Raw genomic sequence first — 57,671 nt, forward strand, 5'->3', positions numbered from 1 at the left:
CTGATCTTAAAATCAGCCACCCAAGGAAATGCATCTTGAAAAAAGCCTTCTTGAGCTACCCTCCAGCCTGCAGAAAAAGAAGGAAACAATCCCCATCTACTTTCCTCTGGAAATCTTGACGAACCATCATAGCGGAAATTCGCCTCCAATAAATATTTGTCTTGAAAATCATAATTTATCCTACCAAAATAGGAGGAAAGGGTATTCTTGGACGCGCCTCCATTGTTGGTTGCACGAACGGTTGCTCCCGCATCGATTTCATAAATTTCATTGTTGGGGAAATCATCTCTAAAAGCTCCCAGGTATTTTGAGCTATAAGCTTGGGCAGACCTTCCCAATAGCACTTGAAAAGAGTGGTCCTCAATGTCCTTATTGTACTCTAGAAAAGCTTGAAGGGTCAAAGCTGAATTTTGGTACCATCCTGTCCTTAAACTGTTTCTTTGAATGGCATATGTAGAAGTGATTGGATAGGTCGAAATAAAGGTTTTACTTTCAGTAAGGCCCTGGGTGTAACCTGCCTGACCTGTAATCTTCAGATCCTTTGTGATTTGGTAAATCATACTACCATTGGTATAGATATTGGATTCTTCCCCAGAAACAAAGGATTGGCTATTTAAATCTGCCTCCGGATGAGAGGTCTCATTTCGACCATACAAGCCATCAGCCGTAAAGCCTTGTATGGCATTTGAATTTCTCATGGCCCCAGCAATGATATTCCCAATGCCTCCACTACCATATGGGGCGGATGGTTCATTACTATTGGTCTTGTTTCCCGCTAATTTGACACTGATGCTTAATTTATCGCTAAGCTTACTGTCCAGGTTAAGCCGTAAATTTACCCGATCCGCATTGTTCTTTTGGATGATCCCCTGTTGGTCATAATAGCCTAAAGAGAACATGTATTGCGTTTCCGCTGTCCCTCCACTTACCGATAGGTCATGCTTGGTTTCAGTACCTTGACCTGATCCAAATAAATGTCCGATATGATCAAAATTTGGATAATCGGGATTGTTTCCAGACCTGAACAACTCAATTTCATCATCCGTATACCTTCTTTGTTGGCCTAAATTCAGGTTGTTTTCGTTGACGGCCAATCCATATTCCCATGAATTCAACATTTCAGGAATCATCGTAGGGGTTTGACTGCTTACATAGGCATTGTACCTGAATACTGGGGTCCCTGACTTTCCTTTCTTTGTTTCAATTAGAATTACCCCATTTGCTGCTTTAGAACCAAAAATAGCAGCGGAGGCAGCATCCTTTAGCACAGAAATACTTTCAATATCATTGGGATCTACATCATCCAGTGAGGACTCAATCATGTCTACAAGCACCAAAGGACTATTCCCAGCAGAACTAAAAGTACCCTGACCTCTTATTAAGAGAGAAGCACTGTTTTTCCCAGGATTACCTGAACTTTGCCGTACAGAAATCCCGCTCATCTGCCCTTGTAAGGCAAGGGAAGACTTGGGCACCGATCTTTTCTCCAATGCTTCATTGGTTACTGTAGCTACAGAACCTGTCAAATTCACTTTTTTCTTGGTACCATAGCCGACCACCACCACTTCTTCCAATCCTTTAAGATCTTCTTCCAAAGCGAGATCAATAAGGCTCCGTCCTATTATAGGGACTTCCTGGGTAATAAATCCTATCGAAGAAAAAATCAGGACTTCTGCCCCATCCGGCACGGTAAGTTTGTAATTGCCATCGACATCTGTGACAGTACCCGAAGAGGTACCTTTAACCAGGATATTTACCCCTGGTAAACCAATGCCATCCGTCTGGGAAGTTACTTTCCCTGTTATAGCAATGGCCTTTTTCGCAACATTAAGCTTCGCCTCATACCTATTTATTATGGGAGTTTCCAGCCCATAGGCAAATCCGGAACCATTGATAACCAGTGGTGCCAAAATACCCAGAAACAAGAAACTTAATAATCTGGTAAGTGGTCTGTAAATGAATTTTTTCATACTTTTGTGGTCGTAGATTAAACTTAGTTTTTCTGCATTTCCTGTTTATTTTATGATTGCAAATCGATACAAATGAACAGGATCATTAATTGGCCGAAGATCACCCCAATGATCTTCGGCTTTTGTATTTTTATTTTATTATCTGTAGCAAAGACAATAGCTATTAGCACTACGATAATCTTCTTACCAAATTTAATTATTCCATTTCCGACAATCCTATACTTTTTCCTAGATCTAAGGTACTATCTTATATAATTGTAGAATTTTAAAGGAAAAGACAATAAATACGCTATTAATCACCCTATACCTTTGTTTTGTAATTATTAAGCTATTATATATCCCTTTAAGTAGAAAAAAGAATTGGATTCAAGCATACCTTCCCCAAAGCCTTGAATAAGACTATTTAAAAAAGATGAAAATCAGAAGGTTACATAAAGACTTGCCTGATATACCAAAAATCACTTCCTGCGTACTGGCACTGGGTTTTCCATTTTACCAGGGTTTCTTTGATTGGCTCCCGGCTGACCACTATTTCCCAAATCATTTTTGGCAATGGCTGCCAATTTGGAAAGTCTCTTTACTATCTCAGGCCTTTCGGCAGCCAAATTATGAGAGGAGGAAATGTCATTGACGACATTAAACAAAAGTGGCTGATTGTCCTCTCCAGGTTTAAAATAGGGATGGACCACAAACTCTTTTAGGGGTAAAAACAATTTCCATTGCCCTGCCCTTATCGCTTGAAGTTGATCCATATAGTAATAATAAAAAACATCGTGCGGCGTTTTAGCACCTTTGTCTCCCAAAATCAAGGGGAGAATATTTTTTCCATCAATTATCCGATCCTGAGGAACTTTGGCTCCTGAAAGCAAGGCAAAGGTTGGCAGAAAATCCATAATGGTGGCCATTTCCTCAGTCACTGTCCCTGCAGGAACAGTACCTGGCCACCAAAAAATGGTAGGCACTCTAAAGGCTCCCTCAGCAGTAGTATAACCACGACCTGATAAGGGACTATTTGTCCCCCTAACTGTGCTCGTTGGATCATCAGTCATAGGTGCTCCATTGTCTGACGTAAATACCACCACCGTATTTTTTTCTATCCCCAGCTCTTCCAGCTTGTCCATTATTTGCCCTACTGACCAATCCAATTCCTCCACACTGTCTCCCCAAGGTCCTCCTTTGCTTTTTCCCTTGAAAGCTTCACTTGCAAAAGGTTTTGTAGTGCTACCCGGCATGGCGTGTGGCAGGTAAAGAAAAAAAGGTTTGCTTTGGTTTTCAGTTATGAAGTCTAAAGCCTTTTCGGTGTAATCTTTGGTCAACAAATTCCTATCCACTCCTGCCCGAACAACTTTCTCGTTTTCCATTACTGGTAAAGGCGGCCAATTCGTTCCATTAAACCTAGTCCCAATTCGTTGACCGACCTCTTGGGTCATGTCATCACTATAAGGTATGCCATAAAAATAATCAAAGCCCTGATTGTTCGGTAAAAATTCAGGCTGATCACCCAAATGCCATTTTCCAATAATCCCTGTTTTGTAACCAACCCCTTTGAGCACCTCTGCAATCGTGATTTCTTCAGGATTCAATCCATAAGGAGAAATGGGGCGCAAAACCAGTCCATCTCTGGGATTGACATGCATGCCTACTCGTTGAGAATAACTCCCAGTCATAATGGATGCCCTGGATGGTGTGCAAACCCCTGCTGTAACTAAAAAATGGGTGAATTTCCGACCTTCTTTGGCCATCCGATTTAATTCCGGAGTACGGATCACCTTAGAGCCAAATGGCTCAATGTCGCCATAACCCAGATTGTCACAGAATATTATAATAAAGTTAGGTGTCTTTTTTAAAGTATAGATTTGTTCCAAGTCTGTGAGATTGTTCCTCGACCCTGCTTTTAACACTTTAGCATTAAGCTGAGCATAGCTCATGAACAATAAGAAAAAACAAGCAAAATAAATGGTAAGGCAATGCACTTTGCTCCTTTGAGGTGAAATTGTAAAGATTTCCATGCTATGCGTTTAAACTTGTTTCGAACATTTAACTGAACGATAAAAATATGGTTTTTAAACTTAAAGCACCTATAATATATTCCATAATGCTGATATTATCTAATAATAGCACTACATAGTCAAGAGTTCACCAACTAACACAGGCTGAATAGACCTTTTCATATTCCACAGTAAAAACCCATGTCAAAATACCAATATATTGATCGGAAATTTTGATTAAATATAGGAAAGGCTTTTACGAAAAATCGCCCTGTAGCCCTCTCATTTTTTGGCTAAAGCCGGGTAAAATGCCAATGTCCTTTATAAATGGGCTGAAGCCCCTTCCTATTGTATGGTATCCGTCAAACAATGGATTCGAGTATAATTCAAAAAATGAATTAATGCACACCTCTTTTCAATAGTCCCCAGCTTCAGCTGGGGGAATGAAATAAAACATCTAGATAATGGGCTTTAGCCCAAACGAAAAAATCCAACCGTTGGCTGAGCCTGTCGAAGCCACAGGTGGCGAAGTCAGTTTGAGGAACTCCACCACTTATTTAAGTGATCTTGGCAACTTTAAGCTATTAACGCTTTGCTAAACTTCGGCCTGATCGAGTCATTTATCATAAACATTGTAACTTTTTTGCTACAGGTCAAAAAAGTAACCAAAAAACCCCGCCGCTAAGTATCTTTTTGGCTAAAATTTAAGGCTACCCACGCACAGGCAAACTCCTTTGTTTTTGGTTTTACTGTTTACCTTGCTTATTGGAGTTTACCTGAACCAAAAACTTCGTCAAACAATGCCTGTGTACTTGCCCTCCCTGCTTAAATTTTTTAACGCCGAAAAGCTACAAGGCGGAAGATGATTTATCAACTTTTTAAATGATGATTGTCAACATTTGATATTACTGAGAGTATTAATGACTTGAATTTAGATTTTATAAATTAACATTGTTGTTGGCTTCCTATTGAATCCTTAGAATTCTCTACAGATTATAGCGGTGGTAAAAAATTGGTCACTAAAAATCGAAAGTTGAAAACTTTCGGCATTATGGGTCCAAGTTACGCTTCGCTAAACTTGGACCAGGTCGAGAATAAATAGGATGTAGATTCAATGTAAGCACTAGTTTTTCATGCCTCCCGCAGTTAAATTATTGGCCTAAAAAATAAAAAACTCACTTTTTTAAAAAATATTCGGAATTGTATTACATTCGCAGAAATAGAGTATAAATAAAAATTATAAACACATACAAAAGGAAAAATGAAAAATAAAATTTTGTTTATTTGGTTATCAATATCAACAATCTGCTTTGTAGGATTTGCACAAAGTGACCAGAAACCATTGGTTGCGCATTTATTAGTAGAAGGAGGTATTGAATATGGAGGAGATGAAATCCTGGAAGTTTATTTTACCAATGGTGAAACCCAAACCATGAGATTGGGTCAAGGTGCTTACATTGGTTTAGGGGGTCAGTTTAACCCTTTCAAGACTGATAAAATATTTTTCCGTACTTTAATAGGCATTAAATATAACACTACTGCTGCTGAAAATGCAAATATAAGGTTAACAAGATTACCTCTTAACCTCATTGGATATTATAGAATCGCCAATGACTTCCGATTAGGAATTGGTGGTACCTCTCATTTTAATGTTAAATTAAAAGGAGATGGTTTTATTCCGGATGTAGCTTTTACAAGTGGTTTAGGTTCTAGATTTGAATTTGGTTATAAAGCGATAGCATTGACCTATACCAACTTGAAGTACAAAGACCTCGCAAAAGTCAATTATTCTGCCAGTTCCCTTGGATTATCCGCTTCTATAATCTTTCCTAACAAATAATAAAGGCATTAAATAGCACGCGTTTTGTTTCGGATCTAAAAGAAATGGATCATTTTAGAATGTAAACGAGCTGCCCAATAAGTCTTCATGAGTAGTTCAAAATCCATGGAATTCAAGGATTTTTTCGTATTTTGATTCTGTTTAGTTGGTCGATGACTTTTCGTTGGCACAAGGTTAGTTTAGCAATTGAAAGAGCCTGTAAAAAAGACCCTTTTAGTTGCTTTACTTATTAATCTAATAACAAACCCAAAAATGAAGCAGAATAAATCCCTAAGTACCGAATGGCCTGTTCTTGATTTTGCAGCGATGCAAGGTACCATTGAAACAATGCATCAATGGATTCAGATAATCGGAAAAATCCGTTTAAAAACCATGCCTTGGCAAAACCATTCCTGGCACTGCACCTTGTATTTATCCCCAGTGGGTTACACCACCAATGCCATTTGTTTTGGAGGGGGGATTTTTGAAATAGAGCTGGATTTTGTCCACCATCAATTGCACCTCAAATGTTCAAATGCTGAAACGCAACACCTACCTCTCCAAACTATGAGTGTAGCTGACTTTTACAATTCACTTTTTGAAAAACTAGCTGCTTCAGGAATTGATGTTGAAATTCATGGCAGTCCAAACGAAATGGAACCAGCTATTCCTTTTGCCAAAAATACTGCAAGCAGTGCTTATGCTCCTGAGGCCGCCAACCTACTATGGAAAGCCATGCTAAAATCCAATGGTGTATTCAATACATTCCGTAGTGGATTTATTGGTAAATCAAGTCCAGTACACCTTTTTTGGGGAGCCTTTGATTTGGCCGTTACCCGCTTTTCCGGAAGACCTGCGCCTCTACATCAGGGAGGAGCACCGAACATGCCACTAGACGTCATGCAGGAAGCTTATTCGCATGAGGTGAGTAGCGCGGGATTCTGGCCCGGATCCAAAGATTCGCCCATGGCCGTCTATTATGCCTATGCCTATCCCGGAAATGAAGCGTATGCAAAGCAAAAAGTTTTGCCAGAACAGGCATTTTACAGCCCTGAAATGGGAGAGTTTTTTCTCAAATATGAAGACGTCCAATCCTCCTCAGATCCGGAAAAAACACTAATAAATTTTCTACAGACCACCTACGAGGCTGCCGCCAATACTTCGGGCTGGGACCGAAAAGCATTGGAAAGGTAAAGAGCTAGATAAAACAACTTAGAAATCAACCTATAATAAGAAGCAAATCATTAATTTTGTATCTTTGAATAAACAATCATTATGTTAAATTTAATTTCAAGCAAAAAACAAGCATTAGTTTCGCTTTGTGAAAAGTATGATATTAAAACCATGCATGTTTTTGGATCAGCAACGACAGATGAATTCAATGACTTGAGCGACATTGATATATTGATTTCATTCAAAGACATTCCGTTTGCCAAATACACAGATAACTATTTTGAACTTCATGGGGAACTTGAAAAAATGTTTGGACGGAAAGTAGATTTATTAACTGAACGTTCTCTCTCAAATCCTTATTTTATTCAAAGCGTTGAAGCAACTAAGAAATTGCTATATGCTGCATAAAATTAAAATGTATTTGCTGGATATTTCTACTCCCATAGATTCAATTCATGAATATCTTGGTAATAAGCGAAATTTCAATGCATATGAATAGAATAAACTTTTGCGCAGAGCAGTAGAACGTGAATTAGAAATAGCCCTCAGCTTCAGCTGGGGAATTGAGACATTCGACACCGGTGGCTGAGCGTACCTAAGAAATCTAGACACAACCCTACAGGTAGGGTTGTGGATATTAATAATCAGAAGATATGAGTCAGAAAATTAATAAGTAGATCATATTGAACGTGTACTTTCGGATATATATTTTACATTTTATTCACAAACGAAAAGCAATTTTATTCGTATACTTGTTAAGAATAGACATCAAACCTTATGAGCAGAAAATCAAACCATGTAGTCCCTTCCAAAAGTCATGGATGGGCTGTTAAAAAAACGGGGGCATCAAGAGCTTCTAAAAGTTTTGACACAAAAAGCGAAGCAGTCCAATATGGAAGGTCAATAAGCCGTAGTGAAAAGACAGAACTGTATATTCATAAAAAGGATGGTACAATACAAAATAGAAATTCATATGGGAATGATCCGTTTCCGCCTAAAGATAAAGTAGGGTAATGGATCAACAAATGTTTTCAAAAAACGTATTTATTAATTGTCCATTTGATAAAGCATATTTTTCTCTCCTTAAACCGCTGATTTTTACTGTTTCTTATTTTGATTTTAACCCAAGAATTGCTTTAGAAAAATCTGATTCTGGCAAACCAAGACTTGAAAAAATTCTAGAGCTTATAAAGAAATCAAAATACAGTATTCATGATTTATCAAGGCTTCAATCTACGAAGTCCAATGAATTTTACAGGCTGAACATGCCATTTGAGCTTGGTTTAGATTATGGCTCCAAAACTTATAGTAAAAATCTTGCTGGTAAAGAATTTTTAATACTGGAAACCAAGCCATTTGATTATATGAAAGCAATTTCAGATATTAATGGATTAGACATTAAAAATCATAATGATGAACCTGAGGTAATAGTAGAGTGTGTGTGGGCCTGGTTTATTGAAACTGTTGGACTTAGGAAAATTGGGAGTCCTTTAAAAATCTGGTACGACTTTCTAGATTTCAACACCCAGCTCTTCGAAACTAATTATGCCAAATATTATCCTAAATATGGCGAGCATATTGCTGAAAAATTTGCTAAAGTAGAAACTGAAAAAATTCCTATTCCTGAATATATAGATGAAATTAAAGAATTCATAGCCACAGTGAAACCTAACAAATGAACAAACTCGCCTATAATTATCTATTACACATTCCTGATGTTTAACAAAATTAAGTGTCACCTTCAGAGTTGGCAAATTCATTCATCAATTTTTTAAAGGATGATTGTCCATATTAAATAGTATGGAGAATGTTGATCCGTTAAATTTAAATTTTATATATTAATATTTATTATAACTTCCTTTTCTCTGGGATTTTTTAATGTGATCGAAAAACAAAAGGTACGATGACCGGATCATAATACTTTCAGAGGGTACCTCGAACCCTACCCTTATACCTTCCTAACTCTAATTTCTGTGGGTCCAAGTTACGCTTAGCTAAACTTAAACCAGGTCGGGAAGGTTTCCAGGTTTGGTTTTTAATGACTCTTTCTCCTTCCAAATTTTGGCTAAAACCGGGTGAAATGATATTGTTCTCATTAAATGGGCTAAAGCCCATTCCTATTGAATTGTTTCTACACCAACAAAATCAAAAATATTCCTAAAAAGTTAAATTGAATCAAATATTTAATCGTTTGTTAACCATTTTTCAATAGCCTCCAGCTTTAGCTGGGGGATGTCGGTAATTTACTCGTATCTGGGGCTTTAGCCCAATCATTAACACGAGATGTTCTCCTTCAATTTAGGCGATAATAGCAGCTTGTACGCTAATAATCGAAAGTTGAAAACTTTCAGCATTATGGCTCCAAGTTACGCTTCGCTAAACTTAAACCAGGTCCGGAAGGTTTCCAGGTTTGGTTTTTAATGACTCTTTCTCCTTCCAAATTTTGGCTAAAACCGGGTGAAATGATATTGTTCTCATTAAATGGGCTAAAGCCCATTCCTATTGAATTGTTTCTACACCAACAAAATCAAAAATATTCCTAAAAAGTTAAATTGAATCAAATATTTAATCGTTTGTTAACCATTTTTCAATAGCCTCCAGCTTTAGCTGGGGGATGTCGGTAATTTACTCGTATCTGGGGCTTTAGCCCAATCATTAACACGAGATGTTCTCCTTCAATTTAGGCGATAATAGCAGCTTGTACGCTAATAATCGAAAGTTGAAAACTTTCAGCATTATGGCTCCAAGTTACGCTTCGCTAAACTTGGACCAGATCGTGGTAAGCAAACACCAATTTACAATAGCTTTTTGTTCTCATTAAAATCCCCCAACCCCCTTGACCAAGGGGGATTTGCGGCAAGGAGTATTTGACCTTGATAGGGTTGATTTATCCGGATTGAGAAATTAAAGGCTTATAAGAATCCGCAAATCTGGACGTCAGGAATTCACCCATCTGGTCTCATCCATTCCCCTAAACCTTCACATACCAGCGGTTCTTATCCATCCACCAACCTATTAGCCATATAAGCAGCATAAAGGAGATGGAGAACAACAAACTTGCCCAGCCTTCGGGGAAGACTGGTTCAAAAAGGGTTTTATAGGCCAGGTTACGGATGGATTGGCCTTCGATTTTTATCATTCCCAAGGTTCTTACCAGTACGCCGGAAAGAATGTACAAGGCCAAGGGGTTTTTGCCAAAGACTTCAAAGAAATAAGCCCAGCCTTTAATGGATCGCACTTCCAATACAAACATCAGCAGGGCTAAGGTGAGGGTGGAATAACCTACCGTCACAAGCGTAAAGGAACTGGTCCAGATTTTTTTATTGATTGGGAAACCATAATCCCATAAGTAACCGCCAACAAGTATTATTATAGAAAACATGGCCAACCAAAGTACGGTTTCGATATTCCCTCCTCTTTTTTGGATTTGAAAGCCTACCCAATAGCCTAATAATACATTGACCATGGCAGGAAAGGTGCTTAACAAGCCTTCTGGATCAAAGGCAACGCCATCCATTTTGTAAAGGTTATCAGGAGAGAACAGCCACAAATCCAGTCTGCCACTCGCATTGCCTTCTAGTGAAAAAGGATCCATACCCGGGATACCGAGAAAATACATCACAAGCCAATACAGGAGCAACACTGCCCCACTTGTAATAAGAATTTTTTTCGGGCTTAGGAAATAGATCAGGGTTGCCGCAAGACCATAACACAAAGCTATTCTTTGCAATACGCCTAGGATCCTTATACTGCTGAAATCATAAAGAACAAATCCCGTATCATTAATTCTAAAATAAGGAAAGGCAGTAAGCAACAAACCTATAATAAAAATCAAGGCGGTTCTTTTAAACACTTTGCCGAAATATTCTTTAGGCTCCTTCAATTTAAATTTACCGAGACTGAAGCTCATGGCATTGCCGACTACAAATAAAAAGGAAGGAAACACCAAATCCGTAAGCGTTAAACCGTGCCAAGAGGCATGGGTTAAAGGGCCAAAACTAGTGCTGCCATCTCCGGGGGTATTTACGATCACCATCAATGCCAATGTCAAACCTCTTAGCACATCCAAAGATTGGTATCTTTTTGATTGAGTAGCGTAATCCAATGTATTCGTCATATCATTACTTTGTTGAAATCTTTTCTATTGTATCAAACATATGGACAAATGTCACCCAGGGTTGGGATTGTTCTTCCTTAGCCTTGTCTTCAGCAGCCAGGTAATTTTCCAGTCCATCGATAAATCCATCTGCACCTGACCATACTGTTAATATCACGCCCTGAAATCGATCTTTCATGGCTTCAGTTTGGGTTGCCCTCCACTTATACATGTCCTTGACTTGCTGAACCCCCACCTCAGGAGTCCTCCAGGCACAACTCATCACATCGAAGCCCTTCATAGCAAACATTACCGGCGTTTGATCAGGCCTTTCATAATGCCAATCACAAATCACCACATCTTTTGGAATCATGTCAATGGCCCTGTGGGTGTTGTTCATGCTTGCTTCCCACATGCCTATGCCTGTCGTTTTACCATCGATCAACCTATCCCCCCAGATCCAAAGCCTTTTCCCTTGTGCATAGAGGTGGTTTCTTATTTTACTCACCTCACCAGCAAATAGCGCTGCGGCATCCCTACCACTGCATCTGGGGCATTTATCATCCGCAATATAAAACACCTCATCCATGCCAGCATGAAAAGCATCCGTCTCGAATACCTCCACAATCTCATCCACTAAGTCAAAAACAACGGCATGCACATCAGGATGTAAGGGACAATAGCTTTTACAATACAAGCCATCCTCATTTGGCCATTTGTAGTCTGTGGGTATTTCTACGTGCGGTGTCTCATCAAATTCAGGATAAACCTTTAGTAAATTCTCAAGAGACCCAGCCCAGGATTGGTGTCCTAGAAGATTGATCTGTGGCACCAATTGAATCCCATGCTTCCTTGCAACAGCCACCATTTTCTTTACATCTGCTTCAGACAAAGTCACTTCATTTCTCAGTTCTGGATGACTTTTAAATGCATAATTATAATCCACTCTTAGGATCAACACATTCACACCTCTTGGAACCAATACCTCCTCCATAAAAGCAACAAAGCGATTGACATCAGCCGATTGAGGAGCCGCTATGGCAAAACCTCTTACCGGTAAATCACCCTTCTCAATTTCCTGTGGATATGCGGATTGAAACAAAAATAACATGTCCAATAGCAATGCCGTTCTCTTGAAATTTCTCATGTTTTTGCCAATTAGTAAGGGTCAAATTTTTAGGCGAAGGCCCTCTTTGTTCCAGCCAGCCAGTAATTTGAACAATAATTATAAGATAAATTAATGACTTAACAATTCCTATCCAGGCAAATCTCAAAAAACCAGACAATATTGTTTCCTTAAGCTTTAAGATTGTACGACGAAATAATAGGACAAGTGCAAAATAAAAAGGCTGGGAAAATCCCATCGGATAATCCCAGCCTCCCTACATTTGTCAGCATTAAATAAAAGCCTTTGTGAAAGGGCTATCCCGTCCAAAAGTCATTGACATAAATCATGAGAAGAATGGTCTCAGCCTTCAAAATAGCTTTGCTATTGTTTCGAGGCTTGGTTTTCACTTCATTGACCAAACTATTTATTTTTATTTTCTAGAAAAGTCGTCCTGAACACGGACAATGTCCTCTTCATCTGAAGGCTTGGTGGGATCGGTGTGCATCCATATCTCCGCAACAACTCCCCAATTACCCATTCCAACCAAACGATGTCGCTCACCTTGTTTCAAACGCTGTACCTCTCCTATTTTCATCGCTTTCAATTCGCCTTCGGTATCATCCTCGCTGGTAATTAGACCACCTTCACCTGCTACCAATTTCCAGATTTCAGCTCTTCTGTGGTGGTATTGCCATGACAATCTTTTGTCTGGGCCAACCAGTAATATTTTAGGACTTAATTTATTTTTCAGCTGCTCCGGAGACAAGTCGACCTCAGGGAAAAACTTTTCCCGAAATTCACTTATTTGATTCTCATTGATAACGAAAAAACCTCCCCAAGGTCGGCTTTCATCCTTATTTACAATTTGCAATCCGCTGGCGGCCAACCATTCTTCGACCGTCTTAAAAATAGCTGCTTTGGATAAATCTTTCTCTATTTTCATTCTATTCTATAAATTAAACAAAGTATTAAAAACTCCTGCTTTTCTAAAAACGCTTATAAGATAATAAATAATTTTTCAGTTTCCTTCAAATAAACTTGCTGCCCCTATCATCGCAGCCTTTTCGCCCAACTTACTTATAAAAATCTCTGGATTTGATGAATGGTCCTGCAATACCTTTTTTACTTCGGGTAAAAACAAATCAGCCGCTTTCACCATATTGCCACCTATCACGACTTTACCAATGGCTTTTCCTTCCATCTGCATTAGCATTAACGCTGCCAGGTTTTGGCCAAACTCCTTCAATACATTCAAAGTTGCTGGTCTCAATTCGGAATAGGAAAGTAGTGTTTTCAAACCATCTACATCAAGGCCATGTGTGGCTTTGGCCCATTTTACAAAAAAAGAGGTGCTAATCAAGTCTTCCGCAATGCCGCCTTTAAAAGGAACTGACCAAAAGGCACCATCTTCTGCCATTTCTCCAAACTTATAAGAGCCTCCCAAGCCAGTGCCTAAAGTTACGCCCATTAACCTTTCGGACTTTGACCAGCCTGCTACAAAGGCTTCTCCTTGTAAAAAAGCGGCAGCATCATTGATAAATTTAATATTACCGACGGGTATAGCTAAAAGGGGGGAAAGTTCTTCCTTGAGGTTAAGTTCATAAAGAGAACGGTATTTGCCTTGGTCAAGAATCAAGGAAATGCCTTCCTCATAGTTAAACGGAGCGGGCATGGCGATCCCCAAGCAGGTATCTTCAGTTAGTCCCAAAGATTTAATACATTCTGTCCAGGCATTCAGAATCTCCTCCTTGGAACCATGAGAATCTACAGGAAACCTTGATACCTTTTCATCCAGAATATTTAGGCTTTGGTTGTCCAGAAGCCCAGCACTAATATGGGATCCTCCGATGTCTACACCTATTATTTGTTTCATTTTATACTAATTTCTTTTATCTAATGACCTCTTTGAAGCCTTCTTTTTTATGAAATGCTGCAAATTCAAAATCATTGACAGCTCTCTCTCTCAAAAAGTCGTTTCGTGTAATTGCCTTTTTGAGGTTTTCATAAAGTTTGCCCTCTTCTCCATTTCTTGCCGCTATAAGTGCCAATCCATAAAAAGGAAAGCCATTCCCCATGTTTTGTATGGCACTTTTTTCGAATTGAATCGTTGCATTATAATGATCACCTGATAAAACATTAGCTAGCCCCTGATTAAAAAGGTTGGTTGGGTTTGGCTCAGCTTTATTTAGATGGATTACTGCCAATCTATAATCCCCATTGAAAATGGACACAGCACCAAGAGCTGCTTGGTGGATCTTGGTAAGCTTATCTGAATTGGTAAGGGAATTGGCTCTATAGAAGCTGGTATAGGCACTGAATTTATCCTCCCACAACCAAAAGACAATTCCTAGATTATAAGTCGCATACGGATTTTCAAAAACCCCATTAGACCTATTAAAAGCAAAGAGGGCATTTTCCAGCAAATGATTTCTATCTTTGGTGTTCTGAGTCCTATTGGCTCTATTGGTAAAAACAACCCCGAGGTTATTATAGGCATAAGCACTAGGATAGACTTCCACCATTGCCCTCAAAAGCGCTTCTTTTTCGGTCCAGCCAGGCTCCCTATTTAATGCCCGTATATAATCTTTCTCCGATAATGTATCTGCGGGAACTGTACCAGCGCGAACACTTCTCGCCAATATGGAAAGTTGGAGATTAGAGACCTCATCAAAGCCCTCCATGGATTGGGCATTTAAGCGTTCGAAACGTTTAAAGACATCTCGATCCACCTGAGCAAAATGCGCAAGTGTTTTCATCTTATTCATTTTATAGGTCCCGTCACCAGGCCCTTCAATGGTTTCTAGAAATGGTGCTTTTGCAGTAAAGGGAATACCGCTGTAGGTGGTGAATATTTTCGCCAAATCCTCCCAATCATTTTCATAAAGCATACCCATGGTTTCTGGCTCGCTTGGTTCTGCCCACAAGCCTAATACAGGGTATTGCTCCTGCCCCCGGTACTGCCCGATTTGAGAAAGGGAAGCAGTGGTAATGATACCTTGGGAAATTAGCACTTCATCCGTTTCCTGCTGAGAAACAGATTGATTGTTTAAGATCTCTCCTCGAGCAAACAAGGCTCCTTTTTCCATGCCGGCTACAAATGGCATAGTGAAACTTTTTTTCAGTTTTACTCCCGAATAAACATCCAGTGTATCTCCTTTAACCTGCATCTTTTTCTCAAAGGTATACGTCTCATTGCCATATTTGAAATAGGGAGACAAAACGTATGTCTCATTCTTTAAAAGCATTGCATTTGGTAAAGCTACAATCAAATTAAATCTCACTGAATCGCCAAGGCGTTCTAGTGCATTTGGTTCCAAATAAATTTTTTGGTTATCTGCTTTTTTTTTAACTTGTACAACGTTGCATGAATAGCTTGCTAGTGTAGTACTTAAAACAAAAAAAGCAATAATTTTTTTCACCACATTCATAGGTTAACCAATTTATTATCAATAAGTTGTTGTATGTTTGAATTTTAGAACATTAAAATGGTCAAAACAATGGAAAATATAAAATTATTCTTCCAAGAAAGAGCCTTCGGTGTTTGCTCAAAATTAGGGGAAAAACTTCATTTCCCTATTGACAGCATTCGATTGTTTTTTATATACAGTTCATTTATTACATTGGGGTCCCCCATTATTGTTTATGTAAGTCTTGGGATGCTAATGAAAATAAGAACTTACTTAAGAAGAATGAATAACCCAGTTTTATTCGATTAATTTAACTGCCTGTATTTTTTCTTTCCTTTCAAATAATAGGACAGTATTATGGAATAAATGGGACTCGGTTTGGCTGATTTAAAACCTTTTACTTTTTTAAACTTACGGTAGCGCAAGGCCTCTCTTTTAGAAAGAAAGTCCGAATAAGCCCTGACAACAGCCCAACTGTGCGAAAAGCCTTTTGTAAACAACAAATGCATCAAAGCGCCAAAATCCATTCCCAGCCTAATACAGAAGACTTTTATAAAACTATTAAATTCCAGATTGCTTTTTAGCATGTAAAGACTATTTCTGAAATTGAGGTAGGTTTTAAATGGGTTGACTTGATTCAATGTACCACCACCTAAATGGAAAACACTTGATTCTCCACAATATTGAATTTTGTATCCTTCGTTCCTCATTCGCCAACAAAGGTCTATTTCCTCCATGTGCGAAAAATAATAAGGGTTAAATCCACCTAACTGATGAAAAATTGATGCATTTACGCAAAAACAAGCGCCTGAAGCCCAATCCAATTCGATTGAATCATTGTATTGCCCCTGATCTTCTTCTAATACATGAAGTACTCTTCCCCTGCAATAGGGATATCCCAAATGATCCAGAAAGCCTCCCCCAGCTCCAGCGTAGTCAAAATACCCTTTTTTAACGAGAGAAAGAACCTTGGGTTGACATGCCGCCACATCGGGTTTATCAGTCAGAAAGGAGACCAAAGTCCGGTCCCAATTGGCAGTAACTTCAACATCAGAGTTTAGCAGTAAGTAATACGAATACTCCCCTATTAACGCTTCTAATCCAAGATTATACCCTTTACTATAACCATGATTTTCACTTAATAGAACCAACCTGATCTCAGGAAAATTAGTTCTAAGAAAGGACAGGGAAGCATCATTGCTCCCATTGTCCACGATTACAATATCAAATATGCTATTGTTGATCACTTGGGGCAGGTATTGCCGAAGCATGGTTTCCCCATTGTAATTTAAAATAACAATAGCAGCCTCTTTCATTAAACCATATTGCCAAAATCCATACCTGGAATATTGGGCATCATTCCGGCAGTTGCATTACCCATTTTCTCTTTGATCTTGACATCTATGTTTTCAAGGGCCTTATTTGTAGCACCCACGATTAGGTCCTTCATCATATCCTTGTCTTTCTCATTGATCAAACTAGGGTCTATCTCCATGTCCAACACCCTACGCTCTCCATTAACGACCACTTTTACCATACCGGCGCCAACTTCTCCTTCAGCACGTAGGTGCACCAGTTCAGCTTGAGTGGCTTTGATTTTGGCTTGAGCATCCTTCACCTTGTTCATTATATTCATCATGTCAAACATATCCTTCGCTATTATTTGTTTTCATTAATTTAATTTAGTCATGGAATTGAAAATCGAAGTACCATCCTTTTAAAGGCACTGGCGCAATTATCAAACCAACCTCGTTTCTTATGACTCATTTTAACGACACCTTTATCCTAACGGTTACTTTATCTTTTCAATAAGCTTTTCCAATGTCAGGCTTTCTTGTTCTCCACTTGTCATGTCTTTCAGACTAATGGTTTTGTTTTTCAATTCATCCGATCCAAGAACACCTACAAAAGGAATTCCCTTTTTGCCAGCATAGTTGAATTGTTTTTTAATTTTTACTAAATCAGGATAAATTTCAGCAGCTATCCCCTCTCTTCTTAAAGCAGCTAAAATGCCCAAACAAGCATCCTTTTCTTCAGCACCAAAATAGGCCAACATGATTTTCGTCCGCTCAACTTCATCATCAGGGAACCTATTTAACTCTTCCAAAACATCATAAAGCCTATCGACTCCGAAGGAAAAACCAACACCTGAAACGCCAGGAAGTCCAAAAACTCCTGTTAAGTCATCATACCTTCCCCCTCCACTAACAGAACCAATGCCTACACCATTTACCTTTACTTCGAATATGGCTCCTGTATAATAAGACAGGCCTCTGGCCAAAACAGGATCAAACACTACATGGTTTTGGTTTTCATCCAACTTATTCAAATTGGCAAATACCTCTTCAAGTTCAGCAATTCCTTTTAATCCTACTTCACTTTTCGCCAGGTAATTCTTTAAAAACAATAGCCAATCGGCGTTTTTGTTCTCATTTTGAGCAATAATGGGCGACAGGGTTTCAATTGCATCTTCAGAAAAACCCCTTTCTTGCAATTCAATTTTCACCTTCTCCCAACCGATCTTATCCAGTTTATCAATCGCTACACATAGATCGGACTCTTTGCCCGAAGCACCAATTACTTCAGCAATTCCTGTAAGGATTTTCCTATTGTTGATCTTAATGTCATAGTCATTAAGCTTAAAATGGGAAAAAACCCGCTTTATCATACAAAGAATTTCCGTTTCACAGATAAGACTGTCTGTACCCACAACGTCTGCATCGCATTGGTAGAACTCTCTGTACCTGCCCTTTTGGGGACGGTCAGCTCTCCAAACTGGTTGCATTTGAAAACGTTTAAAAGGATAAGTTATTTCGTTTTGGTTCATGACCACGTACCGTGCAAAGGGTACAGTTAGGTCATAACGCAATCCTTTTTCTGATATTCTGGGCAGCACCTTACTTTCACCAGCTTTAAAAGTATCGGCATCTACTTTCTTTAGAAATTCACCACTGTTAAGAACCTTAAACAAGAGTTGATCTCCCTCATCGCCGTACTTACCAGTCAAAGTACTGAGATTCTCCATGGTGGGGGTCTCTAACTGTTGGTACCCATACAACTTGAAGGTATCCTGAATGGTATTAAAAATATAATTTCTGCGCGCCATTTCTTTTGGACCGAAGTCACGCATTCCTTTAGGTATACCTGGTTTTTGTTTGCTCATTCTCTGGAATTTTGGCCAAAGTTAAAAAATTTAAAAGTATATGGAGGATATTCACAAGGCAATTTGAAAGCCAAATTTAACTTCTTTAATTATTTTATGTGATTATTTAATATTTTACTTACCTTTGCCCATCATTTCAAGCGAGAACAATAAAACAAACAATACAATGGCTGTTACTACTTTAAAAAGGAAATTAAGAAGAAAAAGACAGGCACAGAATGCCAGGGTACAAACTATCAAATTATTGAGTGCTCAGCCTGTCCTCAAAAATGTAGATGTTGAAGAAATTAAAAAAGGATTTGCTAAAAGTAAATAAATAATAAAGGAACCCGATTATAATCGGGTTTTTTTATATCCTCCCTCTTTTTCCTAGCTCTATAACTTTTAGATTTTTGATGGTTTTATCCAAATCAAAAGTCAACATGGTTTTAATTTGATGAAAGCCATGATTCCCAACAGCCCCAGGATTCATATACAAGACGTTCAACTCTTTGTCGTGCAATACCTTGCAAATATGTGAATGCCCACAAATAAATAGGTTTGGTTGATGTAATCTTAATTTAGCCTTCACACCTTTCGCATACCTTGGTGGCGTACCACCAATATGTATCATAAATACTTTCACGCCCCCACTTTCAAAGACAAGTTCTTCGGGAATTTCCCTTTGAAGCTCATGGTCATCAATATTACCATATACAACCCTGAGCAAAGGCTTCTTTGGCAACAATTCCAGAACCTCTGGATCCCCAACATCTCCCGCATGCCATATTTCATCTACCTGCTCTAAAGTATTGATTGCATTTTCGGGAAGACTACTATGTGTATCACTTATGAGGGCAACTTTCACCATAGAAATAAAAGATTGATTTGTTTCAGTACAAAACAAATCCAAATGCCCTTGAAAAACAAGAATAGCCATCTAGGGGAATGGAATAAATATAAAATTTAGCAACTATCTCAGGCGTTTACTGCCATTTTTTAAAAAACAAGAATGCTACTCACCCGGTATAGGCAAACCATGAAATAATAAACCGCTGATTTTAAATAAATTTCATCGGAAAGCGAGGTAGTTAAAAGTATTTTTCAATTTAAAACCTTTACTTTTATTAAAAAGCGCCAAAACCCTTTTCATTGCAGCCCAAGTCCTCATTTCAGCACTTAAATTTTCTGATCTAAATTTAAAATCGTAAGAAAACGACCTTAAAAAGTGGGCAAACTTGGTAATTGAAAGATTCCTTTCTATTTTTACGAGGATAGAAAATTTTGTATATAAATGAAAGAAATACAATTCAGAGATGCCATTCGGGATGCTATGACCGAAGAAATGAGACGCGATAAAAATGTGTTTCTTATGGGAGAAGAAGTTGCTGAATACAACGGTGCGTACAAAGCTAGCCAGGGAATGCTGGACGAATTTGGACCTAACCGTGTGTTTGATACTCCTATTTCGGAACTTGGATTTTCAGGTCTTGGTGTAGGTGCTGCTATGAATGGTCTGAGGCCCATAATAGAGTTTATGACATTTAACTTCTCATTGGTAGCAATGGATCAATTGGTGAATTCAGCAGCTAAAATGCTGGCCATGTCCGGAGGCCAATACAGTGTTCCCATCGTTTTTCGGGGACCAACAGGGAATGCAGGACAATTAGGAGCCACTCACTCTTCAAATTTTGAAAACTGGTTTGCCAACACTCCTGGATTAAAGGTAGTGATTCCGTCAAATCCATACGATGCCAAAGGATTACTAAAGGCTTCTATTAGAGATAACAACCCTGTTATTTTCATGGAGTCAGAGGTGATGTATAGCGATAAAGGAGAAGTGCCTGAGGGTGAATACTTACTTCCTTTAGGCATTGCAGAAATCAAAAGAAAAGGAGATGATGTAACCATAGTCTCTTTTGGAAAAATGATGAAAGTAGCTTATGAAGCTGCCGACGAATTGGCCAAAGACAATATTCATGCAGAGGTAATTGACCTTAGAACGGTAAAACCTATTGACTACCCAACCATCATCGCATCGGTAAAAAAGACCAATAGATGTGTAATCGTTGAGGAAGCTAATCCAGTAGCGGCCATATCTGCTGACATTGCTTATAACATCCAAAAACAAGCTTTTGATTACCTTGATGCGCCAGTAATAAGGGTAAATTCCATGGATATTCCATTAAGTTATTCCCCAACATACATTGAGGTTACTTTACCGAATGTAAAAAGGACAATTGATGCAGTAAAGTCAGTTACTTATAATAAGAAGTAATTACAATACTCAATCACATGATTAAATTCAAGCAGTGCCAATGGCACTGCTTTTTTTTATTATTCCATCTAATTCTTTAAATAAATAATAGTTTAAAGCACTGTAAAATCAATTCCAAAGGGATTCAACCTTTGGAATGAGGGTATTTCCAAATCAAGGCTGTAGGTAAATCTTAACGCAAAATGAATACTCACTGGCTAAACAAAAAAAAACTCGGCCGAAAAGGCGTCAAACAGTTTTTTTATTCTTTACGCCATTGAGCAATCCATTTTACTAATTTCCATAAGGCCGGAAAAGAAATTTAAGTAAATCCAAGTTATTTACCCTAAGTCACTTAACAATATCTTCCAATCCAGGCAAAAATACTTTCACCAATATTCTTCTATTTTAACGCGAAAATGGAGGTGTTCTAATAAGGGAAACACCAGTAGATTAAATGATTAAACCCAGCTCCATTTCGCTGGTTATTTATGCAACCCTATATATAAAAAAAATGGCTGCAAAATCATTTGTTTCGCAGCCATTTCTTATTCCGATTTCCGGTATTGTTTTAACCATTACCGCCTTTTCATATTTCCTCCAAGTGCACCCAAAGCTTTTTGAGCACCACCCATTTTATTCATTTGCTTCATCATTTTCCTCATATCAGAAAACTGCTTCATCAGGTTATTTACCTCTTGAATGGTTCTTCCGCTTCCATTTGCAATTCTTTTTCTTCGGCTACCGTCAATAAGGGATGGGTTTCCTCTTTCCTGGGGCGTCATACTTCTGATGATTGCTTCTATAGGAATGAAAGACTCATCATCTATATCCAGACCTTTTATAGCTTTGCCCATTCCTGGGATCATTCCCAATAGGTCCTTGATATTACCCATCTTTTTGATCTGATCCAGTTGAGAAAGGAAATCATCAAAATCAAATTGGTTTTTCCTTATTTTCGCATTCAGGCGTTTTGCCTCATCTTCATCAAATGATTGCTGTGCTTTCTCTACCAAGGAAACCACGTCCCCCATACCCAAAATCCTCTGGGCCATACGATCAGGATAAAACAGGTCAAGATTTTCCATCTTTTCACCTGTTGAAATAAACTTGATAGGTTTATTTACTACGTGACGAATTGAAATTGCCGCACCACCTCTACTGTCTCCATCTAACTTGGTAAGTACAACTCCATCAAAATCCAACCTTTCGTCAAAAGTTTTTGCGGTATTGACTGCATCTTGACCGGTCATCGAATCGACCACAAACAGGGTTTCTGAAGGTTTCAAGCTTTCTTTTAAAGCTGAAATTTCATTCATCATGACTTCATCAACAGCAAGTCGACCCGCAGTATCCACAATGACAGTCTTTTTTCCCGTCTTTTTGGCATATTCCACAGCATTGGTAGCTATCTCCAGTGCGTTTTGGTTGCCAGGTTCTGCATATACTTCAATTCCGATTTGTTCACCAAGTGTCTTAAGTTGTTCAATGGCTGCAGGGCGATAAATATCACAAGCAACAAGTAAAACCTGACGACCTTGTTTTTTCAAATAGGTCCCTAATTTTCCTGAAAAGGTAGTTTTACCAGAGCCTTGTAACCCTGAAATCAAAATAATTGAAGGATCTCCTTTTAAGCTAATTTCTTCTTTTGCGCCCCCCATTAACTGGGTCAACTCTTCCTGCGTGATTTTAACTAGCAACTGACCGGGAGAAACGGCTATCAAAACGTCCCTTCCCAAGGCTTCCTCCTTAATCTTGTCAGTAACCTCTTTGGCTACCTTATAATTCACGTCAGCGTCGATCAGAGCTCTCCTAATTTCTTTTACTGTGGTAGCTACATTTATTTCTGTAATCTTCCCCGTGCCTTTTAAGGTTTTAAAGGCTCTGTCTAATTTAAAACTGAGATTATCGAACATGTCATTTTTGTTTTGAATCAACAAAAATAGCCATTTTTTTTAAGCAAGTCGGTCTAAAACTGCAAAAGAATGCGTACATTTTATAAAATTGATTATAATGACATATGTCAACATAAATCAGTTTGGAGGTTTAATAAAAAGACGAATTGTTGCATTTAATATACAAAAATACCCTGATCAGGGTATTTTATTGATCAAAAAAATGTCGTTACTTACAAATTCAAATTAAACAGTATCAAACAATTACAATTTAAATTATCATTTGTTCATCCAAATAACTTAAATAATGATAAAAGACCAGATCCCGCTTTTTATTCCTATTGGAAATTTTTCTGACCATTGTAACAGCCTTGATGGAAGAAAATTATTGCCATTGATTCACCTTATCCAAGAAATGGAATTGAGGTTTTATAAAACAGAGAAATTTCTCGGAATCCATGATTTGAGTGGTATAACACTTAATGCAATTGGTTTAAATGGAATTCATGTTAAATTATTAGACGCCGTATTAAAATTAAGATTAGTACCTCTTTTCGATTGGCTATCTTGGAAAACTGAAGCCGAAAGGTACTATCAAGACCCTTCTTTGCTAATTGGTTCAGATACTGTTACGCTTGGAAAAGTCATGACAGTATTGCTTAGATCTCAAACTATTTATGGCCCTTCATTTCTTGAATCCAAGATTAAAGACAGATTTGTACTTACCCTACTTAAAGCCATCGTTCATTCTTTAGATCAATCTAGTATTTCAGGTTATTTAAATACTGATATAGTTGATTAATCCAGAATAACAAGTCACAGGTATTATATTACTCAATATAGCACACAATTTTTTATGCTTAACACCCTCTATTTTTTTCTTTATTTGGCCTTAAAATTGCATTAGTAATTCACACTAATGTTAAATTATTTATTACGGAATGCGAAAAGCTTTAAATTAAGATGAACTTATCACCGCCCAATCTATATGCGGGGTAATCCAAATACATTTTATTTACGTAACTTTCTGAGTTTGTAACAGAACTTGAAATCCCAAATCCTAGACCATCTTAGGATTGGTGCATTGAGATGAAAACCACGTTATTCCCCTTCTTCTACCTATCAAATTAACAAGGAGGCTAAAGGAGGAATTGAAACAACTGATTTTAAATTGGTTACATCAGAAAACGTAACAGTAATTGCAAATTTCGAGTTAAAGAGTAATTAGGAACCCAGATTGATTTTAATAATCAATCTGGGTCTATAGGTTAAACAAGTGTTAATGATAATCCAAAAATCAATCCATTCACATCAAAAGAATGTGATTACCATATTTTTGTTCCTGATAGGAATTGGTTTTCAGTTCAGCTTATCAGCACAATCAACCCCTTCAGTAAAGCTTGAAAAAGTGGATCCTTCCTGCTCTGGAAATGGTGCTATAACTGCTTTGCTCGAAAACGTAAACAATTCGGGGAATTTGTCCTACAACCTATTTTCCCTGCCTGGAGAGACCCTTATAAACACCACTCAAAACGGTGTTTTTGAAGGTTTAGAAGATGGAAAGTATAGGGTAACGGCAAATTATACCGTTGATGATGTTCCACAAGAAACTTCATCAGAAATAACACTAAATGCTGATTTTCAACCCTTGTCTTTCACTGTACTTTCAACCGGACTGTGCGAAAGTGACTTAGGAAGAATCGAAGTGGTGACTCAAACAGGTTCACCAGCCAGTTTTCAGTTACTAGGCCCCTCACAAAAGCCACCACAAGATAGCTCGGTATTCGAAGACCTTGAGGCTGGGAATTATACGATCATTGTTACTGACGACTGTGGCGACAGACTTTCTCAATCTTTTGAAATTCAGAAAGCAGAAATATTAATTGACCCGGATTATCAACAATTTGAGAATGCTTTAAACAGTTGTGACGTAATTAGTGTAGGTCATCTTGTAAAATCCATCGGAACAGCTATCGCCTACCCCCTTCAGGTTAACTATTCGGTCTATACTCCTGGGGGAGCAGTTGAAGAGGTTATCACAGAGATAGTAAGTGGTGACCCCTTAGAAAATATAATTTATGGGGACCTCCCATTTTTTTACGACCAAGCCTATACCTATGACATTACAATAACAGATAATTGCGGACAAACCTCCATCTTGGAAGGAAATGAGATAAATCGAAAATTGACCATTTCCGATGATTTGCTATGGGGTGCTGGATCGTGTGGAAAAAGGCGCCTTTCTATTAAACCTTACAATTTTACTGCTCCATTCACTATTAATTTTACTGACTTCCCAGACGGGTTCGACCCTTTAACTTTCAATTCTGGGTATCCGGGCCCATTTAATGAAGAAAATGTTTTTTTCGGTTCAACTGAAATGCCAATCCCTTCTGGGACTTATGCTTTCACCTTAATAGATGCCTGCGGTAATTCAGCAAGTGTTTCAAAAGAGTTACTAGATGTACTAAGTGGTCCAGGAGCCACGGTTTACAAAGGTTGTGGTCCAGACATGGGTTCACTCCAACTAAACAGTTTTGATTTTGAATTTACCAAAGTGGAATTGACAAAGGCACCCGCTTCCTATACCGGCACAGTGCCAGCAGATGTAAGTCAAAATATAAGTTTTAGCATCGACCCTAGGAGATTTTTCATGAATAACCTCCCTGCAGGCGAATATGAATTTACCTCTTCAACCAGTTGTAAAACGACTCATATTACCAAGGTAACCATAGAAGGGGTCAATGTGAGTGAGAATAAAATTGACATCACTAAAAACTGTGGGGCTTTTAACCTCTACCTAAAGCATGAAGACAATTTAAATAGCAATCAAACGCCTCTTTTCGGCATCCAAAAATTTGATCCTGTAACAAGTAATTGGACTCATCCGGTAACAGGACAAGTTTATACAGATTCCAACGAATTAAGTAATGAAAATGCTGTCCTGATGGTCAACGGTGCTTCTAATATCAATCAAAACTATTTTGGAAAGTTGAGATTGGTTAAATCAATGCGAATCTGGAAAAATGGAGAAGACATGGTCCTAAACAGGCCACAAACTAGCTATTGCCTTGAAACCTTAGAAACATTTGAAATAAAAGAAAAAAGTACTTTCAATAACATCAACACTTTCAAATGCAGTGGTGACAATTATGAGCTATCTGTGACCGCTGATGGGTATCTTCCTATCACCTTTAAAATTGTGGAAAAAGACGGCTTACCATTTGAGATAGACAATGGTGAAGACCCCTTATTTAAAGGTTTGGAATCTGGTAGATACAAACTACAATTAGAGGATGCTTGCGGCAACCTGACCAATACTTCTGTGCAGGTAAGGGGTGAAAATTTACCTAAAATCATCCCTGAAAACCTCTGTGAGGGAGAAGATGGTGCTTTGTTAATTAGGAACCTGGACTTCCTTCAATTTGAATGGTACAAAGGTGGGGCCCCAGATGTTATTTTAAGCACTGGTCCACGCCTTGAATTTTCACCCTTCAATTTGAATTCCCAATCGGGGACGTATTATGTAAGGATTAGTGATAATAATCCTGAATCTTGTGTCAACAAAACGCTCGAATTCAACCTCGATGCATCGAGTTTAAACCCTAAGCCCGGGGAAGGTCAGGAAGTAGCACTCTGCAAAGGAGAAATTGTTAACTTATTTGATTTTTTAGAGGGACCTTATGACAATTATGGAACATGGAGTGAAACAAGTAATAGCGGCGGGCTAATTGACAATACCTGGTCATCTTCCGATGTGGAACCTGGCACCTATACATTTAACTACTTCATTACAGGCATCTGTTCGGGAGAGAGAAGCACAACCGTAACCATTAACCTAGCTGAAGTTCCTGACGCTCCTCAAGGAAACCCTATCCAAGAGTTTTGTAACCCAGGAAGCTATACTTTGGCTGACTTGCAAGTAGAAGGGACAAATATTCAATGGCACTTGTCTCCTCTTGGAGAGGCCATACTGCCTCCCGAAACTATTCTTGCAAATGAGGTGACCTATTATGCTACCCAGTCAAATGGCACCTGTCTTTCTGATGAAAGGCTAGGCGTAAAAGTACTCATCTATTCGGAAATTGAGGACAACACCATTTCTGGGGAACAAACCTTATTTCAAATGGAAACCCCAGAAGAAATTATTGGTACTTCACCTCAGGGTGGATCCGGAAATTTCACCTATGTATGGGAGGAAAAAACAAGTACTTCCGAATGGGAGCTTATCACTGGAGCAGAAGGGCAAAATTACACCCCATCACCCTTATTAGAAACGACTAGCTATAGAAGAACGACATCTGATATGGTTTGTGGCGATTTCGTAAGTAATACAGTCACAATTACAGTCGAGGTTGCACCTATTATAGCAAATGATGATTCATATGGCCCCCTAAAAAATTACGAATCACATGATTTGCCATCGATTTTACAGAATGACTTCTTTAAAGGCGAATCAATTCTACCTGGTAGCATTGTCATTAGCATCCTGGACATTACAGATAAAGAGGGAAATGTAATCGAATTAGATTTCCAAATCGATGAAAACGGTAATATATCCCTACCTGAAGACATCTACCCTGAGAGCTATAACATTCGCTACAGTATATGTCAAAACGAAGTTCCTGAAAATTGCAGTGAAGCAAATATAACCCTTGAGGTTATAGGTATTTCAGTAGAAGCAGTGAAGAACATTGACAGAACCCAAGCCTTGCCTGGAGAAATTGTTAACTATGCGATCACCATCAAAAACACCAGCACTTTCACTTTAGAAAACATTGTCCTTACTGAGATTCTTCCTGAAGAGTTGATGGTCTTGTCATCCAGCCCTGATTTAAGTCCATCCAATACCTGGGAAATTGCTACCCTTGCTTCTGAAGAATCTATGGATTTCATTTTATCCATAATGCCAACTGAAGCCGGGAACTTCACCAATAAATTAAACATAGATGTTGAGAATTATAACCAAACGATAAGCAGTGATGAATTGCAGGTAAGGCCGAAAATGATTGACATGAGCATTCAAAAATCCTCCTCCAGCACTTCAGTAAACGATGGAGGTTCATACGACTACCAAATAATCGTAAACAACAATGGTCCAGATCAAGCTGATAATATTAAAATAATAGATTTCCTACCTCCTCAATTAAAATATGTCGATGCTTCCCTAACCTCTAACGGGCTATTTTCTGCCCCAATTTTCTCACAGGAAGGAGATTTATTGATTTGGGAAATACCGCAATTTGCAGTTGGAGCAACCTTTCAAATCACCTTAACAGTAATTGCTGTTGATGATGGGAGAATCAGTAACAGGGCTGAAGTGAGTGCTGATGGAATAGATGTAAAACCAGAAAATAATACTTCCATTGAGGTAAAAACCATCTTACCACTGTTTATTCCAAATGTCATCAAGCCAGATGGGGATGGAAAAAATGAAACCCTTGTTATCAGGGCATCGCATAGATTTGAACGCTTGGAGTTAATAATATATAATAGGTGGGGAGACATTGTGTACGCTTCCAAAGATTACGAGAACGAATGGTCTGCCGAAGGTTTATTGGCAGGTACTTATTACTATCAGGTGATTGGGGTAGATTTTAACAAAATAGAAAAAAAGTACAAAGGCTGGATCCAGGTGATTAAGTAAAATATGAAGCCAAAAAATTTAAATAGCATTCTTATTATTTTAGGTGTATTCCTCACACTGACAAACGTTCGTTCCCAACAGCTGCCACAATACAGTCAGTATGTATTTAATGGCGTGCATGTCAACCCTGCCTATGCCGGTTATAAAGTAGAGCCCTTTGTACAAGCTACGTACAGAAGTCAGTTTAGTGGTTTTGAGGGAGCTCCCCAGACATTTTCATTGGCTGCAGATATGGGAAATTTGGATGAGACTATGGGTTTTGGGATAAACATAAACGCTGACCGGTTTGGGGCCAGCGAAATTCAATCCTTCTTGCTAACCTACTCTTACAATGTCCAGATTTCATATGAAAGTTTTTTAGCATTAGGTGTCAGTTCGGGTTTCACTTCCTATGGCCTTGATGCCAGTAAATTTCAGGCAGACGACCCTACTGACCCTGGCATCCCTCAAGGAAGTATCAATGCCATAACCCCCAATTTAAATTTGGGCATCTATTTTTACACCCCAGTCTTTTTCACAGGTTTGAGCGCTTATAATTTAGTAGGACAAAACATTTTAGAGAATAAAAACCTAGCTGTAGCAACCCACAATCCCCACTTTTATTTCCAAATGGGAGCATTACTTCCTTTAACGAATGAGGTATATTTTAAACCATCCATACTAGTCCGTGAAGACCTAAATGGTCCCACGAGTTACGATATCAATGCCATGTTTTTATTGCAAGAAAACTATTGGATTGGCACTTCTTTCCGGTCGGGATTAACTAAAAACCAGACCACTATTTCCGAAATTTCGGGAAACAGGACTGCACTTGCTTTGCTTTTTGACATTTTTATTACCGAGGAACTCCGGATGGGTTATGGGTACGATTTCAATTTGAACAGTAAGAGCAATTATACCAATAACAGTCATGAAATTTCTCTTGGCTACTACCTCAACAATAAATGGCTCAAACAACGCGATCAGAGAAGATTCTAAAATAAAGGTAGGCGGTATTATGTTGTTATCTTTCAACCATTGAGATTTTTTAAATTGAATAATAAACATTGATTATTTCCATTAATAAATGGTTTAATGCTCATATTTTACTTGAAACAGCTTTATCAAGGACTTAATCATTATAATTGCATTAAATAAAAAATTGTCATGCTAAAAAGCAATTCCTAATCACGAGAGACGATGACAAAACCCAACCAACAATCGATTGTAATGCTTGGTGCCAGTGGTGCCGTTGGCACAGCCACTTTAAACACTCTTCTTTCTTGCAGAAATATTTCGAAATTAACCTTACTTGGAAGAAAAACCATTTCAGGTATTGAAGCTGATTTTGTAAATCAACATAAAATTAGCGTTAGTGACAACGGTTCTTATGAGGCATTTTTGACTGGTCACAGCAGTGCCATTTGCACTTTAGGTGTAGGTGAACCTTCAAAAATAAGCAAAGAAGAATTTATAAAAATTGATAAAATAGCGGTGTTAGATTTCGCCATAGCATGCAAAAGAGCTGGAATTAAACATTTTGAGTTATTGGCTTCAGTAGGGATACACCCAGCATCAAGGTATTTCTATTTAAGAGCAAAAGGGGAATTGGTGGAAGCTTTAAAAGACTTGAATTTTGATCGATTAAGTATATTTCAGCCCTCTATGATTTTAACTCCCTCAAACCGTTATGGGCTATCGCAAGCCATTACCTTAAAAGTTTGGCCACTTTTGAAGCCCTTTTTATTGGGAAGCCTAAGGAAATACCGAGGCATTCCAGTGGAAGTGTTAGGGCAGGCAATGGCAAAAAATATTTTTATCAAAGGTGAAGGCTACGAAATTTTACAATGGGATCAGTTTTATACGGTTTTTAAACAAAATGACTAAAACCCTACAAAGGTCCCGCCTGTAGTCAGAAAAGCAATGGGCTTAATAATTAACATAAAACCCAAAGGACTTTCTATTATAAAACTTGGTCTCGCCAACACTAACACAAAGGATGGGGCTATACTAGATTGAAGGTAGAAAAAACACTTCTTTATTTTTATTTGATTGATCAAGATTTTCTACCTTGAAATCGAAAAGAATCACCATCAGAAACATCCACGGAACATTATTGATAATAATTGCATTCAACAGACGCCCAGCGTCCAAGCCATCTGCGATAATCCGGCCTTTTTTACTAATTTGCAGATTGAATTTTAAACCTAACCTAATTCAAGACGATTAGACCATGAAGTTTGATTTGAAAGCAGATGTATTACCCCATTTCTTAGCGATTTCTTCCTTTTACCTAATCGTGGTTCTCTATTTTTCCCCAATTGTATTTGAAGGAAAAATGATGTTCCAGTCAGACATTCTCCAATGGGAAGGTTCTGCCAAAGAGCTTTTAGACCATAGAGAAAGCACAGGCGAAGAAGCCCTGTGGACCAACCGAATGTTTGGCGGAATGCCCGCCTATCTGATTCATTTGGCACCTAAAGGGGACATTACTAACACAATTATTAAAGTATTAACCCTGGGACTTCCCCACCCCATTAGTGCCCTTTTCTTTGGGATGGTCTCCATGTACCTATTACTGCTCTGTTTTAAGGTTCGTTCTGTAATTGCACTCTTAGGTGCTTGGGCATTTTCTTTTAACACCTTTAATTTTCTTAGTCTGGAAGCCGGGCACAATGCGAAAATTTGGGCGGTATGTATTGTCCCTCTACTATTGGCAGGTGTACACTTAGCTTTCACTAATAAAAAACTTCTGGGTGTAGTACTTACCGGATTAGCGGTGTTGCTTCAATTAAAATTCAATCACCTCCAAATCACCTATTACACCCTATTATTGGTTATTGTATATGGAGTAGGTCAATTGGTCCTTGCTTACAAGCAACAACAGTTGCCAGCTTTCGCCAAAGTTACCGGCATGTTGTTATTGGCAGCTTTGATAGGAGTAATGGGACATGCCGCCAGATTAAGTTCGGTATTGGAATATGGAACGTATTCTATTCGAGGGGAGCGTAATCTTCCTGCTGTCAATCAAAACGATACTGGACTTGACAAGGACTATGCTTTCAATTGGTCCAATGGAAAGCTTGAAACTTTCACTCTATTAATCCCCAATTATTTTGGCGGTGCTTCGCAGGAAGCCGTTCCCAAAAATTCAGCTTCTGAGAAAGCACTTAGAGCCAATGGAGTTGACAATCCGCAGGTCAATCAATTTATCAATGGCGCTCCCACCTATTGGGGTGACCAACCATTTACGGGTGGCCCGATATATGGTGGAGCAGTTATGATATTCTTGTTTGTTTTAGGGATTATCTTTGCTCCTCCTTTGTATAGAAATGTTTTTCTGTCCATGACTTTGTTAACGCTTATGCTTTCATGGGGGAAAAATCTAGCTTGGTTTAATTACTTGCTTTTTGATTATTTCCCTGGTTACAATAAGTTTAGGGCTGTTTCCATGGCATTGGGAATGACTCTATTTGTAATCCCATTGTTTGGTGCCATAGGACTTGAAAATGTTCTAGGCAAATCAGGTGAAAAAGAAACCAAAAAATCTTTTCTTATAGGAGTTGGGATTACCTTGGGTCTAATAGTGTTAGGAATCATATTCGCATCCTGGGCGGGTTACCAATCCTCTGCTCCTAATTCAGGATATCCTGATTGGCTGATGGCTGCACTCAAAGCCGATCGAAAAAGCATGCTTATGTCTGATGCGATGAGGTCTGGGGTCTTTATTTTGATTTCAGCAGTCCTACTAGGGTTAGTCCTTTTCAATAAATTAAAAACCAATTATGCTGCTTTGGGCATTGGTATACTATTACTGATAGACCTTTGGGGAATCAATAGCCGTTACCTGGATAAGGATAGCTTTACTGATAACCCTAGCGAACAACATTTCGCAGCTACTCCTGCTGACAATAAAATAAGTGCTGACAAAGACTATTTCCGTGTATTGAATATCCAAAACCCCTTCAATGATGCCCGAACGAGCTATCGATTCAACAGCATAGGGGGCTACCATGGAGCCAAAATGAGCAGGTACAATGACCTGATAGATAGAATCCTGGGTACCGAAATCAACAACTTCGTGAAAAAAGCTCAGGAAGGAGATTTTGATTACAAAGGCATTCAGACACTTAACATGCTGAACACCAAATACCTTATGGCAGGAAGGGCTGAAAATGCTGTTTTCCTAAACCCTGAGGCAAATGGACCCGCTTGGTTTCCAGAAAGCATAGAAGGCACAAAAACAAATGAGGAAGAGATTGAGGCCTTGACAAAAGTAAACACCAAATTGACGGCTACCTACAATGCTCCAGACAATGAAAATCAAAGCATAAGTCCTGGTAAAGGTGATATTTCTCTGAGCTCTTACTCACCTGATGTATTGACCTATAAAGCATCGGTAGAGAAATCTGGCCTGGCTGTTTTTTCCGAAATCTATTACCCTAAAGGCTGGAAAGCTTTTGTAGATGGGCAAGAGACACCTATACTACGCGTGAACTACCTATTGAGAGGGCTTGTGCTACCAGAAGGAGACCATCAGGTAGAAATGCGCTTTGAACCAACTGCTTACTATCGTTGGGAGTTACTTTCTGTAATTGTTCAATACTTAGTAGTCTTGTCCTTACTATTTGCTGTTTTCAAAAATTTAAATACTCAACAAGATCCGACTGCTTAAAAATGACAAAAGACGTTGCCCAATTTTATGACAAATTTGCCAACCAGCAAATCAAAACTGGTGTAAATTCAAGACACCTCAGCATTATTTCTAAATTAAAAAGTGCAGGTTTAAAACCACACCATAAGGTTTTAGAAGTGGGTTGCGGAATAGGTACGGTCAGTCAACTCATTGCTAAAAATACTACCAAGGGAGAAGTCTTGGCCGTGGACATAAGCCCAGAAAGTATCGCGCAAGCAAAATCAATAAGGAAAGGCTTTGATAACCTTCACTTTGAAGTATCTGACATGAAGGGTTTTCATAAAGCAGACACCTTATTTGATGCCATCGTTTTCCCCGACGTACTGGAGCATATTCCAGTGGAAGATCATTTTGCGTTATTTGAGACCATAAAAAAGCACAGTCATTCAGACACTTTTATTTTTATTCATATTCCTTCTCCTAGGTTTTTGGAATGGATGATCGCAAATGAACCAGAAAAACTTCAGGTAATTGATCAACCTCTAGATACCGGAGAACTGGTTAGTAAATTGTCGGCAAATGATTTTTACCTTGATAAAATGGACACCTACAGTCTTTTTTATAAGGAGAAAGATTACCAATATTTCGTATTTAAAGTGAAACAGTCCATACAAAGTACCAATCATAGGGACAAATGGTCTATTTTAAAGGAAAGGTTATTGATCAAATTAAAACAAAAATTACCTGCTTTTTAAACTTCAATCGACCAATAAATGATCCTCTATATCTCTCCTATTCCTACTGCTTTTATCCAAAGGGATATAGAAATGCTAAGCCCTACATTTCGCATTGTTCACCTCAATTTCACAGCGAATCCCTATTTATTGCCATTTTTTTTCGTAATTCAATTTCTTCAGCTAATGATATTGCTTCCATTCACGAAGAAATACCTTTGTTTTTTTGCTGGATACCATACCATTATTCCTGTTTTTCTAGGAAGGTTATTTAACAAAGAGGTCATTATTGAATGCGGAGGTACAGACGCCATGCACCTACCTAAAATAGATTATGGTAACTACAGAAAAGAATGGCTTAAAAAAGCCACGGTATATAGTTTTAAAAATTGCTCTCTAATCCTTCCGGTATCTCATTCATTGGTAAAATCAACTTATACCTACGATGCAGAATCCCCGAGACTACAGGGTTTGTTACATTTGATACCTGACCTAAAGACAGAAATACAAGTTGTTTACAATGGCTTTGATGACCAATTTTGGACTGATGATCAAAGGAAAAAATCACCATTTTCCTTTGTAACAGTAGCCACGGGTATTTCAAAAAAAAACCGGGCTTTGGTAAAGGGCATAGACTTGGTTCTTGAACTGGCAAAAGTTTTCCCAAGCTATTCATTTACGATAATTGGTGATGAAAATTTTCAAACCACACTTCCAAATGTCACCGTAATGCAATCACTTAGCCAAAAAAAAATTCGAGAGGTGTATAGGGTTAGCCAATTTTACTTACAGCTTTCCTATTCGGAAGGTTTTCCTAATGCCCTCGCTGAAGCTATGCTATGTGGATGTGTTCCGATAGGGAGTGATGTCGGTGAAATTGCTAAGATAATTGGTGAGACTGGCTTTATCTTGCCAAAAAAAGATTTCAGCCTTCTACATAGCTTGGTTTCGAAATTACATCAAATCGATTTGGAAATCCTCCGAATTAATGCGGTGCTAAGAGTAAAAGAAAATTTCAATTATACCTTGAGAAAAGAAAAGCTGATTGCTATTTTAAAATAATTTTGACGCTTGCATAAAAAAAATCTCCAGTTTTGAATGAAATATTCAAGGAATAAAATCGACCATTGATGGCAGGTGTTAAGCAAAGTGTACTTACGACCATTTTTTCCTACCTGGGCGTCCTGGTGGGTTATGTCAACTTGTTGTGGTTGTTTCCTTACGTACTTAGTCCATCTCAGATCGGATTATTTAAGACTGTTCAGGACATTGCTTTGCTTTTAGTTCCATTTGCTCAATTGGGTATCGGTCATGGCATAACCCGCTATTTCCCTAGATTAAGGGGCAATGAATTTGCCTTCTTTAGTTTCAGTCTGGTCATCGCTACGATTGGCTTTATTATGGTGGCCTCCATGTTTTTTGTTTTCAAAAACCCAATTATTAATGCTTTTGCGGAGAAAGCCCCAGAGGTTATCAACTACCTTGTTGTGGCCCTGCTAATTACCTTCTTCTCACTCATCAATTCACTTTTGGAAGCATTTTGCAGGTCATTTTTAAAGGTTGCCATTCCCTCTTTGATCCGGGATGTATTCCTTAGAGTCTTTATGGCAATGCTGATCATCGGGTACTCCTTGTCCATTTATTCCTTTGATAACATGATTTGGGGCCTGGGAGTGGTGTATATATTGGCCATGATTTCTATCGTGATATACATGAAAAGGGAAAGGATATTTAAATTTGACTTTAATTGGGAAGGAATTACACGGCCATTTAAGAAAGAATATTTACGATACAGTTTGATCACCCTCTTGGGCACTGCTGGAGCCCTGCTCATCATGAAAATTGACAGCATTATGGTGAGCTCCATGATAGGACTCGACGCCAATGCGATCTATACCATTGGTTTCTCCATAGCGGTAGTCATAGAAATGCCAAGAAGGGCCATATCTCAGGTAGCCATGCCTGTTATTTCCGAGAAGTTTGCGAAAAATCAACTCGCAGGGATCAATGCGCTCTACAAAAAAATTGCAATCAACCAGCTATTAATTTGCTTGCTAATCTTCTTGATGATCTGGATCAATATCGAAAACCTTTACCATTTTGTTCCCAATAGGGCCATTTATGAACAAGGAAAATGGGTGGTTTTATTGATAGGTTTGGGTAAACTAACGGACGTTATTTTTTCTGTCAACGGAGAAATAATCGTCTTTTCAAAGTTTTATACCTTTAATATCACGGCTACACTTTTAATGAGTGCTGCGGTAATCATTTTCAACCTTGCTTTGATTCCACTATACGGAATTGAAGGTGCTGCATTGGCCTCTTTGATTGCCATGTTTTTTTATAACCTGGTGAAATTTATCTACATAAAAATAAGATTGGGCTTTAATCCTTTCACACCCGGTGTGTTTTTCATACTTATTGCCGGTGGCCTTAGCTGGGCGGTTTCGTATTATTTGATACCTACTTTTGAAGCCGTCATCCCTGATATTTTAATCAGAAGTGGTATTGTTACGGCTGTTTACCTCTCGCTGGTTCATCTTTTTAAAGCAGCTACCGAAACTGAGGCTTTGGTAATTCAAAAAGTTAAGGGAGTGTTATCAATCATAGTAAACCGGTGAAGATCAACTTAAAGCAAATTATTTTATAATTGGAGTGCTCAGGAAATCTACCTACATGCCCGATAAAAATTGAAGAATTTTCACTAATTACATTTTTGAAATGCCGTCAAGTAAAATTGCCAACTGCTGAGTAATGTTTTTTCTACTGTATTTTTGAATGTTTTCCTTTGCTATACCTATTTTTTTCCCTTTGTCAAAATTACGAAGAAATTGAACCAACCCCTCTTCATCCTGGTGAGCAAAAACTTTACCTGCCCCCGACGCTTCAATAATAGAAGCTGAATCTCCCAAAGGGTCCCCTAGTGCCAATACTTCTCGGCCAGTAGCCATGTATTCAAATAATTTCCCTGGGATATTGCCTTTGGCATTTTTGGTATTGGTAAGGATCAAAAGCAATAGCTGGGCTTTTTCATAAAAAGAAAACACTTCACTGTGAGAAACATAACCTGACAATTCAATATGTGCGTTGAACCATTTATCTTGAGCTACCAAAGATTTTATATTCTCATTCACCCTTCCGACAAAAGTAAGCCTAACCTTGCCAGAGGTCTCTCCAAAAACAGTTTTTAGTGCCATTAAAAATGGAAAGGGATCTCTAATACCGTCAATCACCCCGGAATAAACAATTTCTAAAACTGACGTTTGCTGATCCGGAGGAACAAGCGAATCAGGAATATCTGCCGGATCATAACCATTTAACACTACCTGCACATTTTTGGCTCCTATCTCCTGCATCTCTTTCTTGAAAGTAGGGGAAATGGTAACCAGGCTGTCCGCTTCTTTAAATACGCTGGCTTCAAGCTTTTGGTGTTTTTTTCTGGCAAACTGGCTTAATTTAAGCGTATCCAAAAACTCCCAATTAGACCAAGGATCACGAAAATCTGCAAGCCAGGGAATACCTGTTTTTCTTTTCAGGTTTCTCCCTATCAAATGCATGCTGTGGGGAGGTCCGGTGGTGATGATGGCTTTAAAATCATTTTGTTCACAGATTTCCGACAAAAAATTAACCGCTGGTTTGATCCAAAATAGTCGTGGATCTGGAATTAATAAATTCCCTCTGAGCCACACGGCAAGTTGGTCCAGTGTCCCTGGATCCTTGTACTCAAGGATGCTGGCGGTATCCTTTGGCTGTTGCTTTTTAAGGGACCTAAATAACTGATAAGGCTCCCAGATAGGGAACTTTAAAACCTCAGTGTGCTTATCTATTTCTTTCTCAAGTGAGCTATCTAGTAAAGCAAAATCTGGGTTTTCAGGGGTGAAAATTACCGGTTGCCAGTCAAAATCAGGAAGGTACTTGGAAAACTTCAGCCAGCGTTGAACTCCGGATCCAGCACTTGGTGGCCAGTAATAGGTAATGATCAAAACCCTTTTCATACAGCAAAAAAAATCAAGCAGGAAATGACAATCCTGCTTGAATGATAAAAATTAATTATTCGCCCTGCGCCAGTGAGAAACCTCTTTCACCATCGAAGGTGTAAAGGTGCTCTGTTTTGATAAAGTCAAAACCAAGAGCTTCCACTTGTTTCAGCACTTCAATGGTTTGACCATGAGTAATGCTTTTATCATCAGCATCAAGGAACCTCACTCTCCAGTGATCAGAACAAAATGTCTCTTTCATTCCATCAGGGTACACGCGCACACCTCTATTGGTGACGAGTTGCATCTTCAATCCATCAGCATTAACTGTTCTAAGTTTATCTCCCATGACATTTGGATCTCTATTTCCTTCTTTCCAGTCAATAAATACATCCAGCCCTATCAATACTTTATCAGCAGCTTTTCTTGGTTTGATGGCCAATGCCTTCTTTATCTCGGCTTCACTTCGCTCAGCCTTAGCAAAAACCGCTTTTTTCATACTTTTAGGTTCTTTTCCCAATCTAGCGATCACTGCCTCAGCAAATTCCTGAGTACCTACTCTTTTGGTACTTATCCCGTCTTGAAAAATATCTCCAGTATGAAGGCCATCTTCTAGGGTAGCCATCCATGCATTACTGATCTTTTGAGCCACCTCTGGCTGACCGATATGCACCAGCATCATGATCGCTCCATTTAACAAACCAGAAGGGTTCGCAATGTCCATACCTGCAATATCAGGTGCAGATCCATGTATGGCTTCAAACATGGCCACGTCTTCTCCCACATTGGCTGATCCTCCAAGACCAACGGAACCTGTTACTTGTGCAGCTACGTCTGAAATTATGTCACCATAAAGGTTCAGGGTAACAATCACATCAAATATTTCAGGACTGTCAGCAATAAGTGCCGTTGCTATATCTATAATTTTATGATCTGTTTCAATGTCTGGATACTCCTTGGCCACCTCATTAAACACCTGATGAAAAATACCATCTGTCATTTTCATGATGTTGTCCTTGGTCATGCAAGTGACTTTCTTCCGCTTGTTCATGCGGGCATATTCAAAAGCATACCTGACGATCTTCTCACTACCCGGTCTCGAAATCAGTTTTAAACATTGAAAAACCTCATCCGTTTGTCTGTGTTCTATACCAGCATAAAGATCTTCTTCATTTTCCCTGATAATTACCAAATCTGTTTTAGGGAAATGCGTATGAATAAAGGGAGAGTAGGCTTTACAAGGCCTTACATTAGCGTAAAGGCCTAAAGTCTTGCGTGTGGTTACATTCAGACTCTTAAACCCTCCTCCTTGAGGAGTAGTGATAGGGGATTTTAAGAACACTTTGGTCTCTCTAAGTGAGTCCCATGCACTTGATGCTATCCCCGAACTTATCCCCTTTAAATATACCTGTTCACCTATTTCTATAATATCCGGTTCGATAGCTGCTCCTGCTGCTTCCAAAATTGACAAGGTTGCATTCATTATCTCCGGACCAATGCCGTCCCCAAATGCTACTGTAATTTTCTTTTTTTCGGTCATGTGGTAAGTGATTGAATTTTAAATATGTTTTTACCTTCAATACAAAAATAGAAAATATTGACATACAATCGATTTAACCTGAGAATTAATAGCCATTTTGAATCTAAAAAAGGGTTTATTCAGTCAATACCAATCCCTATACAAAAAAGTGCTCTCCTTGAAAGGACTTAAAACCATAAGACGGGTTCTGATATCACTTTTAGAAAAGGTCCCGAAAATCCTTTTATACAAAATATTTAAAACACCTTTTCAATTATTAAATGATTTTATAATTATTTAAAATACAATTTTATAGCTTGATTATGAAAGGTGGCTTTTTCGCGAATGTATGTTTTTTAACCGAATCTTTTGTGATTGATCAGGCACCTCGTATATTTGGGCCTTAACATTGAAGAATTGGAATGGCTGAACAAAAAAATATTCTTTCAGAGACTAAAGACGGAATACTTTATCTTACCATCAGCAGAGAGACCAAGCTCAACGCCTTAAATTTCAGCACCTTAGAAGAATTGAAAAACATTTTCAACGAGGTGAATGATAACAAATCAATAAGAGGTGTGATCATTACGGGAGCAGGAGAAAAGGCCTTTGTTGCTGGTGCTGATATCAATGAAATTTCAGAGCTCAACGAACTCAATGCAAGAAAGTTTGCTGAATTTGGTCAGGAAGTTTTTGATAATATTGAATCTTGTCATAAACCTGTAATAGCCGTAGTCAATGGTTATGCACTGGGAGGGGGATGTGAATTGGCTATTGCCTGCCACATGAGAATCGCAACGTCGAATGCCAAATTTGGGCAACCGGAGGTGAATTTAGGGATTATCCCTGGATATGGAGGCACTCAAAGACTTACCAACCTTATCGGAAGAACGAAGGCCACTGAAATCCTGATGACTGGGGACATGCTAGACGTCAATGAGGCAAAATCCTTAGGGCTACTAAACCATGTAGAAGCTTCAAAAGAAGATGCAATAGCCAAAGCTGAAGAGATTTTAAAGAAAATAATGAGCAAAGCACCATTGTCCATCGGTATGATAGTCGACTGTGTCAATGCTGTTTATGCCAGCGATGAAAACGGTTATCAAATCGAAGCCAATAGCTTCGCCAGATGCGTAAAATCCGAAGACTACAGGGAAGGAACCAATGCCTTTCTCGAAAAAAGGAAACCTAATTTTAAAGGGGAGTAAGCCCCTTTATTTATGGGCCTGTTAAAAAAATTAGCCGGGCAATCTGCCATCTACGGCATAAGTAGTATTCTCGGTAAATCGATTAATTTTTTACTTGTCCCACTGTACACGGGATATCTTCCAAAAGAAGAATTGGGTTCATTTACCATGCTTTATGCAATGATTGCATTTTTGAATGTCATCTTTACATTCGGCATGGAGACTACCTATTTTAGATTTTCTACAGGTAAGGGATTGGACCCGAAGGTTGTCTTTCAAAATGCACAATCGTTGGTTGCCGTGGTAGGTCTATCCTTAGGTGCAATTTTATTTCTTTTTGCAGAGAATCTAAGTTTACTATTTGAATATGATGGGAAGGCTCATTTGTTTCAGTGGGCAGCCATGATTTTGACAATAGATGCTTTGATGGCCCTCCCATTTGCACGTTTGCGACTGGACGGCAAGTCCTTGACTTTCGCCCTTCTTAAGTTGGTTAATATCGTTTTGAATGTAGGTTTTAACATTCTCTTTATCGTAGTGGCCTACCATATAGCTGAGGGAGAAATTTTGCAAGCGCTTCGTCCCGTGGTTTCTGAATGGTACAATCCAGATTGGGGGGTAGATTATATCTTATTGGCTAACCTACTGGCTAACTTGCTGATTTTACCAATCTTGTGGAAACTGGCAGGCCAATGGAAATTCCAATTAAAGCGCACCATCCTAAAACCGATGTGGCATTATGCACTTCCGCTGCTATTCATGGGACTGGCAGGCGTTATCAATGAAGTTTTTTCCAGAGGGCTATTTGAATATGCGCTTCCTGAAGGATTTTACCCTGAGTTAACTTCCAGAGAGGCCGGAGGAGTTTTTGGTGCCAATTTTAAGTTGGCAATTCTTATGAGTCTAATCATTCAGGCTTTCAAATATGCAGCGGAACCCATTTTTTTTCAACAATCTGAAAATAAAAACAACCCATTAATATTTGCAAGGGTAATGCACTGGTTCATTATCTTTTGCACCTTCCTGATGGTGGCAGTGGCAGTTAATTTAAAATTGATTGGCGCATTGTTTTTCCAGGATGAGGGTTATGCACCCGCGCTCCCAATGGTGCCTCTCCTACTGATGGGGTATTTACTACTGGGGATATATTATAATTTAAGTATCTGGTTTAAAATTACTGACCAAACACGTTATAGTTTTTATATCACATTGGTAGGAGCCATTGTTACCTTAGTCATCATTTTAACACTTGTACCCGTTTTGGGTTATATAGGTGGGGCATTGAGTACTTTTGGGAGTTATTTGGTCATGGTTTTGCTTTGCTATTTCATAGGACAAAAATATTACCCCATCCCCTATCAGACAAAAAAAGACATTAGCTACCTGTTGATTGCATTTGTATTAAGTTATGCAGGATTCCTTTTAGATACAGGGTCCCTGATTGTGAATTTTACTCTGCACTTCTCTATCATCCTATTGTATGGTGGATTCATTTTCCTGATGGAAAAAAAGGAACTATCTTCTTTATTAAAAACTATTTTCAAAAAGTAGCATGAAAATTAACGTCATCAATAAATCAAAGCATCCATTACCTGCCTATCAAACCAAACTATCAGCAGGATTGGACCTTACCGCAGAAATAACAGCGCCTATACAATTAAATCCTCTGGAGAGGAAACTAATTGGAACCGGCCTATATATAGAATTACCAGATGGTTTTGAGGCACAAATAAGACCTAGAAGTGGGTTGGCATACAAGCATGGCATTACAGTACTCAACAGCCCTGGCACGATAGATGCAGATTACCGAGGAGAAATAAAAGTTTTGTTGGTTAATAATTCTGACACTACCTTTACTGTTCAAGATGGTGAACGAATTGCACAGATGGTAATCGCCAGATATGAACAAATAGAATGGAATCCGCAAGAATCACTTTCTGAAACCGAAAGGGGGGCTGGTGGCTACGGAAGCACTGGTAAATAATTTAAAAAAATAAGCCCCAAACTTTTTTATTTGCGTTAGCTATCAGATGAACCAAAAGCACGGGTTAATTGTATATTTGAAAATAAGCTATAAATCATTATCCCTGACGGATGTCCGCAATCCTCTTGGGTAAGTATAGCACGTTACACGTTAGTCAAAATGAAGGTTTAGGTTATTAAATAGCTATAAACCTATAGCATGCATGAACATGAATAAATTGAATATTAATTTTTTTATCTGGTTTTTCAGTTTAATACTCCTAATGGGGATTTCCCACGAGGATGCTTTTGCTCAAAGCAAAATGAGCAGAAAAGAACGAAAAGCCAAAGAAAAGGAGCTAATGGCCAGCAGGCTATTTATTGAGGGGCAAAAAAACCTCATGCTGGAAGATTATGAAAAAGCCTATTTTTATTTTATCAAGGCTTTGGAATACGATGAAGAAGAAAGCGCTATTCATTTCAAACTCTCACAAATGATGGTTCGTGCCAAGCAATATGACAAAGCATTGAGCTACGGCCAAAGGGCTCTTGAGTTAGATGCTGACAATAAATACTACCATTTACAGATAGCTGAAATATACAATAGCCAAAATAAAACATTAGAAGCAGCAGGAGTTCTAGAAAATCTGATGGCTAAAGATGAGAATAACAGGCAATATATTTTAGACCTGGCTTCCATGTATTTAAAGCTTCAAGATTTCGATAAAGCACTGGAAGCGCTAAACAAAGCAGAGGAATATTTTGGTGTAGTAGAGCAACTTACAGCGCAAAAACAGCGGATTTACCTGAAGGAGAACAACTTGGAAATGGCCATAAAGGAAGGTGAAAAACTTATTGAAGCCCACCCTGGTAATTCAAGATTTGTACTTTCTCTGGTAGATGTACTTTTCAACAATAACAAAGCCAATCAGGCCTTGGAACTGGTACTAACCACCTTGTCTTCATACCCCAACCAGCCAGATGTAAAAATGGCGGCATATAAACTTTACAAGGAAAGAAATGAATTTGAACAAGCAAACGAATACCTAAAAGAGGCCTTTTCGAATCCTGATTTAGAAGGAGAGGTGAAGGCCGAAGCATTTTCAGCTATCTTGTCACAAATCCAAAATTCTGCAAGAGACCAATTACTAGATAGTCTTTCCAAACCAATGGAAGCTTTCCATCTTAACAATCCGAATAGCCTAATCGCTTTAGGAGACTGGAAATTACAGTTAAAAGAATTCAATGAAGCCATTGATTTTTATACAAGGGCCGCTAAAATTGCTCCTACAAACGAAAAATTATTCCAGCAATTGATACCTTTGATGTTTGAAAACCAGGTACCTTTTGATGAAATAGCTGAAATGGCGCTCATGGCAACTGAGAATTTTCAAGAAACAGCTGAGTTTTGGTTTTACCTGGGTACTGCTCAATCTGCAAACAAAGAAAATGAAGCTGCCAAAAAATCCCTTGAAGCATCTTTAAAGCTCAATAATGATGCAAATCCGCAATTGACCCTAATGGCCAATTCTCAACTAGGAGATGTGCTTTTTGGCTTGGAGGAAAAGGAAAGGGCATTTGAAATATACGACGAAGTTTTGGCTCAAAATGCCAATAATGAACATATACTGAATAATTATGCCTACTTTCTTTCTTTAGAAAAAAAAGACCTTGAAAAAGCATATAACATGTCGCTTAAATTGGTGAAAAAATTCCCCAACAATGCGACTTATCTAGACACACATGCCTGGGTTTTGTTTCAGCAGAATAAATTCGAGGAAGCTCGGCCATTTATGGAAAAAGCTTTAGAAATAGAGACAAAACCTAGCGGAGTGATGTTTGAGCATTATGGAGACATCATGTTTAAAATCGGGGAGAAAAAGGTGGCCATGGACTATTGGAAAAAGGCCATGGCTTTGGAGGATACATCAGAATTTTTGACACTTAAAATCAAAAATAAAACATACTATGAGTAAAGCTAAATTATTTACCTACCTCCTTGGAGTAGTGATGCTTTGGTCTTGTGCAAGAAAACCCATGTCTTACACTACCGATAAGGCGATGGATGAGTTTCAACCTAATTACCTCGATTTTAACTACTTGTCTGCAAAAGGTAGAATAACCTTAGAAGAACAAGATGGGAAAATCACAAAAGGGGTACTCAACTTAAGAGCAAAAAAAGACAGTGTTATATGGTTTAACATGTCTCCCGGGTTAGGAATAGAAGCGCTTAGGGGGTATATCAGTACAGATAGAATTAAGATTCGAGACCGAATAAACGGTCAAAAGATCGACATGGATTACGCTGAGTTTCAGAAAAAATATGGAGTGCCTTTGTCCTTTTCCTTATTTCAGAATTTGCTTTTCGCTAACCTCCCCCACGAATTCAGTTATAGAGACAGGTTAATTAGGGTCGGTAAAACTTTTGTATTAAAGCAGGAGCGAGAAAATATCACTTATGAAACCTCCATCGATGCGGGACATGGAAAAGTAACCCAACTGAAGAGTATCGCTTCACAAACCAGAAGTGGTAGTTTGGAAGCTTCCTATATGGACTTCAGAGATGTATCCAACCAGCCTTTCCCTTATCAAGCCATTATTAAAATGGTGCTGAGCTTGCCAGAGCGGCCAAAAAGTAATTTTTTCTTAAATGTAGAGATGATCAAAGTAGAACTGACGGATGACCCACTTAATTTCCCATACAATTTTTAATCAATTAAGCCAAGCTAGGGTTTTAGGGCTAATCCTATTTTTAACTTTAGGATTAAGCACAACTTCTTTTCTGACAGCACAAATTACGGCAGACAGAGCTAAGTTAGAGAAGGAAAAATCAGCCATTCAAAAAAGGCTTAGGGAATTCGATCTTGTTTTGAGAAAAACTACGGATGAAAAGAAAGTTTCTGTAAGTGAGTTAAGGGCAGTAAATCAAAAACTCGAGGAACGAGAAAAATTCATTGCAACCATCAACAAGGAGCTCAAACTTGTAAATAACGAGATAAAAGAAACCTCCACCCAAATAAAAAAGTTAAGGGATGAACTAGATTTACTCAAGGAGGAATATGCCCAAATGGTATACACTTCGTACAAATTAAATCAGGGTGTAAATCTAATCACTTTCATTTTTTCTTCTGCGACCTTTAAGCAGTTCTACATGCGACTAAAATACCTAAAGCAGTACAGTGATGCACGAAAAAAGCAAGTGGAACAAATGGAAAAGGTTAGCATAGAACTGGCTGGCAAACAAGAAGCGTTAGAGTTACAAAAGCAGGAGCAAATAACAGTGCTCACCCAAGAGCAAGAACAGAAAAAAGAATTGGACCAGCTCAAAACAGAGCAACAAAGAATGGTGAATACATTAAGCCAAAAGGAAGAGGAAGTTAAAAAAGAAATAGCGGCTACGAAAAAACAACAGGCAGAACTCAATAAGTTGATTAAAAATGTAATTGCTGAAGAAATCAGACTTGCTAAAGCCGCAGAAAAAACTACTGAGACACCAAGAAATGAAAGTCCAAAAACCAAAAAACTGCCAAATACGCCGCAGGTAAAAAAACTATCTGCTTCATTTGCCAGTAATAAAGGAAATATACCTTGGCCTGTTGAGAGTGGATTCATCTCAAAAAAATATGGCACCTACCCCCACCCTACCTTAAAGGGCATTTCTGAAACCAATGACGGCATAGACATTCAAACCACTAATAACGCACCAGTCAAATCTGTCTTTCCTGGCATTGTAACCAAAATCACCACTGTACCAGGAATGGGGGGCACTATTATCATTAAGCATGGTGATTTTTATACCATGTATAGCAGGCTAAAAACCATTGATGTAAAATCTGGTGAAGAGGTTCAATCCGAAACAGTCATTGGCCACGTATATTCAGATGAGGATGGATATTCTGAACTCCATTTTCAAACCTGGAAAGGCCTGGAAGTAATGAACCCAAGCATTTGGCTTTCTAGTAAATAATCACTAAATTTTAATATATTTACAAAAAATTAAATACAACATGCTTTAATTCCTTTGCGTTAATAAAGCACTATCATATATTTGTAATAATTTCAAAATCAAAATAATCGAATCATGAATACATTGGGTTTTATACAAAATATCGGAGGAGGATCATTAGTGGTCATCGTACTGGTAGTTATCCTTCTTTTTGGAGCAAAAAGAATACCTGAATTGGCAAGAGGACTGGGCAGAGGTATCAGAGAATTTAAAGACGCTACCAAAGAGATTCAGGACGATTTGGAAGAAGGGCTAAAAGACGACAACAAGAAAGCAAAAAAATAATACGTTGGAAAAATTTCGTTCATTCGATGAGATAAGAAAATCGCTGGAAAAAAAGGAAACAGATTGTAAAGCGATAGTCAAATACTACTTAAGCAACATTGAAACGAAGGCGCAATTAAACGCCTTCGTTGAAGTTTATAGCCAATCCGCTTTAGAGCAGGCAGCAGCAATAGATGAAAAAATAGCTTCTGGAAAGGCTGGAAAACTGGCAGGGATGGTAATAGGCATTAAGGATGTTTTGTGCTACAATGAGCATGAAGCAAACGCCTCCAGTAAAATTCTGGAAGGTTTTGAATCCCAATTTACCGGTACTGCTGTTCAGCGTTTAATAGATCAGGATGCCATCATTATTGGAAGGCTTAACTGCGATGAATTTGGTATGGGATCTTCCAATGAGAACTCTGTTCACGGGAAGGTGCTTAATGCCATTGACGAAAGCAGGGTGCCAGGTGGATCATCCGGTGGATCTGCCGTAGCTGTACAGGCAAATCTTTGTACTGTTTCTTTAGGAACTGACACAGGGGGATCTGTCAGGCAACCAGCAGCTTTCACTGGAGTAATCGGTCTTAAACCTACCTATTCCAGGATTTCTAGATTTGGGCTTATCGCATATGCGTCGTCATTTGACACAATAGGCGTTTTCTCAAACAATATCACAGACAATGCCTTGGTGTTAGAGACAATGGCTGGACCTGATGATTATGATAGCACTTCTTCAAGGAAGCCCGTTCCCTCTTACAGTAAACTTTTGCATTTTGACAAACCTGCAAAAATTGCTTACCTAAAGGAAACAGTCGACTCAGAAGCCTTGCAACCTGAGATTAAAGCCAATACGCTTAATGTTTTAGAGAAGTTAAAAGAAGAAGGACATGCTGTGGAAGAAGTTAACTTCCCACTGCTGGACTATGTACTTCCCACTTATTATATCCTAACTACAGCTGAAGCAAGTTCAAACCTTTCAAGATTTGACGGTGTCAAGTATGGTTATAGAACGCCAAATGCCCACAATTTAGAAAGCATGTACAAGCTGACTAGGTCAGAAGGCTTTGGAGATGAGGTGAAAAGAAGGATAATGCTTGGTACTTTCGTTTTGAGTGCAAGTTATTATGATGCTTATTTCACTAAAGCCCAAAGGGTAAGGCGGTTAATAAAGGACTTTACGGAAGACTTGTTGACCAAGTATGATTATATTGTACTTCCAACAACCCCAAGTACGGCGTTTAAATTTGGAGAACATTCCAATGATCCGGTAGCCATGTATCTTGAGGATATGTTTACGGTACAAGCATCTGTTTCCGGTGTCCCATCCATTTCAATACCCAATGGAAAGGACAATAATGGATTGCCTATAGGACTTCAAATCATGGCCAATTCTTTTAAAGAAGCTGAGTTATATGCTTTTGCCAATTATCTAACTGCAGCAGCATTTAATAAATAAATTATGAGGTTAAAATCATTCTATATTCTAGTAGTGACTTTACTATTGTACATACCGACTTGGCATGTGGCAATAGCTCAGGAAAAAGCATTGAATGTATCAGTCAACCCCATGGGGGAAGAGACAGTCATGCCTTTTTATGACTACGAGCATATACCGGATTTTACCTATGAGGAGGTAGAAAAGCGTATCGCAGAAATGGATACCGATATGCCTTTTGAATTAAATGAAACTATTTTTGCCTTCATTGATTATTTCACGGTAAGAAATAGAGATTACACCCGCATGGTGCTTGAAAGACAGGACATGTACTTCCCTATGTTTGATACCTATCTTTCGGCACACAATATGCCTGAAGACATTAAGTACCTATCCATAATTGAATCTGGTCTGAATCCTAAGGCCAAATCTCGAGTAGGAGCTATGGGACTGTGGCAATTTATGCCTGCAACAGGTAAAGAATTCAAGCTTTACTACAACAGTCATGTGGATGACAGACTTGATCCAGAACTTTCAACTGAAGCAGCCATTCGTTATCTCAAAGCCCTTAACCGAAGGTACGACAATTGGGAATTGGCATTAGCTGCTTATAATTGTGGTCCTGGAAATGTGAACAAGGCCATTCGTCGCTCCGGAGGAAAAAGAACATTTTGGGAAATTTACAGGTATTTGCCTCGCGAAACCAGAAGCTATATCCCGCAATTTCAAGCCATCATGTATGTTTTGAGGTATGCTGAAGAACATAATCTAATATTGGAAGAGCCCTCCTATCCTGTTGCCTATGAGAAAGTGGATATGGGAAAAGAATATACACTAGAAAATCTGGCCAAACATACAGGGCTTTGCATTGAGGACTTGGAATATTTAAATCCATCCTTGTTGAAAAGTAAAATCCCTGATTTCGGCAAAGCGATAAGTATTAATGTACCAAAGTCAGGACACAAATTCATCACTGAAAATCAGGGATGGATTAAAGATTCTTTGAAAATCGAAACTGAAAGGTTCTTGGCTGAATTACCCGAAAGAGAACCTGTGAAACCACTTCATAGCGCTACCTACAGGGTGAGAAGTGGCGATGTACTAGGTAAAATTGCCGCGAAATATGGCGTTTCAGTAAATCAACTTAAATCTTGGAATGGTTTGTATTCTAATACGATCAAAATAGGTCAGGTACTTCATATCCACCAAGACCAGGACAACTTCGAGAAAAATCTCGCCTCAACTCAATCCATCTCTACAAATAACAACGGCGGCAAATTGTACACAGTCCAACCTGGGGACTCGCTATGGCTAATTTCAAAAAAACTAGAAGGTGTGACCATTGATCAGCTTAAAAAACTAAATAATCTGAACAATAATCAAATTAAACCTGGTCAAAAATTGATCATCGGATAATTTTCAAACTAATTTGTTAATTGTTTTTTAAGTTGCAATAAATATCCCTAAATTAGGCTTGAACAAAAATAAACGAACCATTATGAGTTTAAGATTTTGCATTATAGCCTTATTTTCAGCTCTGATTTTTGCCGGTTGTGAAAGCAATACTGGAGCAAATTCAGATAGCAACAAGCCTAAAGCAAGGGGTACTCTAGGAGAAATCATATTAGTAATTGATTCAACAAAATATGCTGGTCCAGTAGGAGATGCCCTTAAGGATGTTTTCGAATCCAATATCGAAGGTATCATTCGTGAGGAATCCATGTTTTACATGAGAAAGGTGGATCCTAGAAAAATGACAAGAATATTAAAGATGGCTTCTAATATTATATTTGTCACCACATTTGATGATAGAAGTGGCGGAAGCAGAAGTATCGCCAATCAATTTACACCTGAGTCCATTGAAAAAAGTAAGGCAGATTCTTCGATGTTTATGCTCAGAAACCAAAACGAGTTTGCTGTAGGTCAGGAAGTCCTGTATTTATTTGGCGAAAATGAGACAGAACTTATCAAAAATATAGAAGCCAACAAACAATTGTTGCAAAACCTCTTTTCCAATAAAGAGAAAGAAATATTAAGTGCTGCACTTTTTAATCGTAAAAATGGCGAAGTATCTGAGTTGGCAAAGGGTAAATTCGGTGTAGAGCTCAGTCTCCCCGCCTCTTATCAATTCGTTAAGGAGGAGGAAAACTTTATTTGGTGCAGACAACCTACTCCTAGAATAGACAAACCCGATATCAGTGTGTTCTTTTATCAAACTGCATATGAAGACGAATCTCAGGTTTTTCCAGAAAACATTATTAAGTTAAGGGACGAAATCACAAGAAATACCATTTTTGGAGATCCTGAAAAACCTGAATCCTTCATAGTTACTGAAAAACAGATACCACCAATTTTCAGAAACATCAGAATTGACGGTCAATATTCCACCGAAATGCGTGGATCTTGGAAAACGAACAACTTGTCAATGGGTGGCTCATTTTTATCCTATACAGTGGTAGATGAAGAGAAAGGAATGATTTTCTATATGGAAGGATTCGTCTATTACCCAAACGAGGCACATAGAGCTTCATTAAGAGAGATTGAGACCATTCTTCAAGCTACCAAATTCAAATTGGCAGAAGAATAAATTTCATAAAAACAGCTAATTATTTTCCCTTACGCAATGAAGATAAGAAAAGAGGATGCATTAAATTATCATGAATTTAAGAAACCAGGGAAAATAGAGGTAGTACCTACAAAACCTCTTTCCAGCCAACTGGACTTGGCCCTGGCCTATTCCCCTGGGGTTGCAGAACCATGTACTGCGATACAACACAATCCTGAAGACGTCTACAAGTATACTGCTAAGGGAAACTTAGTGGCTGTAATTTCAAATGGAACAGCTGTTTTAGGACTAGGAAACATTGGCCCAGCAGCTTCAAAGCCTGTAATGGAAGGTAAGGGCGTTTTGTTTAAAAAATTCGCTGGAATAGATGTTTTTGATTTAGAAATAGACGAGAATGACCCTGAAAAGCTAATTCAAACCATTCGCTCTTTAGAGCCTACATTTGGAGGCATCAATCTAGAAGACATCAAAGCACCTGAATGTTTTATCATCGAAAAAAGGCTTAAGGAATTAATGAAGATTCCGGTTATGCACGATGATCAACATGGTACAGCCATAATATCAGGCGCGGCCTTACTGAATGCGCTGGAAATGATCCGGAAAAAAATATGCAACATTAAATTAGTGGTAAGTGGTGCAGGCGCAGCAGCTATTTCCTGCGCAAGGTTCTATATCAAACTTGGCGTTAAGTTAGAAAACGTGGTCATGTGTGACATTGACGGGGTTATAAGAAAAGATAGAGAAAACCTTACGGATATTCATGGAATGTTCGCCACAGACAGAGACATTTATACTATCACAGAAGCCCTTCAGGGAGCGGATGTATTTTTAGGATTATCTGCTGGAAACATTATTAATCAGGACCAAATAAGAGCTATGTCTAAAAACCCCATAGTTTTTGCACTTGCCAATCCAACTCCTGAAATCAGTTACGAAGAGGCAATGGCCGCAAGAAAGGATATCATTATGGCCACCGGCCGTTCAGATTATCCCAACCAGGTGAACAATGTGATTGGCTTTCCCTATATATTCAGAGGAGCTTTGGATGTCAGGGCCACAGGGATTAATGAAGAAATGAAGCTAGCTGCGGCTTTGGCAATCGCTAACCTCGCTAAAGAACCAGTCCCTGACATTGTGAACAAAGCATATGGAGAAGCTAAATTAGCGTTTGGCAAAACCTACCTAATACCCAAACCATTGGACCCAAGGTTAATTACCACAATTGCTCCTGCTGTAGCCAAAGCAGCCATGGAATCAGGTGTAGCCAAAAGCCATATTGAAGATTGGGAAGCTTATGAATTAGACCTTCAGGAAAGAATTGGCATAGACCAACGCTTGATGTCACGCGTAGTTGCCAGAGCCAAAAAAGATCCTAAACGAGTGGTATTTGCAGAAGCCGATAACCCTAAAATTTTAAAGGCAGCTCAAATTATGCGGGATGAAAAAATAGGTATCCCAATATTACTTGGCAATAAGAGCAAAATCAAAAAACTTATCCAGGCCAACTCCCTTGATTTGGAAGACATAATAGTAATTGATCCTAACGAAGAAAAAATAAAATTAAGGCATTACGGTCAATTACTGTATGACAAAAGAAAGCGAAAAGGCTTGACCTTGTATGAGGCTAAAAAACTCATGAAAGATCGAAACTACTTTGGCGCAATGATGGTAGAAGTAGGTGAAGGTGACGCCCTAATTTCAGGCTTGACCAAGGATTACCCACGAACCATCCTCCCCTCGCTGCAAATAATTGGCGTTAAAAAAGGTGTGAACAAAGTAGCAGGAATGTACATCATGAACTCTGATAAAGGCCCGCTCTTTTTTGCAGACACCACGGTAAATGAAAACCCAAGTGCGGACGAACTGGTTGAAATAATCGGGCAAACTGCCAACGGGGTACGCTTTTTTGATATAGAACCAAAAATTGCAATTTTGTCATACTCCAACTTTGGATCAGCCAAAGGAACGGTACCACTAAAAACAGCATTGGCCACCGAAAAAGCCAAAGTGCAATATCCTGATTTAGTCATCGAAGGAGAAATGCAAGCCAATGTAGCTTTAGATGAAAGCATTCAAAAGGAAAATTACCCTTTTAGTGCCTTAATAAATAACAAGGCAAACACCTTGATTTTCCCAGATCTTGCCTCTGGAAATATCGCTTACAAATTGGTCGCTGAAATTGGTAACGCTGAAGCCATAGGCCCTATACTTTTGGGCATGAATAAATCTGTTCACATATTACAGTTGGGTAGTTCCATCAGAGAAATAGTCAATATGATAGCCATTGCGGTAGTAGATGCTCAAACCATAGAAACTGAATGATTACTTACCTAAAAGGAAAACTAGCGTTTAAAGATCCCACGCATGTAATTATAGACATACACGGAATTGGGTATGAAGTTAAAATATCATTAAACACTTATGGTAAAATAGCCGATAAGGAAGAGGTCATGCTTCATACTTATCTCCATATCAAGGAAGATGCGCATACCTTATATGGCTTTATTGAAGCCTCAGAAAAAAAGGCATTTTTAGACTTGATCTCAATTTCAGGTGTAGGGGCCAATACAGGACTAATGATATTGTCAAGCATGTCCGTACCTGAGCTCCAACAAGCCATAAGTGAAGGCGATCACCCTACTATTCAACGGGTAAAGGGGATTGGAGCCAAAACAGCACAAAGAATTGTATTGGAACTTAAAGATAAAATAACCAAGTCAGGTATTTCCGTCCCTGAGGGAGCCGGTCATGGCTTTGTACAAAACAGCAATAAATTAAAACAAGAGGCGTTACAAGCTTTGATTACGTTAGGCTTCACTAAAGCTCAGGCTGAAAAAAATATCATGACAGTTTTGAAAAAAAGTGGCCCCGATGTTTCCTTAGAAACATTAATTAAAGCATCTTTAAAGTCATCATCATAATTTAACAACGTTGGCCTTTACCTTCTCAAATATTTTTTGGAGAAAAAAGTCATTACAACACGATCACATTTTCCGTACAGGAGTGTTATTTTTAGTGTTCATGATGTCTTTATCGGGTACATATGCCCAACAAGTGCCTGCCACTATTCCATCTGACAGCTTACCAAGTCTGATGGACACTTTAAACAAAAGAAGGTCTCTACCCTCTTTTTTATTGTGGGACAACCTCAATACAAAGCCACTATATCCTTATCAAAACCCCTTTATAAGGAGAGATTCACCCTTTCTTTTAAAGCCCGAAAAAAACCAAAGGGTAGAAGTGGAAGTGGATACTGCCGTTAATTTTCAAATCTATTCAAATTTGGATTCGACTTCTTTAGACCCAGGTTATTCTTTGGATTTTGACGATTATTCACGTATGCAAGAATACCGGATAAGACAACAATACTGGAGAGACCGCTCAAGAGGCTTAGATGGAGAAAGTGCAGTTGGCGGCAGAGGCCTCATACCTCCTATTACAATGAGTCCAACTTTTGATCGGCTATTCGGAGGTAGTGAGATCACAATCGTGCCCACTGGTAATGTGAATCTGGATTTTGGGGGTATTTTCAGAAGAATAGACAATCCATCAATACCAATACGTCAACAAAAGACAGGCAATTTCAATTTCAATCAGCAAATCCAAATGAGTGTCAATGGAATGCTGGGCCAAAAAGTACGCATCGGAGCCAACTTTGACAGTAATAATTCCTTTGACTTCGAAAACCAGTTAAAAGTAGAATATGCTGGATTTGAGGAGGATATTTTAAAATCCATAGAAATAGGTAATGTAAGTATGCCTGTTCAGAATAGTTTGATCCAAGGTGCTCAAAACCTATTTGGCGTAAAGACCCAAATGCAGTTTGGGAAACTCTTTATGACAACTGTTGCGTCAACGCAAAGAGGTAGAAGAGATGAAATCGTGATTGAAGGAGGAAATCAAGGCAGACCTTTTGAAATAAGGGCTTCCGATTATGATGAAAACAGACATTTTTTCCTTGGTCATTTCTTTAGAAATAATTACGAAAACTGGTTGAGAGGTTTGCCTCAGGTACTTTCTGGTGTACAGATTACCCGATTGGAAGTATACATCATGAACAGAGCCAACAATACCGAAACCCTTCGGAATTTTGCTGCATTCATGGATTTGGGAGAAGGGCAAACAATATACAATCCCAATAATCCCAATATTGGAGGAGGTAATCCACAAGCGCCAGCCTCCAATACAGCGAACGAACTATTTAGCAATCTAAAAGGTAATCCATCATTCCGGAATTTTGAAACTGCTGCTACAGCTATAAGTAACGATCTAGGGATTGAAAGAGGGGTAGAATTTGAGCAAATAAACGGCGCAAGAAAACTAGCTGAGAATGAATACACTTTTGACAGACAGTTGGGGTACTTTAGTCTTTCCAGAAAACTTCAAAATGATGAAGTAATTGCGGTATCCTACGAGTACACTTATAATGGACAAAGTTTTAAAGTAGGAGAGCTATCTGAGGATTACCAAAATTTGTCTGAAGAAAATGTCATCTTTCTGAAAATGCTTCGTCCGGCAAGGATCAATACCAAGATCCCTACTTGGGACCTAATGATGAAAAATATATACAATCTGAATGCCAATCAGATCGAAAAAGAAGGTTTTCAATTGCAAATCATTTATAGAGATGACCGAACAGGTTTGGACAACCCCAGCCTTTTGGAAGGCGCGAATGTGAAAGACATTCCTTTAATAAGATTGTTAAATTTAGACAACTTAAACCCACAAAATGACCCTCAACCTGATGGCAATTTTGACTTTGTCAATGGATTGACAATCAAACCTCAATTAGGTTTAGTCATTTTTCCCGTCATTGAGCCCTTTGGTAAAACCCTTGAAAGTTATTTTTCCCCTGCAGAAGTAAACCTTAAAGACAAATACGTATACGACACATTGTACCGAACCACACAGGCAGATGCAGAATTAGTCACCCTATTGAACAAGTACTACCTAAAAGGCAGTTTTAGCTCAGGTTCGGCTTCAGAAATCATGTTGCCTGGCCTCAACATCAGTGAAGGCTCGGTCATCATAACAGCAGGAAACATCCCACTTACAGAAGGGGTGGATTATACAGTGGATTATAATATAGGCAGGGTCGTAATTATCAATGAAGGTATCCTTCAATCCGGTAAAACGATTAGTGTTAGCTTTGAAAAAGCTGATTTAGTTTCCTTTCAAACAAGAAGTTTACTTGGAACCCGGCTGGATTATATGGTCAATGAAAATTTTAATATTGGTGGTACCTTTTTGTACCTGAATGAAAGACCCAATATTTCCAGAATTGCTACAGGAAATGAAACCTTAAGAAATAGCCTCTGGGGTCTCGATGTCAATTACAATGATGAATCCCTGTTCCTTACCAAACTGGCCGATGCACTCCCCTTTACCGAAACCAAAGAAAAATCTTTAATTCAGTTTAGTGGGGAATTCGCTCACCTTATTCCAGGGACTTCCAACCAGGTGGATGGAGAAGGTGCATCTTATATTGATGATTTTGAAACGGCTATCATTCCTTTTAACCTAGGAACAGGCACTCAAAACTGGAAGATTTCTTCTACCCCTGCCACCGCAGAAAATAAATTTGACCTTAGTCAGTTGACAGAAGACAGATTAGGTAGTGCTTATAGAAGAGCTCGGTTATCCTGGTATACAGTGGACAATGTCTTTTATAGGTCTTCAGGTACAGGAGTCCCTTCGAATATATCCACAGAGGACAGAAGAAATCATTATGTAAGAAGGGTACTTCCGCAAGAAATTTTCCAAGGAAGGTATCGAGACTATATGATTACAAATGAACCTCTTTTTGATTTGGCCTATTTCCCACATGAGCGTGGCATGTATAATTTCAATTCGAGTCTCAACAGTGACGGCCTACTGCCCAATCCTAGAGAAAATTACGGAGGAATCACCAGAGCCATTACATCGGAAGTAGATTTTGACAGGACGAACATTGAATACATAGAATTCTGGATGATGGATCCCTTTATTACAGGTGAAAACGGCAGGGTATTGGATGGTGTTTTCAATGAGAACAATACCACTGGTGGTAAGTTGGTTTTCAATCTTGGAGAAGTATCTGAAGATGTGATTGTGGACGGCAGACATGCATTTGAAAACGGACTTCCGGCAGATGGATCCGAAACAAGTACCTCAACCAACGAATGGGGAAAAGTAACCAGTCAGCAATTTTTGACCCCTGCTTTTGACAACTCCCCGGAGGCTAGAGAAAACCAGGATGTAGGGCTAAATGGTCTGAGTAGCGAAGAAGAGGTTGAATTTTATGGCGCCAGGTATATCAATAGACTTAATGTGAATTCACAAGCATTGCAGAAAATACAGGCTGACCCCGCGGCTGATGATTTCCAATATTACCTTGATCCAGCATTTGATAACAACGATATAAAAATTCTAGAACGATACAAGAAATTTAACGGCCTGGAAGGCAATACACCTATTACAGCCAATAGTAATTTGCCATACACTCCATCTGGCTCTAACATCCCTGACAATGAAGACCTCAACAATGACAACACCATCAACGAGGTAGAGAGTTATTATGAATATGAGATAGATTTACGCCCAACTGGTTTAGAAGTCGGTGAAAACAATATCGTAGACAAGGTTTCCTCTATAGAAAATGGCGAAGAAGTCGATTGGTATCTTTTCCGCATACCCATCCGTCAGCCAAGCGCCACTTACGGCAATATTTCGGGTTATAAATCCATTCGATTCATTAGGACCTATCTAACAGATTTCCAACAACCAGTGGTCCTAAGAATGGCTCAGTTTAGGTTGGTAGGTAGCCAATGGAGAACCTTTCAAGAATCATTGTTTGAAAAAGGCTTTTCTGAAATACCTGAGCCAGACAATTCCAATCTGACCGTTGGTGTGGTAAATATTG

General features: G+C 38.7%; 43 protein-coding genes (2 of these 43 only partly in view). 29 read left to right on the plus strand and 14 right to left on the minus strand.

The window, feature by feature from the left end:
- Together AAC073_RS04795 and AAC073_RS04800 are read right to left on the minus strand one after the other, a co-directional pair.
- On the minus strand, positions 1-1,970 hold the 5' portion of the coding sequence (locus AAC073_RS04795; protein ID WP_339922706.1) for a TonB-dependent receptor. It extends 1,153 nt beyond the left edge of the window; the window shows 1,970 of its 3,123 coding nt (coding positions 1-1,970); its start codon is at positions 1,968-1,970; the stop codon falls past the left edge of the window.
- Positions 1,971-2,428: 458 nt separating this feature from the next.
- Positions 2,429-3,979, minus strand: coding sequence for a sulfatase (locus AAC073_RS04800; protein ID WP_339922707.1), 1,551 nt, complete (start codon positions 3,977-3,979; stop codon positions 2,429-2,431).
- A 1,240-nt stretch (positions 3,980-5,219) separates the two neighbouring features.
- Here AAC073_RS04800 and AAC073_RS04805 point away from each other — a divergent pair.
- The 5 genes from AAC073_RS04805 (at position 5,220) to AAC073_RS04825 (ending at position 8,629) form a co-directional block, all read left to right on the plus strand.
- Positions 5,220-5,798: a hypothetical protein gene (locus tag AAC073_RS04805; protein WP_339922708.1), complete on the plus strand. Its 579-nt coding sequence runs from the start codon at positions 5,220-5,222 to the stop codon at positions 5,796-5,798.
- Positions 5,799-6,050: 252 nt separating this feature from the next.
- The gene (locus tag AAC073_RS04810; RefSeq protein ID WP_339922709.1) at positions 6,051-6,971 is read left to right on the plus strand and encodes a DUF5996 family protein; all 921 of its coding nucleotides are present in this window, start codon (positions 6,051-6,053) and stop codon (positions 6,969-6,971) included.
- An 81-nt stretch (positions 6,972-7,052) separates the two neighbouring features.
- Complete coding sequence (locus AAC073_RS04815) at positions 7,053-7,358, plus strand: nucleotidyltransferase domain-containing protein (RefSeq protein ID WP_339922710.1); 306 nt, start codon at positions 7,053-7,055, stop codon at positions 7,356-7,358.
- A gap of 369 nt (positions 7,359-7,727) precedes the next feature.
- Complete coding sequence (locus tag AAC073_RS04820) at positions 7,728-7,964, plus strand: DUF2188 domain-containing protein (protein WP_339922711.1); 237 nt, start codon at positions 7,728-7,730, stop codon at positions 7,962-7,964.
- 11 nt (positions 7,965-7,975) lie between these two features.
- Entirely contained in the window at positions 7,976-8,629 is a 654-nt protein-coding gene (locus AAC073_RS04825) for a hypothetical protein (protein ID WP_339922712.1), read from the plus strand.
- 1,292 nt (positions 8,630-9,921) lie between these two features.
- Here AAC073_RS04825 and AAC073_RS04830 read toward each other — a convergent pair.
- The 5 genes from AAC073_RS04830 to AAC073_RS04850 all read right to left on the minus strand — a co-directional run bounded on the left by AAC073_RS04830 (position 9,922) and on the right by AAC073_RS04850 (position 15,573).
- Positions 9,922-11,067, minus strand: coding sequence for a heparan-alpha-glucosaminide N-acetyltransferase domain-containing protein (locus AAC073_RS04830; protein WP_339922713.1), 1,146 nt, complete (start codon positions 11,065-11,067; stop codon positions 9,922-9,924).
- Positions 11,068-11,071: 4 nt separating this feature from the next.
- Complete coding sequence (locus tag AAC073_RS04835) at positions 11,072-12,193, minus strand: family 20 glycosylhydrolase (RefSeq protein WP_339922714.1); 1,122 nt, start codon at positions 12,191-12,193, stop codon at positions 11,072-11,074.
- Between the two features lie 391 nt (positions 12,194-12,584).
- Entirely contained in the window at positions 12,585-13,097 is a 513-nt protein-coding gene (locus AAC073_RS04840) for a phosphoheptose isomerase (RefSeq protein ID WP_339922715.1), read from the minus strand.
- Between the two features lie 75 nt (positions 13,098-13,172).
- Positions 13,173-14,027 carry an ROK family protein gene (locus AAC073_RS04845; RefSeq protein WP_339922716.1) on the minus strand — a complete coding sequence of 285 codons (855 nt, stop codon included), beginning with the start codon at positions 14,025-14,027 and terminating at the stop codon, positions 13,173-13,175.
- Positions 14,028-14,043: 16 nt separating this feature from the next.
- Positions 14,044-15,573 carry a hypothetical protein gene (locus AAC073_RS04850; protein ID WP_339922717.1) on the minus strand — a complete coding sequence of 510 codons (1,530 nt, stop codon included), beginning with the start codon at positions 15,571-15,573 and terminating at the stop codon, positions 14,044-14,046.
- 78 nt (positions 15,574-15,651) lie between these two features.
- Between AAC073_RS04850 and AAC073_RS04855 the strand changes: the two genes are divergently transcribed.
- Positions 15,652-15,870 (plus strand): PspC family transcriptional regulator, encoded by a 219-nt coding sequence (locus AAC073_RS04855; protein WP_339922718.1) that lies wholly within the window; start codon positions 15,652-15,654, stop codon positions 15,868-15,870.
- On the opposite strand, the gene AAC073_RS04860 is transcribed toward AAC073_RS04855, so the two are convergent.
- The 3 genes from AAC073_RS04860 to hisS form a co-directional block, all read right to left on the minus strand.
- A complete protein-coding gene (locus AAC073_RS04860) occupies positions 15,867-16,877 on the minus strand; it encodes a glycosyltransferase family 2 protein (RefSeq protein ID WP_339922719.1) in 1,011 nt (336 codons plus the stop codon). The two genes, AAC073_RS04855 and AAC073_RS04860, sit on opposite strands and share 4 nt — an antisense overlap.
- Positions 16,877-17,209 (minus strand): YbaB/EbfC family nucleoid-associated protein, encoded by a 333-nt coding sequence (locus tag AAC073_RS04865; RefSeq protein ID WP_339922720.1) that lies wholly within the window; start codon positions 17,207-17,209, stop codon positions 16,877-16,879. The genes AAC073_RS04860 and AAC073_RS04865 overlap by 1 nt, the downstream gene beginning before the upstream one ends.
- Before the next feature lie 144 nt (positions 17,210-17,353).
- On the minus strand, positions 17,354-18,724 hold the full coding sequence (hisS, locus tag AAC073_RS04870) for a histidine--tRNA ligase (RefSeq protein ID WP_339922721.1): 1,371 nt from the start codon (positions 18,722-18,724) through the stop codon (positions 17,354-17,356).
- 166 nt (positions 18,725-18,890) lie between these two features.
- On the opposite strand from hisS, the gene AAC073_RS04875 reads away from it, so the two are divergent.
- Entirely contained in the window at positions 18,891-19,040 is a 150-nt protein-coding gene (locus tag AAC073_RS04875) for a hypothetical protein (RefSeq protein ID WP_339922722.1), read from the plus strand.
- Positions 19,041-19,073: 33 nt separating this feature from the next.
- On the opposite strand, the gene AAC073_RS04880 is transcribed toward AAC073_RS04875, so the two are convergent.
- Positions 19,074-19,574 (minus strand): metallophosphoesterase family protein, encoded by a 501-nt coding sequence (locus tag AAC073_RS04880; RefSeq protein ID WP_339922878.1) that lies wholly within the window; start codon positions 19,572-19,574, stop codon positions 19,074-19,076.
- A 423-nt stretch (positions 19,575-19,997) separates the two neighbouring features.
- Between AAC073_RS04880 and AAC073_RS04885 the strand changes: the two genes are divergently transcribed.
- Entirely contained in the window at positions 19,998-20,981 is a 984-nt protein-coding gene (locus tag AAC073_RS04885) for a pyruvate dehydrogenase complex E1 component subunit beta (RefSeq protein WP_339922723.1), read from the plus strand.
- Between the two features lie 557 nt (positions 20,982-21,538).
- On the opposite strand, the gene ffh is transcribed toward AAC073_RS04885, so the two are convergent.
- Positions 21,539-22,876 (minus strand): signal recognition particle protein, encoded by a 1,338-nt coding sequence (ffh, locus tag AAC073_RS04890; RefSeq protein ID WP_339922724.1) that lies wholly within the window; start codon positions 22,874-22,876, stop codon positions 21,539-21,541.
- Positions 22,877-23,162: 286 nt separating this feature from the next.
- On the opposite strand from ffh, the gene AAC073_RS04895 reads away from it, so the two are divergent.
- From AAC073_RS04895 to AAC073_RS04930, 8 genes are all read left to right on the plus strand, one after another.
- Positions 23,163-23,657 carry a DUF6508 domain-containing protein gene (locus AAC073_RS04895; RefSeq protein ID WP_339922725.1) on the plus strand — a complete coding sequence of 165 codons (495 nt, stop codon included), beginning with the start codon at positions 23,163-23,165 and terminating at the stop codon, positions 23,655-23,657.
- 480 nt (positions 23,658-24,137) lie between these two features.
- Positions 24,138-28,502 carry a gliding motility-associated C-terminal domain-containing protein gene (locus tag AAC073_RS04900; protein WP_339922726.1) on the plus strand — a complete coding sequence of 1,455 codons (4,365 nt, stop codon included), beginning with the start codon at positions 24,138-24,140 and terminating at the stop codon, positions 28,500-28,502.
- 3 nt (positions 28,503-28,505) lie between these two features.
- Positions 28,506-29,480: a type IX secretion system membrane protein PorP/SprF gene (locus AAC073_RS04905; RefSeq protein ID WP_339922727.1), complete on the plus strand. Its 975-nt coding sequence runs from the start codon at positions 28,506-28,508 to the stop codon at positions 29,478-29,480.
- Between the two features lie 201 nt (positions 29,481-29,681).
- A complete protein-coding gene (locus AAC073_RS04910; RefSeq protein ID WP_339922728.1) occupies positions 29,682-30,368 on the plus strand; it encodes a hypothetical protein in 687 nt (228 codons plus the stop codon).
- Between the two features lie 346 nt (positions 30,369-30,714).
- Positions 30,715-33,156: a YfhO family protein gene (locus AAC073_RS04915; protein WP_339922729.1), complete on the plus strand. Its 2,442-nt coding sequence runs from the start codon at positions 30,715-30,717 to the stop codon at positions 33,154-33,156.
- Positions 33,157-33,158: 2 nt separating this feature from the next.
- A complete protein-coding gene (locus AAC073_RS04920) occupies positions 33,159-33,872 on the plus strand; it encodes a class I SAM-dependent methyltransferase (RefSeq protein ID WP_339922730.1) in 714 nt (237 codons plus the stop codon).
- An 18-nt stretch (positions 33,873-33,890) separates the two neighbouring features.
- Positions 33,891-34,913, plus strand: a complete 1,023-nt coding sequence (locus AAC073_RS04925) for a glycosyltransferase family 4 protein (protein WP_339922731.1) — start codon at positions 33,891-33,893, stop codon at positions 34,911-34,913.
- A 68-nt stretch (positions 34,914-34,981) separates the two neighbouring features.
- Complete coding sequence (locus AAC073_RS04930; protein ID WP_339922732.1) at positions 34,982-36,472, plus strand: oligosaccharide flippase family protein; 1,491 nt, start codon at positions 34,982-34,984, stop codon at positions 36,470-36,472.
- Positions 36,473-36,559: 87 nt separating this feature from the next.
- Here AAC073_RS04930 and AAC073_RS04935 read toward each other — a convergent pair whose 3' ends face one another.
- Both AAC073_RS04935 and AAC073_RS04940 read right to left on the minus strand, forming a co-directional pair.
- Complete coding sequence (locus AAC073_RS04935) at positions 36,560-37,846, minus strand: glycosyltransferase family 4 protein (RefSeq protein ID WP_339922733.1); 1,287 nt, start codon at positions 37,844-37,846, stop codon at positions 36,560-36,562.
- 55 nt (positions 37,847-37,901) lie between these two features.
- Positions 37,902-39,368: an NADP-dependent isocitrate dehydrogenase gene (locus AAC073_RS04940; RefSeq protein ID WP_339922734.1), complete on the minus strand. Its 1,467-nt coding sequence runs from the start codon at positions 39,366-39,368 to the stop codon at positions 37,902-37,904.
- A 401-nt stretch (positions 39,369-39,769) separates the two neighbouring features.
- On the opposite strand from AAC073_RS04940, the gene AAC073_RS04945 reads away from it, so the two are divergent.
- From AAC073_RS04945 to sprA, 13 genes are all read left to right on the plus strand, one after another.
- Complete coding sequence (locus tag AAC073_RS04945) at positions 39,770-40,555, plus strand: enoyl-CoA hydratase-related protein (protein ID WP_339922735.1); 786 nt, start codon at positions 39,770-39,772, stop codon at positions 40,553-40,555.
- A 12-nt stretch (positions 40,556-40,567) separates the two neighbouring features.
- Positions 40,568-42,085 (plus strand): polysaccharide biosynthesis C-terminal domain-containing protein, encoded by a 1,518-nt coding sequence (locus AAC073_RS04950; RefSeq protein WP_339922736.1) that lies wholly within the window; start codon positions 40,568-40,570, stop codon positions 42,083-42,085.
- 1 nt (position 42,086) lies between these two features.
- Complete coding sequence (gene dut / locus AAC073_RS04955) at positions 42,087-42,518, plus strand: dUTP diphosphatase (RefSeq protein WP_339922737.1); 432 nt, start codon at positions 42,087-42,089, stop codon at positions 42,516-42,518.
- 202 nt (positions 42,519-42,720) lie between these two features.
- Positions 42,721-44,472, plus strand: coding sequence for a tetratricopeptide repeat protein (locus AAC073_RS04960; protein ID WP_339922738.1), 1,752 nt, complete (start codon positions 42,721-42,723; stop codon positions 44,470-44,472).
- Positions 44,465-45,208 carry a DUF4292 domain-containing protein gene (locus AAC073_RS04965; RefSeq protein WP_339922739.1) on the plus strand — a complete coding sequence of 248 codons (744 nt, stop codon included), beginning with the start codon at positions 44,465-44,467 and terminating at the stop codon, positions 45,206-45,208. Before AAC073_RS04960 ends, AAC073_RS04965 begins: the two co-directional genes overlap by 8 nt.
- Positions 45,177-46,463, plus strand: coding sequence for a peptidoglycan DD-metalloendopeptidase family protein (locus tag AAC073_RS04970; RefSeq protein WP_339922740.1), 1,287 nt, complete (start codon positions 45,177-45,179; stop codon positions 46,461-46,463). The genes AAC073_RS04965 and AAC073_RS04970 overlap by 32 nt, the downstream gene beginning before the upstream one ends.
- A 114-nt stretch (positions 46,464-46,577) precedes the next feature.
- Complete coding sequence (locus tag AAC073_RS04975; RefSeq protein ID WP_020888834.1) at positions 46,578-46,787, plus strand: twin-arginine translocase TatA/TatE family subunit; 210 nt, start codon at positions 46,578-46,580, stop codon at positions 46,785-46,787.
- 4 nt (positions 46,788-46,791) lie between these two features.
- Complete coding sequence (gene gatA, locus AAC073_RS04980) at positions 46,792-48,225, plus strand: Asp-tRNA(Asn)/Glu-tRNA(Gln) amidotransferase subunit GatA (protein ID WP_339922741.1); 1,434 nt, start codon at positions 46,792-46,794, stop codon at positions 48,223-48,225.
- A gap of 3 nt (positions 48,226-48,228) precedes the next feature.
- Positions 48,229-49,620, plus strand: a complete 1,392-nt coding sequence (locus AAC073_RS04985) for a LysM peptidoglycan-binding domain-containing protein (RefSeq protein WP_339922742.1) — start codon at positions 48,229-48,231, stop codon at positions 49,618-49,620.
- An 82-nt stretch (positions 49,621-49,702) separates the two neighbouring features.
- A complete protein-coding gene (locus tag AAC073_RS04990; protein ID WP_339922743.1) occupies positions 49,703-50,791 on the plus strand; it encodes a DUF4837 family protein in 1,089 nt (362 codons plus the stop codon).
- A gap of 36 nt (positions 50,792-50,827) precedes the next feature.
- On the plus strand, positions 50,828-53,092 hold the full coding sequence (locus AAC073_RS04995; protein WP_339922744.1) for an NADP-dependent malic enzyme: 2,265 nt from the start codon (positions 50,828-50,830) through the stop codon (positions 53,090-53,092).
- Entirely contained in the window at positions 53,089-53,691 is a 603-nt protein-coding gene (gene ruvA, locus AAC073_RS05000; protein WP_339922745.1) for a Holliday junction branch migration protein RuvA, read from the plus strand. Before AAC073_RS04995 ends, ruvA begins: the two co-directional genes overlap by 4 nt.
- A 172-nt stretch (positions 53,692-53,863) precedes the next feature.
- Positions 53,864-57,671, plus strand: partial view of a cell surface protein SprA gene (gene sprA / locus AAC073_RS05005; protein WP_339922879.1) — the 5' portion only. 3,203 nt of this gene lie beyond the right edge of the window; 3,808 of the gene's 7,011 nt are visible here — the first part of the coding sequence; its start codon is at positions 53,864-53,866; its stop codon lies beyond the right edge, outside the window.

The sequence above is a fragment of the uncultured Cyclobacterium sp. genome, assembly GCF_963977555.1.
GTDB lineage: Bacteria > Bacteroidota > Bacteroidia > Cytophagales > Cyclobacteriaceae > Cyclobacterium.

What these genes read in the sequence shown, in the direction of transcription:
- AAC073_RS04805 (WP_339922708.1), top strand. Translation starts at nt 5,220, where the DNA reads ATGAAAAATAAAATTTTGTTTATTTGGTTATCAATATCAACAATCTGC.
- AAC073_RS04840 (WP_339922715.1), bottom strand. Translation starts at nt 13,097, where the DNA reads ATGAAAATAGAGAAAGATTTATCCAAAGCAGCTATTTTTAAGACGGTC.
- AAC073_RS04910 (WP_339922728.1), top strand. Translation starts at nt 29,682, where the DNA reads ATGACAAAACCCAACCAACAATCGATTGTAATGCTTGGTGCCAGTGGT.
- AAC073_RS04945 (WP_339922735.1), top strand. Translation starts at nt 39,770, where the DNA reads ATGGCTGAACAAAAAAATATTCTTTCAGAGACTAAAGACGGAATACTT.
- AAC073_RS04940 (WP_339922734.1), bottom strand. Translation starts at nt 39,368, where the DNA reads ATGACCGAAAAAAAGAAAATTACAGTAGCATTTGGGGACGGCATTGGT.
- AAC073_RS04995 (WP_339922744.1), top strand. Translation starts at nt 50,828, where the DNA reads ATGAAGATAAGAAAAGAGGATGCATTAAATTATCATGAATTTAAGAAA.
- AAC073_RS04915 (WP_339922729.1), top strand. Translation starts at nt 30,715, where the DNA reads ATGAAGTTTGATTTGAAAGCAGATGTATTACCCCATTTCTTAGCGATT.
- AAC073_RS04990 (WP_339922743.1), top strand. Translation starts at nt 49,703, where the DNA reads ATGAGTTTAAGATTTTGCATTATAGCCTTATTTTCAGCTCTGATTTTT.
- hisS (WP_339922721.1), bottom strand. Translation starts at nt 18,724, where the DNA reads ATGAGCAAACAAAAACCAGGTATACCTAAAGGAATGCGTGACTTCGGT.
- AAC073_RS04905 (WP_339922727.1), top strand. Translation starts at nt 28,506, where the DNA reads ATGAAGCCAAAAAATTTAAATAGCATTCTTATTATTTTAGGTGTATTC.
- AAC073_RS04860 (WP_339922719.1), bottom strand. Translation starts at nt 16,877, where the DNA reads ATGAAAGAGGCTGCTATTGTTATTTTAAATTACAATGGGGAAACCATG.
- AAC073_RS04935 (WP_339922733.1), bottom strand. Translation starts at nt 37,846, where the DNA reads ATGAAAAGGGTTTTGATCATTACCTATTACTGGCCACCAAGTGCTGGA.
- AAC073_RS04875 (WP_339922722.1), top strand. Translation starts at nt 18,891, where the DNA reads ATGGCTGTTACTACTTTAAAAAGGAAATTAAGAAGAAAAAGACAGGCA.
- ruvA (WP_339922745.1), top strand. Translation starts at nt 53,089, where the DNA reads ATGATTACTTACCTAAAAGGAAAACTAGCGTTTAAAGATCCCACGCAT.
- AAC073_RS04815 (WP_339922710.1), top strand. Translation starts at nt 7,053, where the DNA reads ATGTTAAATTTAATTTCAAGCAAAAAACAAGCATTAGTTTCGCTTTGT.
- AAC073_RS04900 (WP_339922726.1), top strand. Translation starts at nt 24,138, where the DNA reads ATGATAATCCAAAAATCAATCCATTCACATCAAAAGAATGTGATTACC.
- AAC073_RS04880 (WP_339922878.1), bottom strand. Translation starts at nt 19,574, where the DNA reads ATGGTGAAAGTTGCCCTCATAAGTGATACACATAGTAGTCTTCCCGAA.
- AAC073_RS04800 (WP_339922707.1), bottom strand. Translation starts at nt 3,979, where the DNA reads ATGGAAATCTTTACAATTTCACCTCAAAGGAGCAAAGTGCATTGCCTT.
- AAC073_RS04830 (WP_339922713.1), bottom strand. Translation starts at nt 11,067, where the DNA reads ATGACGAATACATTGGATTACGCTACTCAATCAAAAAGATACCAATCT.
- AAC073_RS04960 (WP_339922738.1), top strand. Translation starts at nt 42,721, where the DNA reads ATGAACATGAATAAATTGAATATTAATTTTTTTATCTGGTTTTTCAGT.
- AAC073_RS04810 (WP_339922709.1), top strand. Translation starts at nt 6,051, where the DNA reads ATGAAGCAGAATAAATCCCTAAGTACCGAATGGCCTGTTCTTGATTTT.
- AAC073_RS04825 (WP_339922712.1), top strand. Translation starts at nt 7,976, where the DNA reads ATGTTTTCAAAAAACGTATTTATTAATTGTCCATTTGATAAAGCATAT.
- AAC073_RS04885 (WP_339922723.1), top strand. Translation starts at nt 19,998, where the DNA reads ATGAAAGAAATACAATTCAGAGATGCCATTCGGGATGCTATGACCGAA.
- AAC073_RS04845 (WP_339922716.1), bottom strand. Translation starts at nt 14,027, where the DNA reads ATGAAACAAATAATAGGTGTAGACATCGGAGGATCCCATATTAGTGCT.
- AAC073_RS04950 (WP_339922736.1), top strand. Translation starts at nt 40,568, where the DNA reads ATGGGCCTGTTAAAAAAATTAGCCGGGCAATCTGCCATCTACGGCATA.
- AAC073_RS04965 (WP_339922739.1), top strand. Translation starts at nt 44,465, where the DNA reads ATGAGTAAAGCTAAATTATTTACCTACCTCCTTGGAGTAGTGATGCTT.
- AAC073_RS04925 (WP_339922731.1), top strand. Translation starts at nt 33,891, where the DNA reads ATGATCCTCTATATCTCTCCTATTCCTACTGCTTTTATCCAAAGGGAT.
- AAC073_RS04855 (WP_339922718.1), top strand. Translation starts at nt 15,652, where the DNA reads ATGGAAAATATAAAATTATTCTTCCAAGAAAGAGCCTTCGGTGTTTGC.
- AAC073_RS04920 (WP_339922730.1), top strand. Translation starts at nt 33,159, where the DNA reads ATGACAAAAGACGTTGCCCAATTTTATGACAAATTTGCCAACCAGCAA.
- AAC073_RS04820 (WP_339922711.1), top strand. Translation starts at nt 7,728, where the DNA reads ATGAGCAGAAAATCAAACCATGTAGTCCCTTCCAAAAGTCATGGATGG.
- AAC073_RS04975 (WP_020888834.1), top strand. Translation starts at nt 46,578, where the DNA reads ATGAATACATTGGGTTTTATACAAAATATCGGAGGAGGATCATTAGTG.
- AAC073_RS04970 (WP_339922740.1), top strand. Translation starts at nt 45,177, where the DNA reads ATGACCCACTTAATTTCCCATACAATTTTTAATCAATTAAGCCAAGCT.
- AAC073_RS04930 (WP_339922732.1), top strand. Translation starts at nt 34,982, where the DNA reads ATGGCAGGTGTTAAGCAAAGTGTACTTACGACCATTTTTTCCTACCTG.
- AAC073_RS04835 (WP_339922714.1), bottom strand. Translation starts at nt 12,193, where the DNA reads ATGAGAAATTTCAAGAGAACGGCATTGCTATTGGACATGTTATTTTTG.
- ffh (WP_339922724.1), bottom strand. Translation starts at nt 22,876, where the DNA reads ATGTTCGATAATCTCAGTTTTAAATTAGACAGAGCCTTTAAAACCTTA.
- AAC073_RS04865 (WP_339922720.1), bottom strand. Translation starts at nt 17,209, where the DNA reads ATGTTTGACATGATGAATATAATGAACAAGGTGAAGGATGCTCAAGCC.
- dut (WP_339922737.1), top strand. Translation starts at nt 42,087, where the DNA reads ATGAAAATTAACGTCATCAATAAATCAAAGCATCCATTACCTGCCTAT.
- AAC073_RS04895 (WP_339922725.1), top strand. Translation starts at nt 23,163, where the DNA reads ATGATAAAAGACCAGATCCCGCTTTTTATTCCTATTGGAAATTTTTCT.
- AAC073_RS04985 (WP_339922742.1), top strand. Translation starts at nt 48,229, where the DNA reads ATGAGGTTAAAATCATTCTATATTCTAGTAGTGACTTTACTATTGTAC.